Source organism: Streptomyces sp. NBC_00207 (assembly GCF_045160965.1).
Lineage (GTDB): Bacteria > Actinomycetota > Actinomycetes > Streptomycetales > Streptomycetaceae > Streptomyces.
In genome coordinates, this window is sequence record NZ_CP130715.1 from 8,761,890 (window position 1) to 8,819,560 (window position 57,671).

The 57,671-nt window shown below is 69.9% G+C and carries 48 protein-coding genes and 4 pseudogenes (2 of these 52 cut by a window edge); 35 read left to right on the plus strand and 17 right to left on the minus strand.

The annotated features are described in order from the left end of the window. On the plus strand, nucleotides 1-774 hold the end of the coding sequence (locus OG472_RS40485) for an MMPL family transporter (protein ID WP_405942911.1). Its footprint begins 1,497 nt before the window's first position; 774 of the gene's 2,271 nt are visible here — the last part of the coding sequence; its start codon lies off the left edge, out of view; it ends in the stop codon at nucleotides 772-774. A 221-nt stretch (nucleotides 775-995) separates the two neighbouring features. Beyond that, complete coding sequence (locus OG472_RS40490; RefSeq protein ID WP_405943246.1) at nucleotides 996-2,156, plus strand: IS701 family transposase; 1,161 nt, start codon at nucleotides 996-998, stop codon at nucleotides 2,154-2,156. 184 nt (nucleotides 2,157-2,340) lie between these two features. On the opposite strand, the gene OG472_RS40495 is transcribed toward OG472_RS40490, so the two are convergent. Together OG472_RS40495 and OG472_RS40500 are read right to left on the minus strand one after the other, a co-directional pair. Continuing rightward, on the minus strand, nucleotides 2,341-2,505 hold the full coding sequence (locus tag OG472_RS40495) for a hypothetical protein (RefSeq protein ID WP_405942912.1): 165 nt from the start codon (nucleotides 2,503-2,505) through the stop codon (nucleotides 2,341-2,343). A gap of 65 nt (nucleotides 2,506-2,570) precedes the next feature. After that, on the minus strand, nucleotides 2,571-4,553 hold the full coding sequence (locus tag OG472_RS40500) for an amino acid transporter (RefSeq protein WP_405942913.1): 1,983 nt from the start codon (nucleotides 4,551-4,553) through the stop codon (nucleotides 2,571-2,573). Nucleotides 4,554-5,093: 540 nt separating this feature from the next. On the opposite strand from OG472_RS40500, the gene OG472_RS40505 reads away from it, so the two are divergent. The 7 genes from OG472_RS40505 (at nucleotide 5,094) to OG472_RS40535 (ending at nucleotide 13,938) form a co-directional block, all read left to right on the plus strand. Next, entirely contained in the window at nucleotides 5,094-5,423 is a 330-nt protein-coding gene (locus OG472_RS40505) for a PadR family transcriptional regulator (protein ID WP_401613685.1), read from the plus strand. A gap of 2 nt (nucleotides 5,424-5,425) precedes the next feature. Next, nucleotides 5,426-5,806 (plus strand): DUF1048 domain-containing protein, encoded by a 381-nt coding sequence (locus OG472_RS40510; RefSeq protein WP_401613683.1) that lies wholly within the window; start codon nucleotides 5,426-5,428, stop codon nucleotides 5,804-5,806. Nucleotides 5,807-5,958: 152 nt separating this feature from the next. After that, on the plus strand, nucleotides 5,959-7,194 hold the full coding sequence (locus OG472_RS40515) for a serine hydrolase domain-containing protein (protein ID WP_405942914.1): 1,236 nt from the start codon (nucleotides 5,959-5,961) through the stop codon (nucleotides 7,192-7,194). A gap of 699 nt (nucleotides 7,195-7,893) precedes the next feature. Continuing rightward, nucleotides 7,894-10,128 (plus strand): arylsulfatase, encoded by a 2,235-nt coding sequence (locus OG472_RS40520; RefSeq protein ID WP_405942915.1) that lies wholly within the window; start codon nucleotides 7,894-7,896, stop codon nucleotides 10,126-10,128. A 584-nt stretch (nucleotides 10,129-10,712) separates the two neighbouring features. Continuing rightward, entirely contained in the window at nucleotides 10,713-11,927 is a 1,215-nt protein-coding gene (locus OG472_RS40525) for a 4-hydroxybenzoate 3-monooxygenase (RefSeq protein ID WP_405834225.1), read from the plus strand. 116 nt (nucleotides 11,928-12,043) lie between these two features. After that, a complete protein-coding gene (locus OG472_RS40530) occupies nucleotides 12,044-13,825 on the plus strand; it encodes a methyltransferase (protein ID WP_405942916.1) in 1,782 nt (593 codons plus the stop codon). Then, nucleotides 13,822-13,938, plus strand: a complete 117-nt coding sequence (locus OG472_RS40535) for a hypothetical protein (protein WP_405942917.1) — start codon at nucleotides 13,822-13,824, stop codon at nucleotides 13,936-13,938. The genes OG472_RS40530 and OG472_RS40535 overlap by 4 nt, the downstream gene beginning before the upstream one ends. 758 nt (nucleotides 13,939-14,696) lie before the next feature. Here the strand turns inward: OG472_RS40535 and OG472_RS40540 are convergent. Then, the gene (locus OG472_RS40540; protein WP_401613674.1) at nucleotides 14,697-15,161 is read right to left on the minus strand and encodes an LIC_13387 family protein; all 465 of its coding nucleotides are present in this window, start codon (nucleotides 15,159-15,161) and stop codon (nucleotides 14,697-14,699) included. Nucleotides 15,162-15,709: 548 nt separating this feature from the next. On the opposite strand from OG472_RS40540, the gene OG472_RS40545 reads away from it, so the two are divergent. From OG472_RS40545 to OG472_RS40560, 4 genes and pseudogenes are all read left to right on the plus strand, one after another. After that, nucleotides 15,710-15,856, plus strand: coding sequence for a hypothetical protein (locus OG472_RS40545; protein ID WP_401613672.1), 147 nt, complete (start codon nucleotides 15,710-15,712; stop codon nucleotides 15,854-15,856). A gap of 479 nt (nucleotides 15,857-16,335) precedes the next feature. Next, entirely contained in the window at nucleotides 16,336-16,602 is a 267-nt protein-coding gene (locus tag OG472_RS40550) for a hypothetical protein (protein ID WP_328959810.1), read from the plus strand. Nucleotides 16,603-16,647: 45 nt separating this feature from the next. Then, nucleotides 16,648-17,361, plus strand: coding sequence for a hypothetical protein (locus OG472_RS40555; protein ID WP_401613670.1), 714 nt, complete (start codon nucleotides 16,648-16,650; stop codon nucleotides 17,359-17,361). A 1,483-nt stretch (nucleotides 17,362-18,844) separates the two neighbouring features. Continuing rightward, nucleotides 18,845-19,462: pseudogene (locus OG472_RS40560) on the plus strand (transposase family protein); the annotation flags it as partial. Here the strand turns inward: OG472_RS40560 and OG472_RS40565 are convergent. After that, nucleotides 19,455-20,129 (minus strand): HAD family hydrolase, encoded by a 675-nt coding sequence (locus OG472_RS40565; protein WP_405942918.1) that lies wholly within the window; start codon nucleotides 20,127-20,129, stop codon nucleotides 19,455-19,457. The pseudogene OG472_RS40560 and the gene OG472_RS40565 overlap by 8 nt on opposite strands. A gap of 168 nt (nucleotides 20,130-20,297) precedes the next feature. On the opposite strand from OG472_RS40565, the pseudogene OG472_RS40570 reads away from it, so the two are divergent. The 3 genes and pseudogenes from OG472_RS40570 to OG472_RS40580 all read left to right on the plus strand — a co-directional run. Further along, nucleotides 20,298-21,058, plus strand: a pseudogene (locus tag OG472_RS40570) (transposase family protein); the annotation flags it as partial. 116 nt (nucleotides 21,059-21,174) lie between these two features. Next, a complete protein-coding gene (locus tag OG472_RS40575; RefSeq protein WP_405942919.1) occupies nucleotides 21,175-22,371 on the plus strand; it encodes a tyrosine-type recombinase/integrase in 1,197 nt (398 codons plus the stop codon). Nucleotides 22,372-22,456: 85 nt separating this feature from the next. Further along, on the plus strand, nucleotides 22,457-24,718 hold the full coding sequence (locus OG472_RS40580; RefSeq protein ID WP_405942920.1) for a tyrosine-type recombinase/integrase: 2,262 nt from the start codon (nucleotides 22,457-22,459) through the stop codon (nucleotides 24,716-24,718). A gap of 35 nt (nucleotides 24,719-24,753) precedes the next feature. Here OG472_RS40580 and OG472_RS40585 read toward each other — a convergent pair whose 3' ends face one another. The 3 genes from OG472_RS40585 to OG472_RS40595 form a co-directional block, all read right to left on the minus strand. Continuing rightward, nucleotides 24,754-25,584, minus strand: coding sequence for a barstar family protein (locus OG472_RS40585; protein WP_405942921.1), 831 nt, complete (start codon nucleotides 25,582-25,584; stop codon nucleotides 24,754-24,756). Nucleotides 25,585-26,105: 521 nt separating this feature from the next. Beyond that, nucleotides 26,106-26,444, minus strand: coding sequence for a hypothetical protein (locus tag OG472_RS40590; RefSeq protein WP_401613660.1), 339 nt, complete (start codon nucleotides 26,442-26,444; stop codon nucleotides 26,106-26,108). A gap of 26 nt (nucleotides 26,445-26,470) precedes the next feature. After that, on the minus strand, nucleotides 26,471-26,998 hold the full coding sequence (locus OG472_RS40595) for a GNAT family N-acetyltransferase (protein WP_405942922.1): 528 nt from the start codon (nucleotides 26,996-26,998) through the stop codon (nucleotides 26,471-26,473). A 298-nt stretch (nucleotides 26,999-27,296) separates the two neighbouring features. Between OG472_RS40595 and OG472_RS40600 the strand changes: the two genes are divergently transcribed. Both OG472_RS40600 and OG472_RS40605 read left to right on the plus strand, forming a co-directional pair. Then, on the plus strand, nucleotides 27,297-27,686 hold the full coding sequence (locus tag OG472_RS40600; RefSeq protein ID WP_405942923.1) for a hypothetical protein: 390 nt from the start codon (nucleotides 27,297-27,299) through the stop codon (nucleotides 27,684-27,686). A 456-nt stretch (nucleotides 27,687-28,142) separates the two neighbouring features. Beyond that, complete coding sequence (locus OG472_RS40605) at nucleotides 28,143-28,775, plus strand: NAD(P)-dependent oxidoreductase (protein WP_405942924.1); 633 nt, start codon at nucleotides 28,143-28,145, stop codon at nucleotides 28,773-28,775. A gap of 158 nt (nucleotides 28,776-28,933) precedes the next feature. Here the strand turns inward: OG472_RS40605 and OG472_RS40610 are convergent, their stop codons facing one another. Together OG472_RS40610 and OG472_RS40615 are read right to left on the minus strand one after the other, a co-directional pair. Then, nucleotides 28,934-29,077, minus strand: a complete 144-nt coding sequence (locus tag OG472_RS40610; RefSeq protein ID WP_405834244.1) for a hypothetical protein — start codon at nucleotides 29,075-29,077, stop codon at nucleotides 28,934-28,936. Nucleotides 29,078-29,718: 641 nt separating this feature from the next. Beyond that, entirely contained in the window at nucleotides 29,719-30,510 is a 792-nt protein-coding gene (locus OG472_RS40615; RefSeq protein WP_405942925.1) for a rhomboid-like protein, read from the minus strand. A gap of 565 nt (nucleotides 30,511-31,075) precedes the next feature. Between OG472_RS40615 and OG472_RS40620 the strand changes: the two genes are divergently transcribed. Beyond that, nucleotides 31,076-31,930, plus strand: a complete 855-nt coding sequence (locus tag OG472_RS40620) for a C40 family peptidase (protein WP_401613647.1) — start codon at nucleotides 31,076-31,078, stop codon at nucleotides 31,928-31,930. A 73-nt stretch (nucleotides 31,931-32,003) separates the two neighbouring features. Further along, complete coding sequence (locus OG472_RS40625; RefSeq protein ID WP_405942926.1) at nucleotides 32,004-32,387, plus strand: hypothetical protein; 384 nt, start codon at nucleotides 32,004-32,006, stop codon at nucleotides 32,385-32,387. A gap of 804 nt (nucleotides 32,388-33,191) precedes the next feature. Here OG472_RS40625 and OG472_RS40630 read toward each other — a convergent pair. The 4 genes from OG472_RS40630 to OG472_RS40645 all read right to left on the minus strand — a co-directional run bounded on the left by OG472_RS40630 (nucleotide 33,192) and on the right by OG472_RS40645 (nucleotide 37,023). After that, nucleotides 33,192-34,085 carry a hypothetical protein gene (locus tag OG472_RS40630; RefSeq protein ID WP_405942927.1) on the minus strand — a complete coding sequence of 298 codons (894 nt, stop codon included), beginning with the start codon at nucleotides 34,083-34,085 and terminating at the stop codon, nucleotides 33,192-33,194. Between the two features lie 419 nt (nucleotides 34,086-34,504). Beyond that, nucleotides 34,505-34,951 (minus strand): hypothetical protein, encoded by a 447-nt coding sequence (locus OG472_RS40635; RefSeq protein WP_405942928.1) that lies wholly within the window; start codon nucleotides 34,949-34,951, stop codon nucleotides 34,505-34,507. 557 nt (nucleotides 34,952-35,508) lie between these two features. After that, nucleotides 35,509-35,847 (minus strand): hypothetical protein, encoded by a 339-nt coding sequence (locus tag OG472_RS40640; RefSeq protein ID WP_401613641.1) that lies wholly within the window; start codon nucleotides 35,845-35,847, stop codon nucleotides 35,509-35,511. A 234-nt stretch (nucleotides 35,848-36,081) separates the two neighbouring features. Next, nucleotides 36,082-37,023 (minus strand): LysR substrate-binding domain-containing protein, encoded by a 942-nt coding sequence (locus tag OG472_RS40645; RefSeq protein ID WP_405834251.1) that lies wholly within the window; start codon nucleotides 37,021-37,023, stop codon nucleotides 36,082-36,084. Between the two features lie 221 nt (nucleotides 37,024-37,244). Here OG472_RS40645 and OG472_RS40650 point away from each other — a divergent pair, with 221 nt between their 5' ends. The 8 genes and pseudogenes from OG472_RS40650 to OG472_RS40685 all read left to right on the plus strand — a co-directional run bounded on the left by OG472_RS40650 (nucleotide 37,245) and on the right by OG472_RS40685 (nucleotide 45,200). Continuing rightward, nucleotides 37,245-37,886, plus strand: a complete 642-nt coding sequence (locus tag OG472_RS40650; RefSeq protein ID WP_405834253.1) for a hemerythrin domain-containing protein — start codon at nucleotides 37,245-37,247, stop codon at nucleotides 37,884-37,886. 105 nt (nucleotides 37,887-37,991) lie between these two features. Continuing rightward, nucleotides 37,992-38,993 carry a GNAT family N-acetyltransferase gene (locus OG472_RS40655; RefSeq protein ID WP_405942929.1) on the plus strand — a complete coding sequence of 334 codons (1,002 nt, stop codon included), beginning with the start codon at nucleotides 37,992-37,994 and terminating at the stop codon, nucleotides 38,991-38,993. A 100-nt stretch (nucleotides 38,994-39,093) separates the two neighbouring features. Continuing rightward, nucleotides 39,094-40,290: pseudogene (locus OG472_RS40660) on the plus strand (glycosyltransferase); the annotation flags it as partial. Nucleotides 40,291-40,302: 12 nt separating this feature from the next. Continuing rightward, nucleotides 40,303-41,040, plus strand: a complete 738-nt coding sequence (locus tag OG472_RS40665; RefSeq protein ID WP_405943247.1) for an SAM-dependent methyltransferase — start codon at nucleotides 40,303-40,305, stop codon at nucleotides 41,038-41,040. Between the two features lie 102 nt (nucleotides 41,041-41,142). Further along, nucleotides 41,143-42,012: an alpha/beta fold hydrolase gene (locus tag OG472_RS40670; protein ID WP_405942930.1), complete on the plus strand. Its 870-nt coding sequence runs from the start codon at nucleotides 41,143-41,145 to the stop codon at nucleotides 42,010-42,012. 216 nt (nucleotides 42,013-42,228) lie between these two features. Continuing rightward, the gene (locus OG472_RS40675) at nucleotides 42,229-43,740 is read left to right on the plus strand and encodes an alpha/beta fold hydrolase (RefSeq protein WP_401613631.1); all 1,512 of its coding nucleotides are present in this window, start codon (nucleotides 42,229-42,231) and stop codon (nucleotides 43,738-43,740) included. A gap of 9 nt (nucleotides 43,741-43,749) precedes the next feature. Continuing rightward, nucleotides 43,750-44,883, plus strand: coding sequence for an RES family NAD+ phosphorylase (locus OG472_RS40680; RefSeq protein WP_401613629.1), 1,134 nt, complete (start codon nucleotides 43,750-43,752; stop codon nucleotides 44,881-44,883). 107 nt (nucleotides 44,884-44,990) lie between these two features. After that, nucleotides 44,991-45,200 (plus strand): I78 family peptidase inhibitor, encoded by a 210-nt coding sequence (locus OG472_RS40685; protein WP_401613628.1) that lies wholly within the window; start codon nucleotides 44,991-44,993, stop codon nucleotides 45,198-45,200. Between the two features lie 119 nt (nucleotides 45,201-45,319). Here the strand turns inward: OG472_RS40685 and OG472_RS40690 are convergent, their stop codons facing one another. After that, nucleotides 45,320-45,610: a hypothetical protein gene (locus OG472_RS40690; RefSeq protein ID WP_401613626.1), complete on the minus strand. Its 291-nt coding sequence runs from the start codon at nucleotides 45,608-45,610 to the stop codon at nucleotides 45,320-45,322. A gap of 493 nt (nucleotides 45,611-46,103) precedes the next feature. On the opposite strand from OG472_RS40690, the gene OG472_RS40695 reads away from it, so the two are divergent. Further along, on the plus strand, nucleotides 46,104-48,443 hold the full coding sequence (locus OG472_RS40695; protein WP_405942931.1) for an ADP-ribosyltransferase domain-containing protein: 2,340 nt from the start codon (nucleotides 46,104-46,106) through the stop codon (nucleotides 48,441-48,443). Nucleotides 48,444-48,521: 78 nt separating this feature from the next. Next, nucleotides 48,522-48,845 (plus strand): hypothetical protein, encoded by a 324-nt coding sequence (locus OG472_RS40700; RefSeq protein WP_405834263.1) that lies wholly within the window; start codon nucleotides 48,522-48,524, stop codon nucleotides 48,843-48,845. 85 nt (nucleotides 48,846-48,930) lie between these two features. Here the strand turns inward: OG472_RS40700 and OG472_RS40705 are convergent, their stop codons facing one another. Beyond that, nucleotides 48,931-49,533, minus strand: coding sequence for a DUF2867 domain-containing protein (locus OG472_RS40705; protein WP_401613620.1), 603 nt, complete (start codon nucleotides 49,531-49,533; stop codon nucleotides 48,931-48,933). Between the two features lie 94 nt (nucleotides 49,534-49,627). Here OG472_RS40705 and OG472_RS40710 point away from each other — a divergent pair, with 94 nt between their 5' ends. Then, nucleotides 49,628-50,188, plus strand: a complete 561-nt coding sequence (locus tag OG472_RS40710) for a TetR/AcrR family transcriptional regulator (RefSeq protein WP_405834265.1) — start codon at nucleotides 49,628-49,630, stop codon at nucleotides 50,186-50,188. 79 nt (nucleotides 50,189-50,267) lie between these two features. On the opposite strand, the gene OG472_RS40715 is transcribed toward OG472_RS40710, so the two are convergent. Next, on the minus strand, nucleotides 50,268-51,716 hold the full coding sequence (locus OG472_RS40715) for an amidase (protein ID WP_405942932.1): 1,449 nt from the start codon (nucleotides 51,714-51,716) through the stop codon (nucleotides 50,268-50,270). A 119-nt stretch (nucleotides 51,717-51,835) separates the two neighbouring features. On the opposite strand from OG472_RS40715, the gene OG472_RS40720 reads away from it, so the two are divergent. Both OG472_RS40720 and OG472_RS40725 read left to right on the plus strand, forming a co-directional pair. Beyond that, nucleotides 51,836-52,453: a TetR/AcrR family transcriptional regulator gene (locus OG472_RS40720; protein ID WP_405942933.1), complete on the plus strand. Its 618-nt coding sequence runs from the start codon at nucleotides 51,836-51,838 to the stop codon at nucleotides 52,451-52,453. A gap of 259 nt (nucleotides 52,454-52,712) precedes the next feature. Then, on the plus strand, nucleotides 52,713-54,566 hold the full coding sequence (locus OG472_RS40725; protein ID WP_405943248.1) for a BCCT family transporter: 1,854 nt from the start codon (nucleotides 52,713-52,715) through the stop codon (nucleotides 54,564-54,566). Between the two features lie 71 nt (nucleotides 54,567-54,637). On the opposite strand, the gene OG472_RS40730 is transcribed toward OG472_RS40725, so the two are convergent. Beyond that, on the minus strand, nucleotides 54,638-55,726 hold the full coding sequence (locus tag OG472_RS40730; protein WP_405942934.1) for a substrate-binding domain-containing protein: 1,089 nt from the start codon (nucleotides 55,724-55,726) through the stop codon (nucleotides 54,638-54,640). A gap of 163 nt (nucleotides 55,727-55,889) precedes the next feature. On the opposite strand from OG472_RS40730, the pseudogene OG472_RS40735 reads away from it, so the two are divergent. Together OG472_RS40735 and OG472_RS40740 are read left to right on the plus strand one after the other, a co-directional pair. Continuing rightward, nucleotides 55,890-57,215, plus strand: a pseudogene (locus OG472_RS40735) (glycoside hydrolase family 35 protein); the annotation flags it as partial. A 74-nt stretch (nucleotides 57,216-57,289) separates the two neighbouring features. Then, nucleotides 57,290-57,671, plus strand: the 5' portion of a protein-coding gene (locus OG472_RS40740) for a hypothetical protein (RefSeq protein ID WP_405942935.1). Its footprint extends 35 nt past the window's final position; only the first 382 of its 417 coding nucleotides appear in the window; the start codon lies at nucleotides 57,290-57,292; its stop codon lies beyond the right edge, outside the window.

Below are 57,671 nucleotides of genomic sequence, written 5' to 3' on the forward strand. Positions count from 1 at the left end.
CAGGACAAGGCCACGGCCGACACCCTCTCCCGGCTGCGCACCGAGGTGCTGCCCGCGGCGATCGGGCACGGCCCGGCCAGCGCGCACGTAGGAGGCGCCGCCGCGAGCCTGTCCGACGTGGGCCGACGCACCAGCGAACGCCTGCCGGTGTTCGTCGCCGCCGTGCTGGCGATGTCGTTCCTGCTGCTGATGCTGGTCTTCCGTTCGGTCGTCGTACCGCTCAAGGCGGTGCTGCTGAACCTGCTGAGCATCGGCGCGGCCTACGGGGTCATGGTCGCGGTCTTCCAGTGGGGCTGGGGCGGTGCGCTCATCGGGCTGGAGGCGACGGTTCCGATCGTGTCGTTCATCCCGATGTTCCTCTTCGCCATCCTGTTCGGCCTGTCGATGGACTACGAGGTGTTCCTTCTCTCGCGCGTGCGCGAGGAGTACGTGCGCACCGGCGACAACGGCACGGCGATCGTGGAGGGCGTCTCGGGCACCGCCCGGATCATCACGTCGGCCGCCCTCATCATGGTGGCGGTCTTCCTGTCCTTCGCCGTCGCCGACGACCCCTCCAGCAAGATGTTCGGGCTCGGCCTGGCCACCGCGATCTTCATCGACGCCACGGTCGTACGCATGGTGCTGGTACCGGCGACCATGACACTCCTCGGCCGGGCCAACTGGTGGCTGCCGAAGTGGCTGGACCGGATGCTTCCCCGCGGCCCGGTCGGCACCGACGACACCGACGCGGAATCCACGGGTGAGGCCCCGCGTCCACGGCTGGCTGACTGTTGACGCAACTCCTGCCCGCCCTTCCAGCACCTGACGGTGATCACGCCACCGCCCGCGGGTTCGGCCCGCTGGCGGCGACAACGGCGCGATCACCGCCCACGCGGCATCAGACAACTCGGCTTCCCTTACGACCCGGACCGACGATCCGATGATCGGAAAGACACTCCCTAGTACTGCAACGGTGTTTGCCGTGACGGTTGGGCAGGTCCGTCGTTGTTCAGGTCATGGGTGGGGAACTTGCAGATGCCCGGTTGTGGGCTGGTGAACTGAAGGCTTTGCATGAGCGGTTCCTGCATCGTTTCTCCAGGTCGGAGCCACGGGAGTCGGCTCTTGCCTATATGCGAGGACTGATAGCTCCGCTGGAGCGGAAGAACGGCTGGACGCTTGCCGAGGAGGCCGGGCATGGGGGTCCGGACCGGATCCATCGGTTGCTGAACCGGATCGACTGGGACGCCGATGAGGTCCTGGCCGACGTGCGGGACTACGTCGTCGAGCACCTCGGAGACCCGGAAGCGGTGCTGATCGTTGACGACACCGGATTCCTCAAGAAGGGTGTCCGCTCCGCCGGGGTCCAACGCCAGTACTCCGGAACCGCCGACCGGACAGAGAACGCCCAGATCGGAGTGTTCCTCGCCTATGCCGGCGGCCGGGGCCGCACGTTGATCGACCGCCGCCTGTATCTGCCCACCTCATGGACGGAAGACCGGGAACGGTGCCGGGCTGCCGGCATTGAGGACACGGTCGCCTTCGAGACGAAGGTGGTGATGGCCAAGGCCATGGTCCACCGGGCGATCACAGGCCGGATTCCGTTCCGGTGGGTGACCGCGGATGCCGCTTACGGCTTCTCCAAAAGCTGGCGGTCCGAGCTCGAGCGGGCAGATGTCTTCCATGTCATGGCCACCACCCGGCACGACACCGTCGTCACCCGCTGGGCGATCGACCACCCCGTCCACGACCTCTTCCCCGGGCTGCCAAGGCAGAAATGGAAACGCCGTTCCTGCGGGAACGGGGCCCATGGTCCGCGGGTCTACGACTGGGCGAGGGTCGAGGTGAGGCCCTGGCACCGCGAAGACCGCCGACACTGGGTGATCGCCCGCCGCAGTGTCCGCCGGCCCGAAGAGATCTCCTACTACATCACCTACTGCCCTGCCGAGACCACACTGGATGAGCTGATCCACGTCGCGGGAAGCCGGTGGGCGGTCGAGGAATGCTTCCAGACTGCGAAGCAGGAGTGCGGCCTGGACGACTACCAGGTCCGCCGCTACGACGGCTGGCACCGCCACATGACCCTGGCCATGGCCGCCCACGTCTGCCTCACCGTCCTGCGGGCCTGCGAACTCGAGACGGGCAAAGCAGAAACGGATCCTCCCAGCTCATACCCCTGAGCCTGCCTGAACTCCGACGCCTGATCAGCCGGCTCACCCGGCCCCGCCCGACCATCGACCACGTCCTGCACTGGTCACACTGGCGACGCAGACGACAACACCAAGCCCGCGTCAGCCACTACAGACGACGCGGCCACACACCACCAGAAACTGCCCAACCGTCACAGCAAGCACCGTTGCAGTACTAGAGCGTGTCCAGCTCCGTCAGGAACGCCACGACCATGGTCCACACGCCGATTCCGAGCAGCCACCACCATTCGAAGGCGGCGCCCGCCGCGATCATGACGGTCGCGCCGAGTGCGAGGGCGATGACCCTGAACCGCATGCGGCGGTCCGGCGTGGGGGTCATTGGTCTGGCATGCCTTTCGGATTCCGCCTCGGCACCTCGAAAGCGGCGGTCTGCGGCTGAGGCGGTCAGCCCCCGACGTGGATGCCGGGGCGGAGCGCGGGGTCGGGTTCGTGGCTGCGGATGATCTCGCGGGTGACTGGAGCGGTGTCACCCCGCCCCAGGAGGAAGTAGCGGACCATGTGGACGAGCGGGCTGCCCTCGGCCCAGGCGAAGTAGCAGTGCGGCTGGACGCCGGTGGCGTCCCGCAGAGCCAGCAGGATGGCGGCGATGGCGTTCGGTGCGGCAGGCGCGGCCGCGCGCAGGATCCGGTGGCCGTCGACCTCGGCTCCGTGGACGGTGAGTGTGTCGCTGAAGTCCGAGGGGTCGACCACGTCGATCTCGAGGAAGATGACGTCTGCGCGGCCGGGGACCGGGTTGACGCCGCGCTGTTCGCGTTCCTTGTCGCTGTACTCGGCGACGTCGCCGGCCTGCCGGCGGTTGGCGATGAGGTTGATCGCGTTGTCGTGGGCGAGGGTGTCGTTGATGAACCGGCGGGCGTCGCTGTCGAAGACGATGCGGTCGGCGCGCAGCTCGGTGGTGCGGGAGACGCGGGAGATCAGCGACACGATGATGATTCCGGCGATGAAGAAGGCGGAGATGACGATGCCGTCGGGCTTGTCGATGATGTTGGCGATCAGGGCGTAGAGCAGGACGGCGGTGAGCAGGGCGAAGCCGACGGTCGCGGCTCGGCGGCGGTGGCGCGCGACGGAGACGGTGACGGCGAAGGAGCCGGAGACCATCATGGCGAGGATGCCGGTGGCGTACGCGCCGGCCTGTTCGTCGACGTCGGCGTTGAAGGCGATCGTGATGAGGATGCACAGGAGCGTGTAGACGATCACGACCGGCCGGACGGCGCGTCCCCACTCGGGGGCCATGCCGTAGTCGGGCAGGTAGCGGGGGACGATGTTGACCAGTCCCGCCATGGCGGAGGCTCCGGCGAACCACAGGATCAGGATGGTGCTGATGTCGTAGACGGTGCCGAACACCTCTCCGACCTGCTCGTGGGCCAGCCACGCCAGGGCACGGCCGTTCGCTGCGCCTCCCGGTTCGAACAACTCGTGCGGGATGAGGAGGGTGGTCACGAAACTCGCGGACAGCAGGTAGACGCTCATGATGAGCGCGGCGGTGGTCAGCAGCCTTCGGGTGTTGCGGATCCGCGAGCGCAGCCGCTGCTCGGCATCGGCGCCCTCGGCGGCGACGAGCGGCATCATGCTCACGCCGGTTTCGAAGCCCGACAGGCCCAGCACCAGCAGAGGGAAGGCGAGCAGCGCCGGGCCCAGGAGGTCGCCGAAGCCGCCTCCGCCAGCCGCGAGGGCGTCGGTCCATGCCGACCAGGCCCCGGGGGTGGTGAACACGTGGACCAGCCCGACGCCGATGACGATCGCGTTCAGTGCGAGGAAGACCGCGACGAGGGGGATGGCCACGCTGACCGCCTCGCTGAACCCCAGCAGGAACACCCCGCCGAGTACGAGCAGCAGTACCACCGTCAGGGCGACCTCGTGGCCGTGCAGGGCCGTGGGGAAGAAGGGGTTCTCCACGACGTGCACGGATGCGTCAGCGGTGGACAGGGTGATCGTGATGATCCACGAGGTGGCCACGAAGCCGAGCAGGACCAGCACGAACAGCTTGCCCCACCAGAACGGCAGCAGGTCTTCCAGCATCGCCACCGACCCGGCGCCGTGCGGGCTTTCCTTCGCCACCCGCCGGTACATGGGCAGCATCCCCAGCAGGGTCAACGCCACGATCAGCAGCGTCGCCAGCGGCGAGACCGCCCCTGCGGCAAGAGCGGCGATCGCGGGCACGTAGGCCAGGCTGGAGAAGTAGTCGACACCGGTCAGGCACATCACCTTCCACCACGTGTGCGGCTTGGCATGGCCCTCATCGGCCGCCGGCCCCACCGGCTGCACCTGGTGCCGCAGCATCCACCGCCCCAGCCCGCCCGACGGCTGGGGCCGAAGGGCAGGGCTGTCCACCACCTCGGGCATACCCGCGTGATCCGCGTTCCTCATATCCCCCATCAACCTTTCCGGCCTGCTCGCAACACGGCCACCAGCGCGGGGGCCTCACGACGATCATCGAGTATGGGCCCGCCGCCGACGCGGCCCCGCACCGGACGGACCAGGCCCCTCACCCGCCCTGCCCTTGTGCCCAGCGGACCACCCCCCACCCCGGTCGTACTCTCCGCCCTGAACAGGCCGCGTTGTAACGGGAAAAGACCCGATCAGCGCGATGCCGTGGCCCCCGTGCCCTGCCGACCCGGAGGCGACCACAGCGCCTCGTGCGGCGTCCTGAGCCGCGAAATCCATACGGATCCCTAACGGCGCCCCAGGGCGTGCAGAACTCCTTCCCGCAGCCTCCCGCCCCGTGGTCCGACCGGAACGCCATCCGTCGGCCCCGTCCCGCCCGCCGGATCGGCTTGGCCCATCTCGTCAGCCCTGGAGGCCGAAGCGGTCGAACCCTTCGCTATTCCGCCTTGCTAAGTACCGGTACTCAGCGTTACGGTATACCGGTACTCAATGACGCCAACTAGCGCGGGGAGGAGGGGTTTCATGTCCAAGCTGCTGACCGAGATGCTCAAGGGCACGCTGGAGGGCATCATCCTCGCGTCTCTGGCCGGCCAGCCCGCCTACGGCTACGAGATCACCGCGCGGCTGCGGGAGCAGGGCTTCCCGGACATCGCCGAAGGAACCGTCTACGCGCTGCTCATCCGGATGGAAAGGCGCGGTCTCGTCGACGTGGAGAAGGTCCCGTCGGAGAAGGGGCCGCCGCGCAAGGTGCTCTCCCTGAACGCTCAGGGGCGGGAGTACCTCGAAGAGTTCTGGAGGACCTGGAGCTTCCTCTCGGAACGACTGGACCAGCTCCGCGAAGGGGGCGAATAGCCATGTCCGAAGCAGACAAGACCAGCGGCATCCTCGCGAAGGTGATCGGGCCGAAGAAGCGCTGGCGGGCCTACAAGGCGCGCGTGAAGGAGCTCCCCGGGAACTACCGCACGGCGGTCGAGGCGATCGAGCGGTACCTGATGCACTTCGTACCGACCGATGGTGACAGCAACGCCTCGATGTTCGACGACCTCGCCGACCTGTTCGAGCAGGCCGTGGCGGACGACACGCCCATCCGCGACATCGTCGGGGACGATCCGGTGGAGTTCGCCGACACGTTCGCCCAGAACTACTCCGACGGCGGCTACGTCCCCGCCCGCGCCCGCAAGCAGCTGACCGAGGACATCGACCGCGCCGCCGGCGACGCGACCGGGACGGCCTGAGCCCGCCTCAGCACCTCGCCCGACAGGGGCGAACCACCACTTCCCTCACCTGTGCACCACGCGGCCGGCCGGGCCACACCCCGGCCGGCCGTCTGCTGCCGCATGCCCGCGGCACCGCCAGGACCGACCGCCTGCGTACGAGGAGACCCGTCATGGCACACCGCACCAACGGCCTGTCCGAAGCAGGGCTGCGCCGCCTGCGCGAGGTACTGCAGGCGCATGTCGAGTCCAAGAAGATCCCCGGCCTCGTCGCCCTGGTCGGGCGCGGCGAGGAGACCCACGTCGAGGCCATCGGGACGATGCGCCACGACGGCGGCATGCCGATGAGCCGGGACACCATCTTCCGGATGGCCTCGACGACCAAACCGGTCGCCGCCGCCGCGACCATGGTCCTGCTGGACGAATGCCGACTTCGGCTCGACGACCCGATAGACCGGTGGCTGCCGGAACTTGCCGACCGGCAGGTCCTCCGGCGGCCGGACAGCCCCCTGGACGACACCGTGCGGGCATGCCGCCCGATCACCGTGCGCGACCTGCTCACCTCCACCTGCGGGCTCGGGCTGGACACCACGGCGATGGGTTCCCCGATGATGAGCGCCTACTTCGAGCGGAAGGTCTACGGCGAGAACGGATGGATGCTGCCGGCAGTCGAACCGGACGAATGGATGCGCCGCCTCGGCACGCTCCCGCTGATGCACCAGCCCGGAGAGCGGTGGCTGTACAACGTCAGCGACGACGTGCTCGGGGTGCTGGTGGCCAGGGTCACCGGCCAGACGTTCGAGGCGTTCCTGCGCGAGCGCATCTTCGATCCACTGGGCATGAAGGACACCGGCTTCCACGTACCCGCCGACAAGATCGACCGCCTGCCGCCCCTGTACGCCCCCGACCCGCAGACCGGCGAGTTCACCGTGGAGGACCCCGCCGCAGGGGGACACCACAGCAAACCTCCGGCATTCCAGTCCGGCGGCGGCGGACTCGACTCGACCGTCGACGACTACCACGCCTACTTCCGGATGCTGCTCAACCACGGGATGCACGGCACTGAACGGGTCCTGTCCCGCCCCGCCGTCGAGCTGATGACCACCAACCGCCTCACCCCCGACCAGACAGCCGCCCTCCAGACCTGGGCGCGCAGCGTCGTCCACCTGTCACACGGCCAGGGGCAGACCGGCGGCTGGGGCTTCGGGATGACGGTGCGCACCTACCGCGGCGACTACGCACCCATCGGCCAGTTCGGCTGGGACGGCGGAGCCGGCACCACCACTTATGCCGACCCGCACAACCAGCTCGTCGGCATCCTCCTCACCCAGACCGGCATGTCCACCCCGGACTCGGCGCACGCCATGCAGGACTTCTGGACCACCCTCTACCAGGCCATCGACGACTGACCGAGCTTCCTCGATTCGAATGACGCTCCCCGCCAGCTGGCGGCTTCGCTGACGACGCCGAACGTCAGGCCCTGCTCGGGGTCGCGGAGGACTGCCCGAACACCACCGTCGTCTACGAGAGCGCGTCCTGACCCACCACACGGACCACCGGACCACAGAAGGAGGAGCCTGACGCGCCGCAATCCGTGCCGACTACGTCGAAGCCCCGGACCCTCCGGTCCGGGGCTTCGCGTTCCTCGCTCGCGCCTGCCGGCTCATTTCCGCTGGCAGCTCACCGTCGACCATGACGAGCAGGACCGGCTGTCCGACATCGCTGCCGGCTGCGGCGGGGACGCCGTCGCCTACCCCGCCCCGTAGCGCTTTCTCGCCTGGAGGGCCAGACGGCGTACCCCGCTCGCTGTGGTGGTGGCGGCGTCCTAGCGTGGAGTGGGCCCGGGACCGTGGCCTCGGCCGGGGCCTCCTGCCCGGCAGTCCGGTACGGATGCCGAGTCGGCGGGCAGGGCTCTGTGGTCGTTGCAGGCCGCACAGCAGCACACATCACCGGTGCTCGTGCCGCTGGTGGGACGGAGAAGGATGGCGCAGTCGTCGTGGAGTGAGTACCGGCCCGGGCAGCGGTTCCCGGGGGTGATCGGGCGGACGACCGATGAGTCGAGTCCGGCGTGGCCCCAGCCGGTGCGGGCGGTGGCGGGTGCGCCGAACGTGTTGTTCATCGTGTTCGACGACACCGGGTTCGGACAGTTCGGCTGCTACGGCAGTCCGATCGAGACGCCGAATCTGGACGCGCTCGCCGCGGGCGGGCTGCTGTACAGCAACATGCACACCACCGCACTGTGCTCGCCGTCGCGCTCCTGCATCATCACGGGCCGCAACCACCACGCCAACGGCATGGCCGCGATCACGGAGCTGGCCACCGGCTACCCGGGCTACAACGGGCAGATCCCGTTCGAGAACGGGTTCCTGTCGGAGATGCTGCTGCAGCACGGCTACAACACGTACATGGTCGGCAAGTGGCACCTGATGCCCTCGGAGCAGGAGTCGGCGGCCGGGCCGTACGACCGCTGGCCGCTGGGGCGGGGTTTCGAGCGGTTCTACGGGTTCCTCGGCGGCGATACGAGCCAGTGGTACCCGGACCTGGTCTACGACAACCACCAGGTCGAGCCGCCGGCCACGCCGCAGGAGGGCTACCACCTGACGGAGGACCTGGTGGAGCGGGCGATGTCGTTCATCGCCGACGCCAAGCAGGTCGCCCCGGACAAGCCGTTCTTCCTGAACCTGTGCCCCGGTGCGACGCATGCCCCGCACCATGTGCCCAAGGAGTGGGCCGACCGCTACCGGGGGCGGTTCGACGACGGCTGGGACGCCTACCGCGAGCAGACCTTCGCCCGGCAGAAGCAGCTCGGCGTGGTGCCCGCCGACGCCCGTCTGTCCCCGCGCGATCCGGACGTGCCCGCGTGGGAGTCGCTGTCCCCGGAGGCGAGGAGACTGGCCGCACGGATGATGGAGGTCTACGCCGGGTTCCTCTCCCACACCGACCACCACATCGGGCGGCTGGTGGACTTCCTGAAGGAGACCGGCGAGTTCGACAACACGCTGATCATGGTGGTCTCCGACAACGGCGCGAGCGCCGAGGGCGGGGTGACCGGAACCACCAACGAAGTGCAGTTCTTCAACAACGCGCCCGAGACGCTGGAGGAGAGCCTGACGCAGATCGACGAGCTCGGCGGCCCCACCACGTTCAACCACTACCCGTGGGGATGGACGTGGGCGGGCAACACGCCGTTCCGGCGGTGGAAGCGGGAGACCTACCGCGGCGGCACCAGCGACCCCTTCCTCGTCCACTGGCCCGACGGCATCCGGGCCCGCGGCGAGATCCGCGACCAGTTCGCGCACATCATCGACATGGTGCCCACCGTGCTGGACGTGCTCGGCATCGAGGCGCCCGCCACCATCCGGGGTGTCACCCAGTCGCCCCTGCACGGGGTCAGCTTCGCGCACACCTTCGACGACGCCGGCGCGGTGAGCCGCCACCGCACCCAGTACTACGAGATGCTCGGACATCGGGCGATCGACCACGACGGATGGCGGGCGGTCTGTCCCTGGCCCGGCCCCTCCTTCGCCGAGGCCGAGCGGCCGTTCGGCACTCCGATCACGATGGCGGACCTCGACGACCTCGACGCCCACCACTGGGAGCTCTACCACGTCGACGAGGACATCGCCGAAACCCGGAACCTCGCCCAGGAGCACCGCGGCAAACTCATCGAGATGATCGCGCTGTGGTACGTGGAGGCAGGCAAGCACAACGTGATGCCGATCGACGGCAGCGTCCTGCAGCGCATCATGACCGAGCGCCCGCAGATCACCGAGAACCGCACCAGCTACACCTTCCGCTCCGGCACCCAGGCCATGCCCGCCGCAGTCGCCCCACGGGTCCTCAACCGCCCCCACAGCGTCACCGCCGACGTCGAGATCCCGCCCGGCGGTGCGCAGGGTGTCCTGCTCTGCCAGGGCACCAACGCCGGCGGCTGGTCCCTCTACGTCAAGGACGGCCACCTCCACTACGCCCACAACTACGTCCAACGGGCCCTGCACCACGTCGTCTCCAACGAAACCGTCCCCGAGGGGCGGCACGCGCTGCGCTTCGAGTTCGAGCCCACCGGCGCCCCCGACATCGCCCACGGCAAGGGCGCACCCGGCCTCGCCCAGCTCTACATCGACGGCCGCCTCGTCGGCGAGACCGAGATGCCGGTCACCACCCCGATCACGTTCAACCCGGGTGGCATGGCCTGCGGCGCCAACCCCGGATCTGCCGTCACCCCCGACTACCAGGCGCCGTTCCCCTTCACCGGCACCCTCCACAGCGTCACCGTCGACCTGTCCGGCGACCTCATCGTCGACGCCGAGAGCGAGATGCGCATGCACATGGCCCGCCAGTGACCCACGGGTGGCCTACGGAGTTGCGGACCAACCCCGCGGTGGGCAACACAGGCGCGAGAAGAGGCGATCCACCGGGGTCAGCAGGCCCAACGTAGGCACTCGTGTCCGGCGGTGGACCAGGCCGAGCGCGAGGCGCTGCTGTCGTACGCGGCCGGCTGCCCGAACGCGAACCTTGCTTTCGAGCGGGCCAGCTGACACAGCCCAGGCGGGAAACGGCGGCGGCGGTCACCAGCGCGGTGACCGCCGCCGCGTGTTCCTGGAGGCGTACGCCTGCTCCGGGGTGGACGTGAGCGTCAATTGTTGTATTTGACCCTGTCGGGGTGTCGTGTGTTCGATACCGGGATGCGGGTCTGTGCAGCCAGTGGGCGTCGCGGAAGTGGGCCCGGTGCGGCGTGAGGCGGCGGGCCTGAAACGGGGTCAGGCGCAGTCCTCGCAGCGCCCCCGTGTCCTTGTCGAGGGCCGGAACGCTCCCGCCCGAGCCGGACCACGGGGCGGGTGGAAGATATGGCGATCTTCATTCTATTGCGGCATCCGAATTGCTCTTGATCATTTCCGAGTTCTTCCGTGCTTATGATTCCCGCGCCATGAGAGAGAACCAGAATTGCCGAACGTTATGTGATTCGGCCGATGTCGTCGTCCTCGGAGCGGGCCCCGCGGGCCTGCTGCTCGGGAACCTTCTGCTCGCCGCCGGGATCGACTGCGTCGTCCTCGAACGCGCCGCCCGCTCCCACGTCCAGACCCGGGCCCGGGCAGGCTTCCTCGCCCCGAACACCGTACGGATCCTGGATCGCCACGGTCTCGCCGACGGACTGCACCGCGACGGACGCACCCACGGCACGTGCGAGTTCCGCACCAGGGACGGCCGCTTCCGCCTCGACTACAGCGCCCTCGGCCGTGGCGAGCAGCACACCGTTTACCCGCAGCAGAACCTGGTGACCGACCTCCTGACGTGCTACCTCGACGCCGGCGGCCGCATCCGCTTTCGCACCGAGGCGGTCGCCGTCCACGACGCCGACGGCCCCCGGCCCTACGTCACCACCCGCGAGCCGGACGGACGCCCCACCCGGTGGGACGCCCGGTACGTCGCCGGCTGCGACGGCCGGCACGGGGCGGCCCGCCGGTCGCTCCCGCCCGACGCGGTGCGCCACCACCACGACTACGGCGTGAGCTGGCTCGGTCTGCTCGCCGAAGCTCCGCCCAGCCTCGACGCCGTCGGCTACGCCGTCCACGATCGCGGTTTCGCCGGCCACATGGCCCGCAGCCCGCAGGTCACGCGCTACTACCTCCAGTGCCGGCGCGGCGCCTCCGCCGAAGCCTGGTCCGAGGAGCGGATCTGGGACGAGCTCGACGTACGCATGCGCGCCACGGAGCACGGCCCGCTGCACAGGGGGCCGATCATCGAGCGCGGCGTCGTCGACTTGGCCTGTGACGTCGTCGAACCGTTGCGCCACGGCTCGCTCCTGCTGGCCGGCGACGCGGCGAGCCTGGCCGCCCCGGCAGCCGCGAAGGGCGCGAACCTCGCCATCCTGGAGGCGGAGATCCTGGCCGGAGCCCTGGCCGAGGTCCTCGCCGGAGGGGACAGCGCTGCCCTCGACCGCTACTCAGCGCAGTGCCTGGCGCACATCTGGCGCGCGCAGGAGTTCACTCAGTGGATGACCGGGCTGCTGCACGCGACCCCCGGCCAGGACCAGTCAGGCGGATCGTTCTTCCACGCCTCCCTGCGGCGCGCCCGCCTCGACTCCCTGCGCACGTCCCGCGCACACCAGGACTGGTTCGCCGAGAACTACGTCGGCGTGTGACCACAGCCTCACCCAGCCCCAACCGCTTCTGCCGATCAGTCGATCAGCCGACCCCGTTTCTGCCGACCCCACCCCAGCCCACCACGCTCCAGTACCGGCCCTAGGACACCTGCGCGATGACCACGACCCTCCCCGACGAATCGATCCTCCCCGCCGGAGCGGCACTTCCCGGCGAAACGATGTTCCTCGACGACACGGCCCGCCTGCGCGCGGCAGCCGCGTTCGTACGGGAACACGACAGTGCCACCCTGCTGCCCCTCCTGCTGCCCGGCCTGCGCGGCCCGGAACTCGAGTCGGTGGCCGCGCGTTGCCGGTTCGCCCACGTCGGTCTGCTGCTCTTCCCCTCCGACGCGCAGGACCTGCGCAGCCGGCTCGTCGAGTGCGGCCTCGCCGCCGACACCCCGGCACAGCCCAGCGTCGTCGTGCGGGCACGGCTCGCCCGGCGCCACCACCGCGACGAGGCCGAGCTCGATGTCCGGATCCTGCGCCCCCGCGTTCACGGCCCGGCCGGGGAGCGCCGCGTGGTGGAGGTGTTCACCCTGCCGGTGCCCGCGCACTCGGACCTGGAACCGATCGCCGCGCTCGAACGCGCCCGCGGCCACGAGGCCCATCTGGCCTTCGAGCTGGAGCACCCGGACCCCCTGGTGCTGCACGGACTGTGCGCGGTACTCGCCAGGCACGGCGCCCGCCCCGACGGCGGCGGGTACAACCCGCACGAGGACGGCACCGTCCTGTACTTCACCACCCCCTCGGACGCGGAGTGCGGCTACCGGCGGCTCGAGCTCTACGCGCCCGGCGACCACCGCGACGCCCTCGCCGCCCACCTCAACGGCCTCGACGAGCACCCGGACACAGACACGCACCGGTCCGCTGAAACGCTCCTCCACCTCCTCACGGGAGCGTGGACCACCCAGGCCCTCGCCGCTTTCGCACGCCTGCGCCTGCCCGAAGCCATGGAACCCAGCGCCGCCGTAGGCACCCGGGAACTCGCCCGGCGCACCGGGACCCACCCCGACAGCCTCGCCACGCTCCTGCGCTACCTCGCGATGCTCGACGTCGTGACCGAGGACCCCGAGGGGCAGAACGGCTTCCGACTCACCCCGCTCGGCGGCCTGCTGCTCGCGGACTCCCCGGACACGATGCGCCCACTGGCGCTGATGTACGCGGGCCCCTTCTACCGATCCTTCGCCGAGCTCGACCACACCGTACGGACCGGAAAGCCGGCCTTTGACGAGCTCTTCGGCGAGAACCACTTCGACCACTTCGCCCGCGACCCCGAACTCGCGGACCTCTTCGACCGTTCAATGGCGGCGAGTTCACGCATGTTCCGGCCACTCCCCGCCCACCCGGTGATCACCGCCGCGGCCCAGGCTCCCGCCCCCCGGACCGTCGTCGACGTGGCCGGCGGGAACGGGGAACTCCTCGGCCGCATCCTGACCGCACATCCGAGTCTGCGCGGCACGCTCCTGGAGCGCCCGCACGCCGTCGAGACCGCCCGCCGCTCGCTGGACGCCGCGGGGTGCGGCACCCGCTGCGACTACCGGAGCGGAGACTTCGCGGACGTGCCCCACGGCGGCGACGTCTACATCCTCTCCCGCGTGCTCCACGACTGGGACGACGACAAGTGCCGGGAAATCCTGCGCCACTGTGCCTGCGCGATGCCGGCCCACGCCGACCTGCTGATCGTCGAACGCCTTCTGCCCGCCGACGGTTCCCCCTCACTGGCCACGGCCTGGGACCTCCACATGATGTGCAATGTCGGAGGCCGCGAACGCCGTGCCGATCAGTACGCCCGACTGCTCGCCGACGCCGGACTGGAACTGCTGGACCGCACCCCCCTGCCCCTGGAGGCCCACGTCCTGCACGCCCGAAAGGCACATCCCCGGCCGGCCGGGTGACCGCACGAAATGGCCGGCTGGTTACCAGGCCCGGTCTGGTCAACGATGACCCGTACGGTGGGGGATGGCTGATTGGACCAGCCTCACCGATCCGAGTCCCGATGGCCTGCTGAGCGCGGGTGTACTGCGGCCAGCGGCGGAGCGGCCAACGGCACGGTCCGTCAGGCGCGGGCGGGGCTGGAAGAGCGTCCCGCTCTTCACCGGTCAGGGAAGCAGTCCGTGCGCGTGGTGTCGGCCAGGATGCGTGTCCGGAAGGTTTGGTGGGTGTTCGCCTGAGAGGATCGTTCGGCTGGAGTCGGGGGATCCGCTGTGAAGTGAGGGCCCTTGCGGCTCCGCCCCGTATGCCCCCAGCCGGCACCTCCCCCCCCCCCGCTGGCCGGGGCAGGCCCCGGCCAGCCCACCCCCCCCGGCTGGTCGGGGCCCTTTTCGACGGAGGGGAGGGACTGCCTGGCTGCCGTTCTCCCCGGTTCTTCACCGGAGCCGGGGTCGGAGCAGGGCGCCAGCGATGCGAAACGTCCATGTTTCAGCATCGCTGATCAGGGTTGGCGTTCTGCGAGGTGCCGCTGGAGGCCGATGTGGCGGAATTGGTATACCGCTCCCACTTGCCTCAGCACGCCCCGCCGCACGTGGGCGTCGGCTAGGAAGCTCATGAAGTGCCAGGGCACACGCCCCAGTACCGCCAGTCCAGTCCGCGTCACCAGGTACTCCATCCACACTGACCGAGCGAGTCCGAGCATGAGGCCGATCGGGTAGCCAAACCCGAGCGTGACCGCAATGACGGGCTGCTTCATACCGACGAGGTACCTGGCGGTGTGGAGGGGTGGCCGGGCCGACCGGCGGGGTGTGCGCCCTACGCCCCGCCGCGCCCGGATCAGGGCGTTGCCCGGCGCAAGGACAGGGCGAAGGCGCAGCTGGTGACGGTGAGGATGGCGATCGGCGGTATGGGCAGGAGCAGGACGGATATCGCCAGGCCCACCAGTGAGGCGACGAGGGGGATCCATCCGAAGGCGGTGCGCCGTTCGACCAGTGCCGGGGCGTGCCGGACGGCGGTGAGGGCGAGGAGCCCGCACGCGATGACGAACAGGGCCATGACGAGGCTCATGCCCTGGACGATGTCGAGGGTGCTGCGTTCCAGACCGAGCAGGCTCATGCTCGACTCCCGCATGGCTGCCGAGGAGGCTTGCTGCTGGGGGGTGGGGTCGCCCAGCGCCGTCGCGGACGCAAGGGCGAGGTGGCCCGTGCCCAGCAGGAGGAAGCCGCCGGCCCCGACTCTGAAGGGTCGCAGGGATTTGGGCTGGGGCTTGCGCTCGAGGACGGGTGTGACGGTTGCGCTCACCGTGGCTCCTTGAAGTCGGACGAGGCCGCCCTCTACATCGGTAGAGGATGTGCTCGCACTCTACACATGTAGAGGCCCATCGGTGGGGGTGGCTGCAGCTCGCAATCTGGGTTCAAACCGTGCACTGCTGATTCCGGCGGTCGTTGTCAGGGACGAGCTGGATGTGTCCGGGACGCTTCCCCCGGGGTGGTGCCCGGGTGCCCTGCGCCTCCAGGCGGACCGGAAGCGGTCGCTGCACCTGCTGAAGGCGACGAGGCAGCCGACGACGGGACCGGCCGGCCGGGGGAGTGGTCGGAGTTCGAGCGGATCGTCGTCCACGGGGTGGCCGGACTCCCGGGCCGCGAGTACCCGCCGCCGGGCCACGGCTACCCGAGCTCGTGAACCACGACCGAATCCGCTCGCCACGCAGAGGTCTGCGCGTTCACCCGGCACGACATTCCGGGCCACGCCCTGCCCACCATGGCCGGTAATCGATTGATTGCCACATGCGGCCGGTGGGGTAGATCGGCTACGCCCGATCCGAGTACGACATCAGAAGGAGAACGCTCATGTCCGACGACCAGCCCACCGAGGCCGCATCCGACGAGGCCGACACCCAGCAGGGCCGGCAGACTCTCGAGAAGAAGTACATCAAGGGGCAGGTCATCACCCACACGATCGTGAAGCCCCTGCCGGGAGGACAGACCGAGGCGTGAACCCTGCTGCGGCGGGCGGGCATGAGTAGCGGTCGGACCATGGACCCCTATAGTGCCCCAGCGTGGCTACGCCGCCCGCCTGGGCCTGAGGCCGACCGGGGGTGGCGAACTTCCCGGTGGCGAGCTTGGCACGCCGGGTCTCGTTGTTCGACAGGACCACTCCGAGCTCGGCCTCAGATGCCGTCCCGCTCAAGACGACGATGGCCGCCTCGTGGACGCGGCCGTCCACTCCCTGGCCACGCCGCCGTCAGCGTCGCTCGCGACTGCGTCCCGGTTGTGGGTCTCCCTGATGGCGGCCTGCTCCCGCTCCGCCATGCCTGCACTTGCGGCCCCGGGACAGTCGGCCCCGGCCGAAGCCGCGGTGCCCGCCCACCGGCAACTGGCCGCCCCTGCCAGGGGCGTGGGATAGCCGGTGAGCAGGCCGTACGATTCCCGGGGGACGAGGCCGAGGGAGTTCGGTCACGGCAGGTGGGACGGACGTGAGGTTTTTCTCCGTAGAGGGCCGGGAGTACGCCGCCCTCACAGTGCTCGGCAGCGACGACTTCGACGCTCTGGAAGTGGTGGAGATGACTGCGGCCGGGCGTGGCGCCCTCTTGCTGGAGTTTCGGATGGACGAGGAGACGGCCACGCTGGTCCACCTCGGCGCGGAGGTAGGTATTCCCCTTCTCCGGGCCTCCCTGGAGATCTTCCGCACGGACTTCCTGGAGCCGAGGCGCGCGGCGGGGCTGCCGCTGCCGCCCTGGTAGCCGAGCCAGGCCTGCGCCTGGCGTTCCGGTTGCCGGAGGGAGGGTGTGGTCGCGGTGGTGATGACGGCCGACGCGGTGCCGCGGCCCCGCCTGCACGCCACCACGACCTGCACCAAGGACGGATGGACCTACCACGCTGACCTCCTCACCCGCATCGCCCACACCGTCATCTCCCCCGACACCCTCGAACTCCTGGCGGACCTGTGCATCGACGGCGGGTGGTGGGCCGAGCTGCGCGGCGCGCTGGACGTCGCGGCCGCAGTGCCGACGGACCGGGAGGCGGCCCGGACGATGTGGATGCGCCGCTCCTTCCCGCTCTTCCTCGGCTTCGACGACCCGGACCGGGTTGAGCGGGTGACCGGGCACGCGACCTGCACTGGGCCAGCCAACCTCACCGGCGGCTCGCTCACCGTCATGAACCCGGAATGCTGGGGCAGCGTGCCGGTCGGCTTCGATGCTGGCTTGCTCCACGCCTACGGCCTGCGCGTCCCCGCCGTCGCGGCCCGCGTCCGGGACGAGTTCGCCCACGTCCTCGACACCCCGGCGGGCCGGATCGGGGAACTGGCCGCGCTGTGCGAGATGCTCCAGGCCGTCGCCCGAGGCGAGTACGCCGAGAGTGCCCCCTGCCCTCATGGACCGTGCGTACGAATTGACCGGGCGACGGCCTTCAGCACTGCCGCAGCGCAGGTGATCCGGTGTGTTCATGCCCTCGGTCGGTGTCCCGGGGACATGAACACACCCTCTTGCGTGTGTCCGTGAGGACGCGGATCGCCCCCTCAGCCCCCGAACGAAGATTGACCTAGCCGAACGTGGCGGTCGGCCGCGTAGCGCGGGAGTGCCTCGCGTTCGGCGGGTTCGACGGCGAGGCCCCTGCGGGCTGCATGTACGGCTCCCGTTCGTGCCCGCTTGGAGTCGCAGCTGCTGAGGCACGGGTGTCCGGGCGGGAGCCGTGGCGCGAGGTGCTGATGTGGGTGAGTAGAGGGTGATTCGGTCGGCGACACAGCCTGTTTGACGTACCGGCGCCGTGTGCACCAAGCGGCACCTGCGCGGCCCCATCGGTAAGGCGGCGGGCAACCTTCTCTGTGATCACGCGGCGACTCCCGGACGGATGGCCAAAACCTACTACCCGGACGGACAGCATTTGCCAAGTCCCGAAATCCCGCAACATGATGAGCTTCGATTGATGGGACATGATTGATGTGTGGATTCGTGCAGAATTTATGGGCCGCCGGCATCATTTGGAGCAGCCCCGGTGGTGCAATTTAGTAAGAATTCGCTCGCCTCGCCACATGCTCTGAAATGCGCGCGATTGGCTCCTGGCCTGGTCATGCGGCATCAGCTTGAAAGGATCTCGATTTCATGAGTGACGAAGTTAAGTGTTCGAAATGTCACCGGTCGATGGAAGAAGGTTGGCTGCTTATATGGAACCCCATTGCTCTCCTGAATTTCGTCAACTGGCAGCCGGTTAAGCCTGGATATATGCGGCTGCGGAGGCCGGAGGGCTCCGAGAAAGTAATTATCCCTCGCGCGGGGGGCAGGGGGTGCCCTAGAGCTCGTATCTGCCGACCATGCAAGAGCGTCACTTTCTCATACGCGGAGGACCATCTTGACTAACCAAGGGAGGCTCCGTCAGGGCAACCCTCACGCCAAGACAGCTGTCGCCAATGTCTCTCCCAGGCCCGGCCGGCAGGAAGTGATCTTGTGTGCCGCGGGATGGAATCCGGTCGATGCAACCGAGGCCCGCTGGGCAGAGAGATTTCGTCCGTTTAGGTGGTCAAGCGGCGCGGACGCGGGCGCCAGCACAGGCAGCACTGTCCTTGCAGGACGGCACGTCAGCACCGCGCTGATCGAAGGGGCGGCAACGCTCTGGAGGACGGGTTCTTGGCCTTGGTCTTGGAGTGCTGCGACGAGGAGTGAGGGCGTCCGACGGCTGTACTGGAGGTGGGCGCGGAGCTGACATCCACGGCTGACATCAACAGTGGTGGATAGCAGGCGTCGTCCGCGTCTCCTCGGAGTGTGGCCGGCCGTGAGAAGCCATGGGGGGACGAGCGTCCGGGCGGGCTTGCAAAACAGGTGTCGATGCCGAGCTCTGTCCTGGGGGAGCCATTCGGGCAGCCGCCGGAGGAGACACGGAGGTCTTTCCAGCCTGCCGTGCTGGTGGGGCAGTTGGCGTGACAGATGAGTGAAGCCCCTGGTAAACGGGTTCACGAAGAAGATCACCCGTGCCGACCAGAAGCTTCACGTGCTTGTCTACCCGTCTGGACTTGACCTGTCCAGCTCGCGCCTTCGCTTCCTGACCGCCCGCATACGCGAGTGCCGCCGCGTGATCGGGAGCCGGTGGCGCCGGCTCAGCGCCGGCCGGCAAGCCCTGCTCACCCTCGCCCACCTGCGCAACGGGCATCCCTATGCCCAGCTCGCGACCGGGTTCGGCATCGGAACGACCACGGCCTACCGGTACATCACCGAAGCCGTAGATCTCCTTGCTGCCCCGGCACCCACGCTCGAACAAGCCGTCCGGGCAGGGGCGGGGAAAGCGTTCGTTCTGCTCGACGGCACACCGGTGTCCATCGAGCGGATCGCCGCCGACCGGCCGTTCTACTCGGGCAAGCACAAGAAGCACGGGATGAACATCCTAGTTCTCGCTGACCCGGCCGGACGGCTGCTGTGGGCCTCACCCGCCCTGCCTGGAGCCGTCCATGACATCCGAGCCGCACGCGAACACGGCATCCTCGATGCCCTCACCCAGGCGGACTTCAACTGCTGGGCGGACAAGGCCTACCAAGGTGCCGGATCGGCCGCCCGCGTGCCCTACCGAGGCCGCTTCGAGAACCTGTCAGGCAGCCAGCAGGCCGTCAACCGGCGTCCTGGTTCCCCCCGGACACATACGCGCCGAATACAGAGGTATCGAGATCCTTGAGGGACTCCAGTACCAGAGTGGCAATCGCAAAGCAAGGATCGTAGCGATCAGCGGCCTCGGGAACGGCGACGACCGTCATCTGGGCTGACACGCCAGCGAGGACGCCGTTGAGCGAGTCCTCGATCACAATGCATTCGTCGGGTGACGCGCCGAGGGCGGCGGCTGCGCGGAGATAGGCGCCCGGGTGGGGCTTGCCGTGTTCGTCGTCTTCGGCCGAAAATACGGCATCGAAAGATCGGTCAAGGCCGGTGCTCGCGAGCGCATGCCGAATCACCGACTCCGGCGAAGATGACACGACGGCCATCGCCCTCGATGCACGCGCGCACGCCGCGACAGCGTGTTCGGCGCCGGGTTTCAGCGCCACTCCCTCCAGCCTGCGGCACACGGCGGCCACGATCTTCTGCTCGACGTCGTCGGGGTCGGCTTGAATGGTGGCCCGATCGAACCAGTAGGCCACCATGTCTCTTTGTCGCAGCCCGCGCGTCGCCGCCTGCATCTCCGTTGTGAGGTGCAGGCCAAGCGGACCGAACACTTCACGCTTTGCCGCGTCCCAGATCGGCTCGGAGTCGATCAAAAGGCCGTCCAGGTCGAATAGGATAATCGGTTGCATCGGTTGCTCTTTCGTTGGCGATCACGCGAGGACGAGACGAGTCAGCCGCTCCCGCACGGAGGTCTTTCCAACCTGCCGTGCTGGTGGGGCAGTTGGCGTGACAGATGAGTGAAGCCCCTGGTAGACGGGTTCACGAAGAAGATCACCCGTGCCGACCAGAAGCTTCACGTGCTTGTCTACCCGTCTGGACTTGACCTGTCCAGCTCGCGCCTTCGCTTCCTGACCGCCCGCATACGCGAGTGCCGCCGCGTGATCGGGAGCCGGTGGCGCCGGCTCAGCGCCGGCCGACAAGCCCTGCTCACCGTCGCCCACCTGCGCAACGGGCATCCCTATGCCCAGCTCGCGGCCGGGTTCGGCATCGGCACGACCGCGGCCTACCGGTACATCACCGAAGCCGTCGAACTCCTGGCCTCCCTGGCACCGACCCTCGAGAAGCCGTTCGCGCCGCGTCGAGGAAAGCATTCGTCTTGCTCGACGGCCCGCTCCTGCCCATCGACCGGATCGCCGCCGACCGGCCCTTCTACTCGGGAAAACACACGAAGCACGGCATGAACGTCCAGGTTCTGACCGACCCGGCCGGACGCCTGCTGTGGGCCTCACCCGCCCTGCCGGGGGCCGTTCACGACATCCGAGCCGCACGCGGACACGGCATCCTCACCGCCCTCGCCGCAGCAGACGTCAACTGCTGGGCGGACAAGGGCTACCAGGGTGCGGGCCCGGCTGTCCGTGTGCCCTACCGAGGCCGCTGGGAGAACCTTTCCCGCGGCCAGCAGGCCGTGAACCGCTCGCAGGCCAAGATCCGAGCCCTGGTCGAACCCGCCATCGCCACCCTCAAGACCTGGCGGCTACTACGCAAGCTGCGATGCTCGACAACCCGGATCACCGGCCTCGTCCAAGCCGTCCTCACCCTTCACCTCACCTGCTCAAACCGAGGTTGGAAAAGGCTCACGGGATGGATCCGCGCGGACGGACATGCACAGTTATCTGCACCAACTCTCCTCGTTGATCGACGTGATGGTCAGTGCGATCGACGAGGAGGAACACCTTGGAACTGCGACAGGAACTGATTGAGGGGCGGGCTGAGCTGCCCCGGGTGGGAGCCGTTGTCCCCGCTCGGGGCATCCACCCGCCGTACATCGTCGTGAACGCGTACGACGACGAGATCGAGGCGGCTACCGCCTACCTGCGGGATCTGGCGCTGAACGACTGCAGTCCGCTGACGGTACGCAGTTACGGGTACGGCCTGCTCCGGTGGTTCCGGCTGTTGTGGCTGCTGGGCGTCGCCTGGGAGAAGGCGACCGAGGCTGAGGTCGCGGTGCTGGCGGGATGGCTGCGGACGGCCTCGAATCCTCAGCGGCAGCGGACTCGGCCGGGGGGACACGTGCCGGGGTCGGTGAACCTCAGGACCGGCAAGCCGACGCTCCGCGCCGGATACGCGCCCAGGACGATCAACCATGCGCTGTCGGTGGTCAACGGCTTCTACGGGTTCCACGCTCACCAAGGCAACGGGCCGGTGGTCAACCCTGTCCCCGTCTCGCCGCAGCGCCGACAGGCCCTCGCGCACCGCAGTCCGTTGGAGCCGCGGGCGGTCGTGGGCCGGTCCCGGCTGCGGCAGAAGGTCTCCGACCGTCCGCCCCGTTCGATCCCCGACCGGCTGTGGGACGAGCTGTTCGATCGCATGGGCTGTGAGCGTGACCGCGCCCTGCTGGAGTTCTACGTCTCCAGCGGCGCCCGCGCGGTCGAACTGCTCGGGGTGGGGGTGAACGACATCGACTGGGCCGGCCAGCGGATCTACGTGATCTCCAAGGGCACCCGCGAGAGGGAAGCGGTGCCGGCCTCGCCGCAGGCTTTCGTCCGGCTGGCCCGGTATCTCGACGAGGCGGGCACGCCGTCACGGGGTGAGTCGGTTTGGCGAACTCGTCGCGGAAGCGATCGCCCCCTGTCCTACTGGGCGATGCGTCGGATCATGCAGCGGGCGAACGAGCTGCTGGGCACGAACTGGACCCTGCACGACCTTCGGCACACGGCGGCGTCCCGGATGGCCACCGGCGGGAAGCTCACCCCTGTCGAGGTCCAAGCGATCATGCGGCACGCCAACATGCAGACCACCAGCCGCTACCTGACCGCGCGGGTGGAGGAGATGTTCGACAAGCTCGCGGAGCACTACAGCACGCCGCGGCCGGCGACGAGCTACCCCACTGGCTACTCCTCGGATGACATCAAGGCGGTGTTCGGTGGCTAGGTCCAGCACGACCACCGGCCTCAGCCGCCGGCACGGGCCCATCGTGGAGGGGCTCACTTTTCCCACCAGGTTCGTGGGCGGTCCGATGAAGCCGCAGCCTGCGGTCTCGGAGCCGCCGCCGCGACCGCACGGAGAACTGTCTGCAGCGTCGATCAACCACATCTCCAAGCTGGCCTTCGACGTCTGGGAGGACGCTTCCACCGTTACCCGGCACCAGCGCGCCCAGGCCACCCGCGGCATCCTTCAGTACCTGTCCACCCACCCGGGGCACACCTGGCAGGAGCGGTGGGACGCCAGCCCTCTGGGCAAGGGGCTGATCAAGGCGAACAGTCTTGGTGCCCGCAGGACGACCGGCCTCGCGGTCACCCCGGGGGTCCGCACGCTGTTCTGCCTTCGCGTCGTCCAGCCCACGATGCTCGCCTTCCGGCAAAACCAGCTGAACAACTTCACGCCCTTGTTCATCTCCGCGCAGAACGACCCGCTGCTGGTCACCTTCGAGGAGCACATCGCCGCACAGGAGCTGCGGCTCAAGCACCAGCGGGAGGCAGTGCTCGACATGTGCACGCTCCTGACCTACCAAGGCGTCGCGCTGGCCGACGTCACGCCGGAGTCGATCCTCCAGTACGCGCACGACAACCGGCTGGCCCGCTGCCGCCTCCTGCGGGCGGCGATGATGCGCGGCCAGCGGACCGTCGAGGAGCTCGTCGATCAGTACGGGATCCACGACCAGGCCGTCCGCGGCCTGCTGATCGACTACTTCGGCCGGCGCCGAGCGGATCTCGACTACTCCAGCCTGAAGCAGCTCGCGCTCCTGCTGGTCAAGCACTTCTGGGTGAAGATCGAGCAGCTCAACCCCGGCCAGCAGGGCCTTCGGATCGCACCGGACCTCTACACGCGCTGGCGCGAGACGATCCGTCTCAAGGGCGACGGCACCCACCGGCGGGGCCAGGACGACATCGTCATCTCGGTCCGCAGCTTCTACTACGACCCGCACACCTGGGCTGCTGCCGAACCGGAACGCTGGGCGGCCTGGGTCGCGCCGTGTCCCGTCCCGCCCGGTGAATTCCATGGCCTGGGCGTCCGCCGGCGGAAGGGGACCGAACGCTCGGCGGACCGCACCCGGCAGCGCCAGCCGCTCTTGCCCGTCCTGGTCGACCACGTCGAGTCCCGCTACGACCATGCCCGGCTCCTGCTCGAAGGTGCCGACCAGGCCGCCGACGGGGAGGAGTTCACCTTCGCCGGCACCGCCTACCGCCGGGTGATCAGCGAATCGGACCAGAAGCAGCTCCGGCACGGCGACGCCGTTCCCACCCGCGTGCTGGACCTGGACTCCGGTGAACTGAGGCATATCTGCACGGAGGAGGAGGCCGCCTTCTGGGACTGGGCGGCAGTGGAGACCTTGCGGCATTCCGGCGTACGCATCGAGGAGCTGTGCGAGCTGACCCACCTCAGCATCCGCCAGTATCAGCGCGCGAACGGCGAGGTCATCGCCCTGCTCGTCATCGAACCGTCCAAGACCGACCGCGAGCGCGTCATCCCGATGTCGGCCGAGCTGTTCCACGTCATCGCCTCGATCATCCGGCGCCACGGCCGGCGAGGAAGGCCGATTCCGCTGGTCAGCCGCTACGACCCGCACGACAAGGTCTGGAGTGCGCCGATGCCGTTCCTCTTCCAGCGCCAGAACGGGGCGATCGGGTCGAAGATCTTCAACCCCGGCACCATCCAGCAAATGATCAGCCGACGGTGCGAGGCCCTGGCCGAGACCCACCCCGGGTTCCGCGGGCTGAAATTCACCCCGCACGACTTCCGGAGGATCTTCGCCACCGAGCTGGTCAACAGCGGTCTGCCCATTCACATCGGCGCCGCACTGCTCGGTCACCTCAGCATCCAGACCACCCGCGGCTACGTCGCCGTCTTCGACGAGGACGTGATCCGCCACTACCAGGCCCACCTCCACCAGAGGCGCCAGGTCCGGCCCTCGGAGGAGTACCGGGACGCCACCGAGCAGGAGTGGACCGAGTTCGAGGAGCACTTCGACCGCCGCAAGGTCGAACTCGGCTCCTGCGGACGCCCCTACGGAACCCCCTGCCAGCACGAACACGCCTGCATCCGCTGCCCGATGCTCCACGTCAATCCCAAGATGCTCGCCCGGCTCTCCGAGCTCGAAGCCGACCTCGTGCACCGCAGGACGCAGGCCGAGGCCGAAGGCTGGATCGGTGAGATCGAGGGCATCGACCTCACCCTCACCTTCCTCCGCGCGAAGCGCGACGAGACCCAACGGCGAGCCCAGCGACCAACTGTCCACCTCGGCATCACCACACGCCGCCGTCCGCAGGAGTCCGAATGACGTTCCCCAGACCGACGCCTCGAAGCAACGAGCTGTCACCGAAGAATGACGCTCACACCCCGTTCCTCGAAGATCTCCAGGAGGAGGTCGAACAGCACAAGCTCGCGATCACCGGCGGGCACGCGCTCTGCCAACCGCGTCCGAGCCTCTGCAGAGAAGTCCCAGTGCAAGGTGAACGGAGTGGTCGCGCCCCAACCGCCGAAAAGGCAGTCGTCCAGAGCGTCCAGGTTCCAGCCGAAGTACCCGCCGGGCCCGTTGACGGCCTCACCGATCGCGCAGTAGAAGCTGTCTTCGTCGACGATGTGTCGGCCATCCATGGTGAACACATGGCCTGCAGGCGCATCGGGCTTCCCCTGGCGTTGGTACTCCCGGGACCACAGGGCCACCGACAGCCACGCGTGCCGGTCCTCGGGTGCGAGTTCGTGCCACATTCCGGTGTGGTTCAGGTGACCAGTGCGGACCAGTTCCCACGGTCGTTCCGCTCCGGGCAGGGCGTTCTCGCACCAGAGCGTCACCGTGAGGTCGACGAGGCCGGCACCACTGGCGGAGGGCTTGACGTCGATGACGGTGACCTCGTTGACGAAGTAGGACCCCATGGTGGCACCGTCACCGTCGAGGAGCTCGAACCAGGCGTTCCCCGCCACTGCACGACGACTGCCGACGTGGTCAACGCACCTCAGTAGGCCCCCCTGCGGGAGGCAACCCGCCAGGTGCACTCGGCGCGCTCCTTCCTCATCCGGCAGGGGCGTGAACAACCCCTCCGCTTCCTGAGCGAAGCCCCAGAAGTCGCTGTCGTCCTCGTCCGAGGTCAGCGCGTACTTCTGCCCCTCGCCGCCCCGCCCTGATGTTCGCAATCGCACCCCCATTGAGAGCGCTGATCTTACCGACGCATGGCGATCTGCCCTGCAGTCGCGGGCGCCGCCGCCACCCCTGACCCCATCCCATCTATCTCGGAGGCCCTTTGACGAGTCACATACCCGCCTTCACCCATGAGAGTGAAGTGCAGAGAAGCACCACGGGAAGCAAGAGCGCTTGGTGTTTCCAGTGAGGTACGGAGTTGATCTGGCCCCACGGTCACCGAACCGGGGCTCACGGGGCCACCGCGGGCTTTCCTCGCGACCGATTGTGGTCGTCGCTCCCCGCTGGTCGACGGCGGGGGCGGCAGCTTTCGAGGAAGGGCCCACTCCGCCCGGCTTGGCGTGCGGTCGGCGAGTGGAGCCCAATCCCGTCCGTGCAGGGGCGCGAAGCACCCCGCCGGACGCCACTTTGGGCCGGTCGTTGGTACCAAAAAGAACCCCGTGCACTGGCACCAGCGGAAGGGCTTACAAACACCTTGGGGTGGTCAGGTGCTGAAGGCCTCGGTCCTGAGGTGGCTCTTGTGCCTGCCTCAAGGGGTGGCCGCCGTCTGGGCCGGGAGCATCCGCCCGACGGCCACAGCTCCTCGTCCTCGGCCGGCCATAACCAGGACGGTCGGCTGCGCGCGGTCGGCCGGACCGTACCGCTGCACCCGGCCGCGGCCCGGCAGGTCGCCGAGCACCTCACCGCCGCCGGGCACCCGTGGGAGGTCCTCCAGGACCTCGAGCCAGGCCGCGGCCGGAGCGGAGCGGAAGAAGAACCCGGTGGCGCGCGGGTCCACCCAGCAGCCCGGCTCCCGTGCCTCCTTCTCGCCCGGGTCCGCGAGCGCGGCCGGCTCAAGGACACGCGCGGCACGGCGGGGCAGTGGCACCAGCAGCTCCCGGGCCGCCGCGAGGCTCAGGCGACCTTGGGATGCGGAACCGGATCGCGGGTCATGCGTACGTTGGGCAACTTGCCTCGCCACAATTCACGCTCGCCCGTGAGCTTGAACCCGTGGCGCTCGTAGAAGCGGATCGCTCTCTCGTTGTACGAAGTCACCCACAGGTGCATCGGAGCCTCGTCCGCCCATACGAGGAACTCGCTCATCAACCGGCTGCCGATGCCGTGGCCTTGGGCTTCGTTCAGCAGATACATCGGTCCGAGCGTGACACCGTCATTCCGACGGCCGCAGAGGACCCCGACGATCTCCGCCCGGAACCGGACGACACGGCAGAAAAGCAGGTCCGGTCGGCGTACGACGTCCTCGATGAACTCTCTCCACTGGGCAATGCCTTCGGCCGTGACAGCGGACCCTCGTTGCTCGCGGATCCACGTCTCATCGATGCCCGCGTCTTCGTTGGGGTAGGTCTGGAGCCAGGCCGTGAGCTGCATCCGCCCCACGAGTGCAGCATCGTCGGGGTGGGGTGCTTCGATCTGGTGGGCCATGGGGCCATTCTCGGGGGTGCAACTGAGGTGTCGCATGCGGTCATGCTGCTGCGCCCCGCGCCGACAAGATCTGCGCCCGGGAGGTCGGCGCAGCCGTGATCAGGGAAACGCCGAGCTTTGGTTGGGCAGCGGCCGGCCCCGTGCGCTGCAGCCGTTCCGGCTCCCTGGTCGCCGTGGGTACTGAGTGATGACGGGCGACGGCCTTCCGGATGGCTGCGGGTCGGACATCACCGCCCGCTGTGCTGTTGCGCCGGCGGCATCCACCGGGGACCACCGCTCGACTGACACAATGTGTCGCGTGACCGAATCGCATGCGCCGGCGAACCCGTGGTGCCGGCACGACAAGTCCTACCTCTCCCTCTGCTCCAAGGACTCGATCCTGTCGATCGGGTCCGTAGGTTCAGTGCTGTCGATCGGGTCGGTCGGCTCGGTGCTGTCGATCGGCTCGGTGGGCTCAGCCCTCTCCGCCGCATCCATCGGCTCGTCTCTCTCCCTGCTCTCCGCCGGTTCCTGGCTCAGCATGGGCTCGCTGCTGTCCGCACGGTCCCGCTGGTCGGTGCTCTCCTGGCGCTCACGCGACGGATTCATGACGGCGGGGGCTCTCACCGCGGCCGCCGCCGCCCTCGCCCTGCACGCCATGCACCGTCGGAGCCGGGGCGATGGCGCCGTTGGCAGGGCGGCCTGCTGACCTGTCGCTGCGAAGTGCGGCCAGGCCCAGTCCTTGCACGTTCACCAAGCAGGCCCGGCCTTCGCCGCGCCCGCCACGACCCGGTTCTCGTCGACGTTGAGTTTCTCGGCAGACCGGAAGCTGACCCGGGGCCGAAGTCTTTCCATCCGTGGCAGCCGAGTCTCCCGGCGTCGCGGCCGTGCTGATGGAGCAGCGGGAGCCGGGCCTCCGCCCATCGCCCAGACCTCCGCGTGCCGCGTTCGTGGAGCCCGCTGCGCAGAGTGCTGCGCCGCTAGGCTCGTGACCGGTCCGGCCCGGTGCGTCTTGCCGAGTCACGCTTCTGGCCGGCGAGGGGTTCCCGATGTTCCTCGACATCGTGTGCCGCCCGCCGCGGTCCGTCGCGAACGGACGCTCCGGTGCCGCGCCGAGCCTCGCCTCGCCCGAAGGGCCGGCCCGCACACAGAAAGAGGCCTGATCATGCAGCTCACCGTCCTCGGCGCCACGGGCCCCATCGGCCAGCTCGTACTCCAGCAGGCCCTCGCCGCCGGGCACCGGGTCACCGTACTGGTCCGTGACGCGGCCCGGCTGGCGCAGCGCGACGAGGAACGCGTTGGCGTCGTCATCGGCGACGCCGCCTCCGCCGCTGACGTCGAAGAGGCGGCTCGGGGCAGCCAGGCCCTCATCTGTGCCCTGGGGCCGGGCAAGGATTACAAGTCCACTCTCGCCACCCGCACCGCCGGTCCCGTCCTGGAAGCCATGGCCGCGGCCGGCGTGGGGCGCCTCGTCTGGCTCTCCGCCCTCGGCTCGGGCGACACCACCCGGCGCCAGTCTCTCTTCCAGGCCTGGGCGGCGAAGCTGGTGATGGGCAGGCTCATGGCGGACAAGGGGATCGCAGATGAGACCATCGCCCGCAGCGACCGCGACTGGACCATCGCCCTGCCCGTGATGTTCGGCAACGGCCAGACCACGGCCGACTACAAGACGATCCCGCTGGACGGAACCCAAGGACGCGTCGGCGGGAGGATCAACCGTGCCGACGTCGCGGACTTCCTGCTCTCCGCCGCCACCAGCGACCTATGGGTCCGCCGGCGCGTCATCCTCACGCGCTGAGCCGTCCGATCGGAAGGCCGCGCAGGGCGGTCACCGAGGCGTTCACCACCCGGACAACCAGTGGTGGGTTCTGCTGGGGGAGATGGCGTTCGCCTTGCCGTGGCCGTGGCCGTGGCCGTGGCCGTCGGCTTGGCGCCCCTTGTCGAGCTTCAGCGGCTTCACGGTCGGTGTGCGGCCTCGGTGGCCTTCTTCGGTGCGGTGTACTTCCGGCGGTGGGCCTTGGAGGTGACGCCGGTGATCCGGCGCTCGATGCTGTTCGGCGCGGCCTTCACCGCCTCGTCCAGCAGGCCGCGTGACGGCACTGAGGGGCAGTTGGGTGCCCGTCTGCTCGGCGAGCCGGCTGTGGCAGTCCTTCCACAGCTGCCAGTCCCGCGCGTAGCCGGTTCAGGTGCTCCGCGGCGTCCGCCTCCAAGGCCGCTGCCGCAGCCGGATCGTACGCTGCGACAGTGCCGTAGCCTCCGTCGTCACCGACCAACTCTCGCCGTCGACGATCTCGACTCGCTCCAACTCCGTGCTGCTCACCGGCCTCCTCTACGATGCCGCCGCAACGGGCTTCTTCCTCGGTGGGGCCGGATACGGCGACAGCTCAGCGCCGCCCTCGGTAGCCGCAGGACGGCCCGGGCGGCGACGCCAACGTTCCCAAGTGCCCAGATCGCTTGGCCTGTTGCTCCCGGTGCTGACCTGGCGCGGGATGCGTTGCGTGGTGGTGGCCTTCCCCGGTGCCGCGCCCGGCGCGAGGCCTGGGGATTGGCTCAGGAAACAGGGCCTTACGGCGGCCAGCGGACCCTATGCGCCGGTGAGAACGTGGGCTGCTGGCGGCCATCCATGTGGGCGAGTGCCGCTGGAGGATTAGGCCAAACCTCCCGGCACCTCGGCGCGGACGCGCGGGCGGAGCCGGCCCTCGAGTAGGTGGAGGTCGCGGCCACGACCGGCCCGCTGGAGCTCAGACCGATGGAGGCGTATCTGTTCCGGCCGCCGGTGACGTCGATTCCGGAACGGAGCCTCGGTGTGGCCCGAAGTCGCTCGCGCTGGAGGGCAGCCCGGCAGCGCGGACCCGTTGCCGCCTGAAGGCCGGGACGCCCAACAGTCCGAAGCCAAGGGCCGCCGCTATGAGATGGCCGATCGTGGTGAAGTCCGGCAGCGGCCCGGACCAGTCGGCACCGCCGAGAGGCCATGCGAGAACGAAGACAGCCCAGGGGAGGCGGCCCCGGCGCGGTAGGGCGAGCGTGCCGAGCGCCAGCACGGTCTGGGCGCCGTAACTGACCCCGTAGTCCAAGGCCTGCCGCACGGCCGCGGGATACCAGCCGTGCTGCAGCGCGACGCTGATGACGACAGCGGTGAGCAGGGTGGCCACGACGTGCCCGCCGAGGAACACGGCCACGGCGCGCGGCGTTCCCCATCGGTGCTCCGCCCAGGCCAGGCAGCAGCAGACACCGAGGCCGAGGGTGATCAAGGTACCCACGAAGTCGGTTGAGGTGACATCCGTGAGCGTCCCGTCGAAGAACAGCACGCTGCCGAGCAGCGCGGACAACGGATGGTCCTGCAGGTTGTCCAGGTTGGTGCTGACGTAGCCCAACACCGAGGCCGCCCGATCGGCGGACAACCCGTAAATGACCCAGGCATGGCTGGCCAGGAGCAGGCAGACGTAGGCGAGGGTCAGCGGCGCACGGCGCGGGTACCCCCGTACGGCACGGAGTGATTTGTCCAGAGGACTCCACAGGGACTGAGAGTTCATAACGTGGCATTCTCCAGGTCGAGCCGCAGGCGGGGATCGGCGGGTGACGGAAGCCATCCCGACCGATGCCGCGTCACCAGCCCGTGCCAGTGGGCCGATCGGCGCCGACCCCCTCCTTCGCGCGGGACTCCAGCAGGACCAGGCCTGACCGGACATCTCCGGCAGTTCGGCACCACACGGCAGGCAACGTCCGGTGGTGTGAGCCGACAGACCGGATGGCGCGGGCTGAACCCCATCGGGGCAATGCAGTGCGGGGCGGGCGGATGTCGCGGAGTGCCGGGTGCCGGTATCACGGACACCACCGAGTCGCCTGTTGGCGGATGCTCAAAGAGGCTGGTGGGAGGGGGTTTCCCGAGAGTTTCCCGTTTCCCGTTGCGATGGGCGACCCGCGCTTCCTCGACACGGAGGGGTGGCGGGGCACAGTCTCGGAGTGCCCGACCGACGGCGAACGGCGGACGGCGAACGGCCGGTTCGTGCTCCGTACGACGAGACGAGCACGCCGCGAATACCACGACGAGCATGACGCCCCGCGGGCACACCGTGTGGCGGGGACGGGGGACCGGACATGATGATGCGGAGAACGGCTGTGGCGGCGGTGGCGGTGCTCACCCTCCTGGCCACGTGGGGAGGCGCCGGCGGCGTCACGGCGGCCGCGGTACCGAAGGCGGCGGGGGCGGCGGCGTGTGGCGTGCTCGCCCCCGGGGCCTCCGCGGCGGCTGAGAGGGCCGTAGGAGCCGCGTGCGAACAGATCGGCGTCTGGTACACCTGGGGCGGCGGTCACGGGCCACAGCCGGGGCCGACGTACGGCCAGGTCGACCCGAGCGATCCGGACAGTGCACACGACCCGGAACGGCTGGGCTTCGACTGCTCGGGACTGGTCCGGTACGCCTACGCCCGTGCGGTCGGCGGCGACCCGCTGTCCGGCAACGCGTACCACCAGTTCCATTCGCCGCAGGTGAACCAGCGTTTCACGGCTGCCCAGGGGACCGGGCCGCTGCTCCCGGGGGACCTGCTGGCGTGGGGGTCGGGGGGCTCCATCCACCACATCGCGATCTACCTGGGCGCGGGGAAGATGGTCGAGGCCCGGGAATCGGGCACCCGGATCACCGTCAGCGACGTACGGCTGGGCGGGGACTACGCCGGAGCGGTCCGCATTGCGCCGGCCGCGGCACCCGGCACGTTCAGCACGTGGGGCACGGATGTGTGGACCCACAAGGAGCCGTCGACCACCAGCCCGCGGGTACACCGGTTCCCCGGCCCGACCACGGTACGCGTCGAGTGCCAGAAGCACGCCGAGCCGGTGACGGCGGAGGGCTACACCAACGACGCCTGGTCCTACCTGCCCGAGTACGGGGCGTGGATCACCAACATCTACATCAAGGGCCCCGCCTGGCTGGACGGCGTACGCACCTGCCCCTGAGCACCACCCACCCGCACCTCTGATCACACACACCCATCACCGGCTCCCGAGGGAGCCCTTTCGAGGAGGAAGCATGTACGCAGGCAGGAAGATCGCCCTGGGTCTCACCGTCGCCGCACTGGCGGGCGCCACGGCCACCGTGACCGGGCCCGCCATGGCGACGCCCGCCACGGGGAAGAGTGTGGCCGCCGAATGTGGCGTCCGCGCCGACGGCAAGCTGTGGTGCGGCAATCGGGTCGGGGCCAAGGGCTACGAGCACCGCCGGTACAACTCCGCGGTGCGGGGGCCGCTGAACACGAGCCCCAGCTGGTTCCAGTGCTGGGGCCGCGGTGACCAGCACGCCGGTGGCAACAACGTCTGGTACTGGACGCAGTTGGACAACGGCCAGTGGGGCAACGTCGCGGCCGTGGACGTCCACACGTCGGTCGACCCCGCGCCGGGGCTGCGCGAGTGCTGACGCCCTGAAGGCCGCCACCTCCCCGCCAGGAGGTGGCGGCCTTGAGGGCGTCAGCCCACGCGCAGAGCCATTTCGCCCCCAGGGGCTGGGCGCCGGCTTCGCAAACGAGGGTGGGGCCTTCCTCGGCGAGCGAGGCCGATGAGCGCTGGGGCGCACCGCTGCTGCCCGGCCCGACCACACCGGCGAACCCCGCTTTGCCGCAGCCGTGCCGGCCTGCGTGATGCGATCCTCACGTCCCGGTATGGCCGGATATCGCCGCGGCGATCGGGCACCTCGACCAGGTCGGCGTGCACGTCGGGCGGATCCTGGTCGGCGCGCACGCGGCGGGGCTGGGTATCGACCAGGCAGTCCCGCTGTCACTGCGGCCGCCGCGCAGCCCCCGCCCGCCCGTGCCTGTGACGGCCGGTTCTGGGTGGGTTAGGTCGGGGTGTGGTCAGCGGGTCCTTTCTGGTTGACGCCGATGACGTAGCCGTTGGGGTCGGTGAAGTGGAAGAGCTTGTCGCCGTGGTGCCCGGCCGGCCAGATGCCCGACGACAGTGGTGGCGCGCCGGTCGTGCCAGCCGCGCCACGGTTACTCCCTGTTTTGTTCCCGCTCGACCGGGCTGAGCCTCAGCGCGCCCCACCCGCGTCCGGGGCCAGGACTCGACTTGGCAGCCAACACAGCAGCTCCGTCGGCCGGGAAGGCAGCGGCTGATCCAGCCCCCGGAGCAGCCGGCTGCCCTGCGCCTTTCCGGCTCCTCCGCTATGTGCGGCAACAAGGCCGGGCAGAGGGCATCGGGCCGACGGCGCGACAGGCCGGGGGCCTCAGTACAGCGGGCCGGAGGGGAACCCGTGATCCGGCGGGAAGGGATCGGGCAGGACGGGAGCCGGCTGAGCGGCGGCCCCCTGCGCGCGTACGGTGGCCAGGCGCGCGGGCCACTCGGCCGCCCACATGATCGCGGCGGCTCCCGCCAGCGGCCAGAAGCCGGCGGCGTGAAGGCGGGGGTCCACGTACGCGAAGGCCGCGCAGATCAGCCACAGCACCAGGCAGTGGTAGGCGACGAGGACGATCGAGGCGAGTCCCGGTACGGGCAGGGACAGCGTGATGCGCGGCAGCATGAAGAGGGACGCCACGGCGCACAGGGCGAGCGCCTGCCGCCACCCCGGCGCAGAGTCGAGCCGGACGCCGTTCAGCACGAGCGAGGCGAGCGCGAGTCCGGCGGCATTGAGCAGTACGGCGGCCAGCGAGCGCGCGGCTGCGTGGCTGGTACGGCGGCGGAACAGGGCGAAGAAGGTCCCGACGGTGGTGGCGACGGCCGCCACCAGCAGCCCCGAGACGAAGACCGGCCGCAATCCGGTCAGGCGCGCCGACAGACCCGCGGCGTCGCAGATCCGTACGCCGGCCCAGAGGGCGAGCGGGTACACGGTGAGCAGGACCAGCAGGTTGACCAGGGTCTGCAGCACGCCGAGGATCATCAGACGACGTACCGGGGCGAAGAACTCCCGGTCCGAGCCCCAGAGGTCGGGCTCCTCGGCGAGGTGCCCCCGGACCCGTCGCACGGATGGCCGCATCAGGAGGGTTGTCAGGTTCGACGCCGCCCACACGGCTGTGCTCACGAAGGCGGCCGTCAGCGCCACCACGAGTGCCTGCCGGCTTGCCGAACCGGTCAGCCGGAAGTCGACGACCAGGAGCGCGGCCACCGCCACGCCGGCAGCCACCGAAGCCAGTCGCAGTATGACGCCGGCGCCCCTTCCCGTACGTGTACGTCCATGCCCGCGCCCGGTGTTGACCGTCATCAGTCCGCCCCCTCGTGAGTCGCCACTCCGATAGAAGGCATGCCCTGCCTGAACCCTCGCCAGCCGTATGGGCCCGGCCGGTCCCGCGAAGCCGAGCGGATCCGGCCGGGGTGAAGCCACCTGCCGGGCGGCCGAGGCCCCGGCGAGCCGCCTCCGGCGCCGGAGCCGGGCGGCTCGACAGGTGGGCTGCCCAGGTGCCCAGGTGCCCAGGTTAGGTTCCCGGAATACAACGACCCTCCCGGCTCTCCACGTGCAGGCGCTGGCGCGTCAGCTGATACGCGTGGCCAGCGGCTCGGATCAGCTGGCCCACTCCAGCCGAGGGCGATGGTGTCGGGCCTTGGCTACCAGCCGTGTTCGCCGGGGCCGACGACGTCGTGGCCGATCTGCCGGGCGAGGTGCTGCGCTCGTTCTCCTGCAAGGGGGTGGACATGTGCGTATACGGTGTAGCCGGCTGTCGGTTCGTGGTTGGCGTCGATGTTGAAGCACGCCTGTACGCCTGTTCGTGCGTGCTCGGGGCCGAGGTCGAGTTCGGGTACCGCGGGCCAGCTGAGAGCCATCCAGGCGATCTGCCCACAGGAGGCTGTGGGCAGGACGTTGGCCGCCTTCTCCAGCAGGTCGCTCCCTACAGGTTCCGCGACCGAGAGCGTGAGGGGCAGCATGCTGGTCAGCGCCGTGGTGTCGCAGGGAAGGTCGGTACCACGGAAGTGCGAGCCACCTCCCGAGTACCAGCCGTGCGGGAACAGCTCACGGACCTTCAGGACGTTTTTCCACCCGCGACAGTTCGGCATCCAGATCGACGGTTGCGCTCTCCCACAGCTCCCCGCGCTCAACGAGAGAGGCGGCCACGGCGATCACCGCCGCGACATCCCCGTCCTCGTTCCGATAGACCGGGTAGGCCCTTGCATCGCCCACAGTGCACCTGATCAGTTGAGGGGGCGGCCTCTGGACCAGGCCCCCGCTTCCCGCAAATCTACATCCGGTGTTCCAGGCCGTAGAGGAGCTGGGTCCGGCCCTCGCCGCGTCATGCTTCGGGCTCTCGAGGGTCGGTGAGAGGTTCAGCCATCGGTTGTCAGCAGCTTCACCAGGGCTTCGACCGCGACCCCGGCGTCGGGCGTGGCCAGGACGAGCTCGGGGTCAGGGGACCGCATGAGCAGTCCGCTCCAGACCCGGAAGCCGGGACTGTCCCTGCCTCTGCCCTGCCCTGCCCTGCCCTGAGCATGAGTGCACGGTTCGGTGTAGGTACCCCCCGACACCATGTCCGCCGACGGTGCACCGGTCACGTGGGGACCGCCGAAGGCTCCCGCGCCTTCGGGTGTGGGGGCCTTCGTGCGGTGGCGCGGGTATGTCACACGTACGCGATCGGGTTGCGCGATGGGTGCGGGGTCGGGGTCTGCTTGCCGACCTCGGCGTGGCCGGGGACCCCCCGGCCTTCGATCGCGAACCTGTCGCCGTGCCGGGTCACGGCTTGGATCGCGCCGACGGCGACAACCAGCCCTGTCGTGGTGACGAAGCGGACGGTGGTGTGAGACAGCACGCGATCGGCGGAGAACTTCCAGAGGCCGCGAGAGCACTTCCAGATGTCGGTCTCGGACATGCCCTCGCTCCAGCCGAGGTGGGTCCGGCCCAGGGGGTCCGGGTCGAGCGGGGACGGGCGGCGGTCGCCGAGCTGGATCTGAACGGTCATGCAAACCCCACTGATACTTGGATGCTTGTGGCAAAGTGTGGGGGCGTCGGGTGGTGCAACGTCCACGCGTTCACCCATTGGACACTTCGGGATCCCGCATGACCGCGGACCAGCAAAGCCCCTGACGGGCCATCGGATACCGAAGAAGGCGCCAGCGCCATGCGTCGAACGGCTGGACCCGTTCACCGAGCGCGTCCGGGCCGCAGGTACGTCCGCCTCGCGCCGCACGTCTCGTCAGAAGCGGAACACGCCGAGGTCCCGCACCGTGTCGGCCAGAGCGCGGATGAGGTCGTTTTCGGCTTCGGTCCGCCAGACCAGGGCGAACCGCATGGTTGCCATCTCGGGGACGGGAAGCCATCGGATGTTCGACATGCCCCAGTACCTGGTGACATGGCCGGGGAAGGTGTGGATGATCTCGCCCATGCCGACGTGGCTGATCAGCTCATCGGCGTTGTCCGATGCCGCGGACGAGATGCGCTCGATCAACCGGCCCCGTGGGGTGTGGAAGGGAAGGTAGCTGTCCTCCCAGTAGTCCGGGAGGCCGTGGGCAGTGCCGTGCGGGAAGTCCGCGAGCAGCTCCAGTGGAACCGAGTCCCGTTCCGCGAGCCGGTGGTCGGCGGCCACGGCGAGGATCCGGGAGTCGGTGCACAGGGTCGGTCCGACGGTGAAGTCCGGTTCTTCCACCGGCAGCCAGGCGACGATGACGTCCATGGCACCGTTGCGGAGCTGGCCGAACACATCGGTGAAGGTGGCCTGGCGGATCTGGAGTCCCCAGTGCGGGTACCGCGCGCGGAACGCCTTCCAGTAGGGGTGCAGATCGGCGACGTTGAAGGGCATCAGGCTGACGCGGAGCTGTGCGGTGATGCCGCGGGCTGCCAGCTGGGCCCGCTGCAGGGATTCGTGCAGGCCTGCGTAGACCGGTTGCAGATCGTCGCGGAACTGGCGGCCGACCTCCGTCAGGCGCACCGTGCGGCTGGTGCGGGCGAACAGCTCGGCGCCGATGCGCCGTTCCTGCTTCTTGATGGCCTGGCTGACGCGCGCCTGGGAGACGTGCAGCCGCTGTGCGGTCCGGCCGAAGTGCAGCTCTTCGGCCAGTACCAGGAAGATTTCGATGTCCCGCAGTTCCACCGGCCCCCGGCCCTTCGTCGATAACCCAGCGGTTATCGAACCGCGCACGAATGTTCCTTGATCATATGCGCGAACCGCAAGATCGTTTGAGGTATGCAGTCACGCGTGCAGAACCCCCCATTCGAACGGTCGGACGGGATGATGTGCTCCGCCAGCGTCGTCAGAGTCACAGTCAGAGCCAGCGCCCTCGTCCCGTCGTCCGTGAGTCTCGCCTTCGGCCATGTCAACGATGTGGTCGGTGAGCACACCGGAACGTCCTTGACCTGCCCATGAGCGACGCCATCGACCTGACCGTGATGTACGCGATGCATGACGCCCTGCGCCGGGAACTGGCCCATCTGGACCGGGTCACCACCGCCGCGGACCGTGACCCGCGGCAGGTGCTGGCCACCGCTCCCGGCTGGATGCTGTTCAAGAAGGCTCTCCGTGCCCACCACACGGCCGAGGACGACGCACTGTGGCCGTCGCTGCGGCAGAACCTGGCCGGCCGGCCGAAGGACCTGGTGCTGCTGGAGGTGATGGAGGCCGAACACGCCGTCATCGCCCCGGTGATCCAGGCCATCGACGGCGCGCTGACCGACTCCGATGCCGACTCGCTGCGGTTGGGACACCTTGCCGACGCGCTGACCCGGGGCCTGGCCGGCCACCTCGAGCACGAGGAGGAAGCGGCGCTCCCGCTGGTCCGGCAGGTGCTGACAGCCGAACAGTGGGCCCACTTCAGCCGGGTCCAGGCCCGGCGCATTGACCAGGACGCACCGCTGCTGCTGCCGTGGCTGCTGGACGGCGCCGACGAACCGACAGCGCAGCGGCTCCTCGCCCGACTGCCCGCATCCGCGTACGCCGCCTGCACCGCCCGGTGGATCCCGGAGTACGCCCTTCTCGACCGCTGGAGTCCGCGCATCACGGCCTGACGCAGCCTCATCGGCCGCCACCCCGGCGGTCTGTCGGCCGACGCGAACACGTCCTTATGGCATCCCGAAGTACGACCGACCCGACCGACCACGAAAGCGATCACCTTGTCCAAAGCTGCACATGTCACACCGCTCCAGCGCGTCTCGGTCGCCGAGGCCGCCGCGTGGCATCACGTCGTCGCGGCCTCGACAGCCCACGACCTGCCCGGAGTGCCGACACCCGATCCCGGACAGATCCACGCCCAGCTCACCCAACCCGCTCTGGGCAGCCGCCGGCTGACCTGGCTGGCCACCGCGGCGGAAGGCGCACCCGTCGGCGTCGCGGCCCTGCGGGTGTTCACCTCCCCGGGCCAGGAGCACCTGGCCGAACTGGAACTGCACGTCGACCCCGCACACCGGCGCCTGGGAACCGGCTCCCTCCTGCTGTCGACGGTCCTGGCGGCCTGCCTCACCGAAGACCGGCGCAGCCTCATCGCGGCAGCTGCGGCCGACAGCCCGGGCGAGGCCTTCAGCGAACGGTGGGGCTTTCGCCGGGCACTCACCCTGGATCACCTCATCCTGCGCCTCGACGAGCAGCCCGAGGCCGACCTGCTGCAGATCGCCGATACCGCACCCGCCGGCTACCGGCTGGCCCGCTGGACCGGCACGGTTCCCGACGAGCTCGCCGACGCCTTCGCCGCGGCCAAGAACGCGATGAACGACATGCCCGTCGGCGACCTGGACTACGGCAGCGTGGCGTGGGACGCCGACCGCGTCCGCGCCATGGCCAAAGTGATCGCCGACCGCGGCGACACACTCCTGACCACCGCGGCAGTCCACGACGACGGCACCATGGCCGGCTACACCGAGATCCTGCTTCCCCAGGGCTCCGGGCCGCGTGCCCAGCAGTACGACACGGCGGTCGTGCCCGTGCACCGCGGCCACGGCCTCGGGCTGTGGGTCAAGGCCGCCATGGTGCGGCGGCTGCGCGCCGAGCATCCCGGCGTCGTCGAGGTCGAGACGGACAACGCCGACGACAACGTCCACATGCTGGCCGTCAACCACCGACTGGGATTCCGCTCCTACCGGCGCACCCACGAGTTCCAGCTCGACCTGCCCGAGACCTGACCTCACCCACGGGCCCCTTCTCCCGGAGGACCCGGAAGCTCCGGATCCTGCCGCACCACCGCCGGCCGAGGCCGGCATCCACAGAAATGAGAGACACGACATGCGTGTGCTGTTGATGGCGTACGGATCGCGCGGCGACATCGCGCCGCTGGCGGGACTGGCGGCGCAGTTGCGGACACTCGGCGCGGAGGTACGCGTGTGCGCACCGCCGGACGAGGAGTTCGCGGAACTGCTGGCAGGTGTCGGCGCGGAACTGGTGCCCTTCGGGCGGGACGTGCGCGCGCTGCGGACGGGAGCGCCGCCGTCGGACGCTGCCGCGTTCGCAGCCGAGCTGGTCGCCGCGCACTTCGACACGGTCGGCAGGGCGGCCGAGGGCTGTGACGTGCTGGTGGCCAGTGGTCTGATGCCGGCCGGCGTTCGCTCGGTGGCCGAGAAGCTGGGCATCCGCTACGTGTACGCGGGCTTCCACCCGTTCGAGATGCCCTCCCCGCACTACCCGCCGCCGCCGCGGCCCGGCCCGCCGGCCCCGCCCGACATGACCGACCGCCGGGCCCTGTGGGACCTGGACACCCAGAAGGTCAACGCCCTCTACCTCCAGCCCCTCAACGCCCACCGCGCGGCGATCGGCCTCGCCCCCGTGGACGACGTCCGCGCGCACGTCTTCACCGAACGGCCGTGGCTGGCAGTGGACCCGGTCCTGGGCCCGTGGCAGGAACTGCCGGACCTCGACGTCCTGCAGACCGGCGCGTGGATCCTGCCCGACGAACGCCCCCTGCCCGCCGACCTGGAGGCGTTCCTGGACGCCGGCACCCCGCCGGTGTACGTCGGGCTCGGCAGCATGCCGCTGAGCGCGGCGACCGAGTTCGCCCGGACAGCCGTCGAGGCGGTCCGAGCGCAGGGCCGCCGCGTACTCCTCTCCCGTGGCTGGGCGGACCTGGGCCTGGCGGACGAATCGGCCGACTGCTTCGCCGTCGGCGACGTCAACCACCAGTCCCTCTTCCGCCGCGTCGCGGCCGTCGTGCACCACGGCGGCGCAGGCACCACGACGACCGCCGCCCGAGCCGGAGCACCCCAGGTGGTGGTACCCCAGTTCGTGGACCAGCCGCACTGGGCCGCCCGCGTGGCCGACCTGGGCATCGGCGCGGCGCACGACGGCCCGACCCCGACCTTCGAGTCCCTGTCAGCCGCACTCAGGACGGCCCTGACCCCCGAGACGGAAGCACGGGCGAAGGCCGTCGCCGACACGATCCGCACCGACGGGACGGAGGTGGCCGCGAAGCTGCTCCTCGACACGGCGCACGCCGCGCCGGTGAGCCGCGAACAGATCTCCATGATCGCCCATGCCGACCACCCGATTAAGTCTCCGCTCGACGACGACTCGGTCAGCCGGCTGCTCGAACGCGGCCTCCCGCGGGGCGGCGAGCGGGTGCTCGACCTCGGGTGCGGCACGGCGGAATGGCTTCTGCGCGCTCTGGAGACGCGCCCGCACCTGTACGCCGAGGGCGTCGACGTCTCCGAAGTCGCCCTGACGCAGGCCCGCCGGGCAGCGCGTGCACGCGGGGTCGGCGAGCGCCTGGTCCTGCGCCAGCAGGAAGCCGCTGACTTCGTCTCCGCACAGCCGTTCGACCTGGTGATCAGCGTCGGCGCCACGCATGCCTTCGGCGGTCTTCTCCCCACCCTCGCGGCGGCCCGCAGGCACCTGGCTCCCGGAGGCCGCGTTCTGATAGGTGAGTGCTTCTGGGACCGGGCCCCTTCACCAGCGGCCGTCGAGATGTTCGGTGAGCTCGCCGATCTGGCGACCACGGTGGACCACGTCGTCGCAGACGGATGGACCCCTGTCCACGGCCATGTCAGCACCCGCAGTGAGCTGGACGCCTACGAGTGGGCCTGCTGGGGCTCGTTGGCCTCATGGGCTCTGGACCACCCTGATGATCCGGCCGGTGACCAGGTACTGGAGACGGCCACCGCCGCGCGTACGGATTGGCTGCAGGGGTACCGGGACAGCTTCGGCTTCGTCTGCCTGGTCCTGCGCCGGACATCGGATTGATCATCCGCCGGACCAGGTGAATCCTCGGACGTCAAAGGGATGTCCACCCCACGCCCGCCGTGGCCGCCGCCGAACCGCGGCGGCCGGAAAGTGAGTACACAGATGCAACCGACGTTCGTCCTGGTTCACGGAGCCTTCGCGAACTCCTTCTCCTTCGCGCCCCTTCAGGGCGAACTCTGCCTCCTCGGCCACCGTTCGGTCGCCGTCGACCTGCCCGGCCACGGCTTCCAGGCGACCTTCACCCGCGCCTATCAGACGCCGCAGGACCACGAAGGGCTCGCCACCGCGCCCGGCTCGATCAAGAGCGTCACACTCGCCGACAACGCCGCCCACCTGATCGGGATCCTGGAACGGGCCAAGCGGAACGGCCCCGTCATCCTCGTCTCCCACAGCCGCGGCGGCATCACGGCCACGGCCGCGGCCAATGCGCGCCCGGACCTGATCGACCGCATCGTCTACGTCTCGGCCTGGTGCCCGGTCCGTCTCGACGTGAACGACTACTACGCCGAGCCGGAGATGGCCGGGGTCGACCCCGCTGCCTTCGCTTCGGCGCTGGCCGGGAACCCTGCCGATCTCGGCCTGCTCCGCGTCAACTTCCGCACCGGGAACCCGGATGCGCTCGCGGCGTTCAAGGCGGCCTTCTTCGCCGACGGCACCGACGAGCAGTTCCTCACCTTCCTGAACACCTTCCAGCCCGACGAGAACCTGGACGTCGGCGGCTCCGCCGACCGGGCGCAGGCCGCGACCTGGGGCCGCATCCCGAAGACGTACATCCGCCTGGCCGACGACGCGGGCCTGCCCCTCGCCCTGCAGGACCGGCTGATCCGCGAGGGCGACGAGCTGACGCCGGACAATCCGTACGACGTCCGCACGCTGGAGGGCAGCCACCTGAAGTGGCTGGTCGACCCGGCGCCGGCGGCCCGCACACTGGCCGAACTCGCCACGCTCCCCGCCCTGCCCGCTCAGGCGTGACCGGAATCGGGTGAGGGGGCGGCGGCGAGGGCAGCCGCTCGTGTGCGGCCCGGGCCGCGCCACTGCCCGCCCGTCCCGGCCGGGAGGAACGCTCGGCCGGGTCCCCGGGTAGGACCTCGGCCGCGGGAGTCGCCGAATGGAGGCCGTAGGTAAGGTGCGTCCGGGCGTCGCGAACTTCCTGCGGCGGGGCCGAAGATCTCCGTACGATGCGTGCGGATGTTGTCGTACCGCGCCTCGGTTTCAGGGGGAGACTTGCGTCAGGCCGCTGTCGTCTTCGTACATGGTCTCTTCTCGTCGCCGACCACATGGACGCCCCTGCAGCGGGAGATGTCCGAGATCCCTGCGGTGTCCGACGAGTACGACTTCCTGTTCTTCGAGTACGCGACGCGACCCGTGACGTGGAACCCGCTGCGGCGGATGCCCGATCTCGACACGATCGCGGAAAGCCTGCGCGGATTCATCGGGGACCTCACAGCCGGGTACGAGAGGGTCGCCCTCGTCACGCACAGTCAGGGCGGCTTAGTCGCCCAGCGGTACTTGTCCCGGATGCTGCTGGCGGGCAGGGGGAGGGAACTCGCCAAGATCCGTCGACTGGTGATGTTCGCCTGCCCGAACAACGGGTCCGACCTGTTCCTGTTGGCTCGCAGGGGACTGATCCCGATGACCAGGAACAGCCAGGAGCGAGAGCTCAAGCCGCTTCAGACCTCGGTGCTCGAAACCCAGCGGCGGGTGATCGACGGAATCGTCCGGGCCCCCGAGCTCGCGCACGACCGCTGTCCGATTCCGATCGTGGCCTACGCGGGCGAGAGCGACAACGTGGTGGTCCCTTCCTCCGCCGCGGGGTTCTTCCCCGAGACGGGAGTACTGCCCGGCGATCACTTCTCGGTCATCAAGCCGAGCGGGCCGGACAGCCGCATCGTCCACGCCGTGCGCAAGGAACTCGCCCGGGCACTGGCGGAGCCCTTCCCCGCCGAACCGCAACCCGAGGCAGACATTCCGCACCGTCGCAGGCCGGCCCACCCTGCCGCCGACGTCCTCACGGAACGGGAGGTGGCCGGCCCGATCGACGTGCCGACCGGCGGACCCGATGGGCACGCGATCCCCTTCTACCTCCACGGCGGGCCGGTGGAGCAGCTCAGGAACGTGGACGTCGTGGTGTCCTCGGAGAACACCTATCTCCAGATGTCACAGTTCTTCAAGCCGTCGACTTCCGGCAGTCTGCGACGGGCTGCCGCGGAAAAGAGCGGCGGGGGCCAGATCCTCGAAGACGTGGCCGGCGATCACCTCGCGACCTGGCTCCGCAGCCACGGCAGCTACGGCCTTCCCGTGCCGGGCGGAACCGTCGCCCCGACTCCCGCAGGCGCACTCTCGAAGCGGAACGTACAGCGCATCTACCACGCGGCCATCGCCGCTCCTGTCGCGGGCACGAACAACTATGCAGTCGACCCCCAGTCCATCCCCAGGGCCGTGCACCACACCTTCGACCTGGCCCGCCAGGAACGCGAGGACGGCCTCACCCTTTCCTCCATCTGCTTCCCGCTCTTCGGGGCGGGGCGCGGCGGAATGAGCGTCCTGGAGAGCTTCGAACTGATCTGGGAGCCGCTGATGAGCGAGCTGGCCGAGGACCCCAGCTGGAGCATCCACTTCACCACCCGCCGAAAGACGATCTTCGACCTTCTCCACGAGCGCCTTCTCGTCAAACAGCGAGCCCACGGCCGGACCACCTAGGGAGGACGGGTGACGTCGTCGGAGGACCTGCCGCCGTCGGATGCGGTCTGCATGAAGCACATCGACGACGAACATCTGCGCCACCACCTCGGCGCCCTGATGACCTCCTCCCGCTGCTCGTTCTGCACCACGCGTTCGCTGCGTGGCGAACCGGTGGCCGTAGACCTCCACCACCTCGTGCACCGGGTCCTGGGCGCCGTCCGCGAGAAGTACGAGCGCGCAGCTGGGCCTGACCGGGGCATCGCCACCGCGCGCGCCGTCGAAGACATCTGCCGGGGAGCCGTCGAACCCCGCGTGACACGCGCCCTGCTCCAGTGGACGGAGCCCGCGGCGTGGCAGCTGCGGGAAACACCACGACACCACCCGCCCGGCGCGGTCCACACTCCGTGGAATCTCTTCCGCCAGCAGGTCGGTCACCACAGACGCTTCACCCTGCTCGCCGGTCCCGGCCGGCACGGTGCGCCCTCGCCCGTAACCATGCTGGACGAGGTGTCCGCGGTCGTCGACCGGTTGGGCCTCGTCCGCACGCTCCCCGCCGGGCAGCAGGTGTGGCGCGGCCGGATGCGCCGGGACCCCGCGCCACCGGGCTATACCGCAGCCGACATCGGCTCGACCCCTGTCACACGGGCCACCGCCAACCGGATGAGCCCCGCGGGCGTCTCGATGTTCTACGGATCCGACAACGTGGCCACCGTCCTCGCGGAGATAACGGCCCACGATCCCCGGCCCTACGCCGCCGTCGCGGCATTCGAACTGATCCGCCCGGTCCCCGTGGTCGACCTGGCGACCGTACCCGCCGGGCCCAGTGTGTTCGACCCCGACCGGAGGTCCCTGATCGGTTCCGTCGCGTTCATTCGGTCCTTCTCGGAAGACCTGAGCCGCCCGGTCGTCCGGGACGGGCACGAGCACGTCGCGTACGTCCCCACCCAGGTCCTGACCGAGTACTTCCGCTGCCTCTCACCACTCAGCGTCGACGGCATCGCGTTTCGCTCCGCCCACAACGGCGGTGTCAACTACGTGCTGTTCACCGGCCCCGAAGGATGCGTCGATCCCGGCGGTGAAACGTCCCGCGCGGTGCTTCGCCTCCGGCCGGGCACCGAACGAGTCATTGCACGCGGGGCACCCTCGCCCGTGCCGTGGTGATCTCGGTGATCTCGGTGTGGGGCGGCGATGCCTTCGCACCTCGGTGGCGTCACCGTCGGATCGGCTCGAAGGGCTTGTGCAGCGCATCGGTGGGGCAGGTGAGAGCCATGACTGCTTCCGCTTCCCCACCCGCCGCCGACGATCCGGCGCACTACGCAGGGCTCGATGCCGACGAGGCCGAGCGCCGGGCGCGCGTGCGCGGCTGGACGGCCGTGCGCAGGGTCCCGCCCGGCACGATCCTGACCATGGAGTACCTCGAGGGCAGGCTGAACTTCGAGGTCGAGGACGGCAGAGTGCGGAGGGCCTGGAGTGGCTGACCTTCCCCCTGCCGGCCAGGCCGGTGCCCGCGGCGGGCACTGTACGCATCGGGCGTCCAGTGTCCGCACATGCGTACAGCGATCTCAATGAATGTAGTACGCCGTACGCACAGGGGTGGTCACGGGAGGCCGGTGCTCAGAGGGAGGACCGCTCCGAGGCGTATGGAGTGGATGACCGCGTCATGCAGGGCGCGGCTCGCCTCCTCGCTGGGGCACGGGACGGGGCTCCCGGCGAGGGGGAGCCAGTCGGCCGCCCCGCTGTACTGCACCGTGACGTGCGCCAGACCGTCGACCTCGGTCCAGGTGGTGTGAACGTCGAGCTCACCGGTGAGGACGTGGCCCTGCTCCCCGGTCTGTACTCCGTCCCGACCGGCGAAGACGCCGCGAGTAGTCCATGATGCCCAGCTCATCCGGCCTCCCTGGTGTACTCGTCGCCCTGCCAGTGTGAACGCGCCGGCCCTCCCGCGCCCCTCAGGGCCGGAGAATCGTCCGGCTGCAGTGGTCTGACCTGGCCGGGCTCACGCGTCCGCGGACTCCCGAATCATCTTCACCGTGATCCTGGGCGTCGGCGAGTCCAGCGACCCGCACCGGATCAAGCACGAGTTCATCAGGCCCGCACCGGCGCCTGCGTGCGCAGAGCATCCCGATCCCCGCCCCGCCCCGTACGGTCGCCCTGCCGAACCCCCGCTCTCGCCACCGGCAGGGGTTACGGGATCGCCGCGCACCAGGAACTCCGAGGCCACCGGCCGGGCCGTGCCCGTACGCGCGAGGGTGGCCGCGGGTCGTCGGCGGGGTGTTTCCCCCGTTGTGAGGGCTGGTCAGCGTCCCCTCGCAGGAGCGCCGTTGTCAGTGGCGGCGGTTACGTTCGAGGTGTTGCAAGGGCCGTTTCCCGACAGGAGGACGATGACCGAGAGCAGTGCTCAGCCCACGCTGAGGGTGGTGCTGACAGACGTGAACGAGCGCGTGGTGGAGGCGTGGCGGGCCGCGTTCGCGGACACCCCCGGCATCGAGATCCGCAGGGGCTCGATCCTGGAAGAGGACGTCGACGCCTGGGTCACCCCGACGAACTCCCGGGGCCGGATGGACGGCGGGGTCGACGCCGCCATCAAGCGTCACCTCGGATCCGGCATCCAGCTGCGCGTGCAGCGCGCGATCCGCGACCGGTTCGCCGGAGCCCTGCCGGTGGGCAGCGCGGTCTGCGTCCCGTCGGGGGCGACCACCCCCCGGTACCTGATATCGACGCCGACCATGGTGCAGTCCTCGCAGAACGTGAGTGCCACACTGAACGTGGCGCTGGCATGCGCCGCCGCGTTCCAGGCCGTTCACCGGCAGAACCGGCAGGTGCCGGGCAGCATCCGCTCCGTGGCGCTGGTCGGGATGGGTGCGCAGACCGGGCGGGTCCCGGCCAGGGTGTGCGCCAACCTCATGTGGACCGGCTACACGCTCTTCCACGACCACTGGTTCGAGGACGACGACGAGTTGCGCGCCACGATCATCACGCAGCTGAACGGCATCGAGAACGCCCCCGCCGAGGAGCGCGTACGCATAGTGCCGCCGAAGGCCGCCGGGCCCGCCCCCGCCGGCCACGTCCATTGCCCGACCATGACGAACGAGAGCACTTCCCCCATGACCGAGGCGATGAACGGCGCTGCGCCGGCCCAGCCCGACGCGAACGACCCCCTGGCACTCACCGAACTCTTCAACGGCGGCGGTGAGCCCTGGCTTCCGCTCCTGAAGCCGGTCATCGAGGCGCAGCCGGACGCCGCCCGGTTCATCGGGAAGGGCCGCAGCCCGGAAGTCGTCCCGGTTCGTGAACTGACCTTCCAGGCCCTCAAGCCCAACCCTCCGCACAAGTGGAAGGTCGTCGCCTTCGGCCAGAACCCCTACCCGCGGCCGGAGAGCGCGACCGGCATAGCCATGTTCGACAACACCTTCAGCGACTGGAAGGACAGCCAGTTCGGCAGGGTCGTCAGCATGCGCTGCCTCATCAAGGCAGCGGCGATGTGGAAGTACGGCATCGCCAAGAAGACGCCCATCGCCGACGTTCGCGCGTTGCTGAAGGAGCGGGACACCGTCCAGCCGCCGGAGTGGTTCCAGGCCATGCTCACGCAGGGCGTGCTGCTGCTCAACGCCTCTCTCACCGCCAGCGGCGACGGAGCGATGGGTGCCGACCAGCACACGGCGTTCTGGCGGCCCGTCGCCGAGCGGATCGTCGAGGAGATCCTCAAGGCCAAGCAGGACGCCGACGAAGCGGACCGCGGGATCGTGTTCGCCTGGTGGGGGGCGCACGCCCGCAGCCTGAAGCGGGTCGTCCTGCGCCTCCAGGAGAAGTACCCGGACGTCGAGGTCCGGCACCTCGACCATGCGAACCCGGCGGCGCAGGGCGACATCTTCTGCGAGGGCGACCACTTCGCCATGGTGAACGAGGCACTCGCGTCGCTGGGCGCCGACGCGATCGACTGGCTGCCGAGCAAGGGGTGGAACGAGGGCGCGGCCGGCGCGGACGGGGGTGTCGCGGCACGCATGGGCGCCTTCATCGAGTCGACCATGAACCTGCACCAGCTGTACCTGGAGCGGCTCACCAGCGTCAAGGACGAGGGCCTGGTCCTCCCCGCGATCACCGGCGTGTTCGACACCCCGCTGATGGACTTCCAGGACGCCGTCGCACCGGTCGCCGCGACGCTGTCCGGGCTCGCCGGACACATCGACCGGTCGCGCGACTTCGGCAAGCGCCGGTCGGACGACACGTCCACCGGCCTGTCCGCCGACGAGATCGCCGCGCTCTACCTCTACACCTGCGAGTCCGCCTTCTACCGCGAGATCAACGCCGTCCTCCGCTCCCCGGACCGCACCAGGGTCACGCCCTACCTGCCGTACCTGCGGCTGCTGTTCTCGGCGGTCTCAGGGCTGCCCGCACACACGAAGCCGCTGTGGCGCGGTGTGTCGCTGGACCTGCGGGCGCAGTACCCGGTGGGCCGGACGGTCACCTGGTGGGGCGTCTCCTCCTGCACCTCGGAGCTGCACGTGGCCCGCTCCTTCCTGGGCAGCCGCGGCAAGCGGACGCTCTTCGAGGTGACGCCCGCCCAGGCGGTCGGGATCAAGAGCTTCTCCGCCTTCACCGGGGAGGAGGAGTACATCCTCACGCCGGGCACGCAGCTCAAGGTGACGGAGGTGAAGAGCGAGCGCAGTGGGCTGTACACGGTCAAGCTGACCGAAGTCGACGCCGCGCCCGTGGTGTCCTGACCCACCGTCGCGTACTCAGGGACAACCGAGTAGCTGCGCCCATGCCGTGGCCGCGGCATGGGCCCTACCGTGAACGCCATGAGCACCGACCAGCTGACCGTCACCGACCCACTCGACCATGCGCCGGGCGGACAACAGACCGGCATGGCAGCCCTCGCACTGGGTGCCGGCGCGTTCCTGGCGCTCGGCACCCTGCCGGCCCTGCCGTACCTCGTCCTCCTCGCCCTGCCCCTCGGTGTCGCCGCCGTCGTGTCCGGCCGCCGCGCGCTGCGCCGCGGCGTGGCCGGACCGTCCGGGCGGATCGCGTCCGTCACGGGGATCGCACTCGGCTCGCTGGGAGTGCTGGGCTGGGCGGCCCTGATGGTCCTCTGGTACCTGGTGGACCAGGCCGTGAGCCGCTGACCGAACGGGGTGCGCCGCACCGGCGGCAGGTGACCGCAGGCCCGCCCGTGAGGACGGTCTGCGGTCTGCGCTCTGCGGCCTCCGGTCAGCCCGCGCTCCGCTGGGCGGCGCTCGCCTCCCACTCGCGGCCGATGGAGCGGAGCAGTGCCGGGTACACCCCGAGGTACCGGAAGGGCTTGATGGCGGCCATGTAGAGGGAGCCGAGCAGCCCGTTCGGCTTCACCAGGACGGCCATCTGGCCGTGGTAGCCGCCGGCCCCGTCCGGCACCCAGCCGATGTGCATCACCGCCTGCACGGTCTTGTTGGCCATCTCGGCGGCCCATTCGTCCTCCCGCTGGTAGAGCGAGGTGAACGGGGACGAGCCGAGGTCGGGGCCCCGGGGGCCGTCGCGAAGGTCCGCCGGCAAGCGGTCACGCAGGCACGGCCGCCGGACACCGGTGCCGGAATCCGGCTCGTCCCAGCCGAGCAGCGCTCCGAGCTTCCAGCGGATGGCGAAGAGCATGCGGGAGACGAAACCGTCTCCGTCCACCCCGCCCTTGATGCCCTCGGCGATCTGGCGCACCAGCAGCGCGAGGTCGTCGGGTCCGCCGGGGGTGGGCAGCGCCCATACGTCCTCGACCGTGAAGTCGTGGGCGATCTCGTGGATCCGCCACGGGCGGTCGGTGTGGTCGGTTCGGGGAAGTCGCATGGCCAAGCCCCTGTCTATACGGTGGCGTATAGATCGAGTGTAGGCACATCTGTACGCCCCCGTATACTCGGCGGGGCGTGAGGAGGCACACAGGATGGGCGCGACCCGCACACCCCGCGGAAAGTGGATCGAGGAAGGCCTGCGGGCCCTCGTGGCCGGCGGTCCCGAAGCCGTGCGGATCGAAGCTCTGGCCCAGGCGCTCGGCGTCAGCAAGGGCGGCTTCTACGGCTACTTCCGCAACCGCGACGCGCTGCTCACCGAGATGCTCGACACCTGGGAGTACGAGGTCGCCGAGAGCGTCATCGAACAGGTGGAAAGCGGCGGGGGAGAGGCCAGGGCCAGGCTGCAGCGGCTGTTCGACATCGTCTCCGACAGCACCGAAGGGCCGGTGCGGGGCATCACCGCCGACATCGCGATCCGCGACTGGGCCCGCCGCGACGCGGCCGTCGCCGAGCGCCTGCGCCGCGTCGACAACCGCCGCATGGACTACCTGCGTTCCCTGTTCTCCTCCTTCTGCCCCGACGAGGTCGAGGTCGAGGTCCGCTGCCTGCTCGCCGTCTCGTTGCGCCTCGGCAACCACTTCAACGCCGCCGACAACGGCAAGCGCAGCCGCGCGGAATTGATGGAGCTGATCGGCCGACGGCTGCTGGAGTAGTCACCGGTGGCGGGGATCCCGGCGGTTCCTGCCCAGGAGCAGGCGGCCACCCGATCCCGACCGCTGCCGCCCGGCTGCGTCACCGACGGTCCGCGCCCGCCCACACGGCAGGCTTGCGCTCCGTCCAGGGCGCGGCCCTCTCCAGTTGCGCGGCGAGCCGGAACAGCACGTCCTCGCGTCCGTAGCCTGCGGCGAACTGGACACCGATCGGCATGCCGGTGACCGGGTCGAAGGCGAGCGGCACCGACATCGCGGGCGTGCCGGCGACGTTGAAGGCGGCGGTGAACGGCGAGCGGTGGAACAGGTGCTCCAGCCAGCCCAGCCCGTCGGCGTTCTCAGCGCCCTGGCCGTAGGTGCTCAGGGCGACCGGCACCTCGGGGAGGGTGGGCGTCAGCAGCAGGTCCTGGGTCCCGAAATGGGCGCCGACCGAGCGGGCGACCCGGTTGCGCACGTCGAGGGCGTGCACGAACTCCGGTCCGCTCACCGTGAGTCCCCATACGTAGCTCGCGAGCATTTCGGGCTCGACGGTGGACTCGTCCACGGGACGGCCGAACGCCGCGGCGAAGCCGTCGATCCACTGCACCAGGTTCGCGGACCACAGGCGGGCGTTGGCGAGGACGAACTCCTCCCAGCCCACGCCGAGATCCACGGTGGTGACGTCGACCCGGTGGCCGAGTGACTCCAGCAGCCGGGCGGCGGCCAGGGTGGCCGCGCGTACGGCCGGTTCCACGTCCCGCCCGCTCCAGGGGGTGGTGACCAGGCCGACGCGCAGGCGGCCGGGTTCCCTGGTGATCTCTTCGCTGTACGGGCGGCGGGGGCGCTCCGCGAAGTAGGGGTCGCCGGTCTCCGGGCCCTGGATCAGGTCGAGCAGGGCTGCGCTGTCCCGCACGGTCCGGCTGAGCCCACCGTGCACCGCGAGGCCGTTGAAGACCTCGTCGGCGTCCGGACCCAGCGAGACCCTGCCGCGGGTGGGCTTGAGCCCGAACAGCCCGGTACTGGCGGCCGGAACCCGGATCGATCCGGCCGCATCGGTGGCGTGCGCGAGGGGGGTGATGCCGGCGGCGACGGCCGCGGCCGACCCGCCACTGGAGCCACCTGCCGTCCGGGTGAGACCCCAGGGATTGCGGGTGGCGCCGTACAGGACCGGCTCCGTGGTGGTGCTGTAGGCGAATTCGGGCGTGGCCGTGCGGCCCAGCGTCACCAGACCGGCCCGCCGGAACCGCCGCATCAGGAAGGAGTCCTCCGCCGCCACGTTGCCGGCGGCGAGGCGGCTGCCCAACTCGACGCGCTTGCCCTGCATGGAAACGGCCAGGTCCTTGATGAGGAACGGCACCCCCGCGAGCGGCGTGCTGCCCGGGACCGGGGAGTCTTCGGCAGGCCAGCTCTCCACGACGGCGTTGATCCGTGGATTCACGGCCACCATCGCGGCCTGAGCGGCGCCGGTGAGCTCTGCCGCGGTCACCTCTCCCCGAGCCACGAGCCCGGCCAGTCCCACGGCGTCGTACTGGGTGTATTCGTGCAGTTCCACGGCGTCCACCTGTGTTTCCGATCGGTCCTGTGTGATACCGATCGGTATCGTTCGGGGGTGGACGGTAACGTAACATGGCCGGAGAGACGCCGGCCGGCGCGACCGAAGCGAGGCACACCATGACGAGCAGCCCCCCGAGGCCCGGTCGGGACTCGAGAGTCGCCCGCCTCCCCCCGCGCGAGCGCATCCTCGACGCGGCCGAGGAACTCTTCCTCCGCGAGGGCGTCAGGGCTGTCGGAGTCCAGGCCATCGCCGAACAGGCGAAGACCACGAAGATGGCTCTCTACCGTCACTTCGCCACCAAGGACGCGCTGATCGAGGAGTGGCTGAGGATCGTCGCGGCGGGGTACGCAACCGCCTTCGACCAGGTGGAAGCCGAGCATGCGGACGACGGACGGGCCCAAGTGCTCGGTGTGGCACGCTTCATCGCGGAAGGGCTGCCGGACATCGCCCAGAGGGGCTGCCCCTTCGTGAACTCCATCGCCGGCCTGCCCGACCCCGGCCGTCCGGCCCGCCGGCTGATCGAGAACCACAAGGCCGAGCAGCGGCGTCGCCTCACGGCCATGTGCGAGCGGGCCGGCGCGCAGGCGCCCGATGACGTCTCCGCAGAGATCACCTTCCTCCTGGAGGGCGCCCAGATCAGCGCGCAGAACGGCAGCGTCGACCGCGCGGGAGACAGGCTGGTGGCCGCAGTCTCGGCCGTTCTGGACAGAGGGACGCCAGCGCGGGAGGAATGAGCCGCACGGGCAGGGGGAGGCGCTCCGGCGCTGACCGGCGTGGTGGTGCCGGCCCGTGCGTCGCGGTCGGGAGCCGCGCCGCTCCTCCTCGTCACCCGTGCGGCCCATCGCCCACGGAGGGGCGCCCGATCGACGCCTGTTGATGCCGGGGCACGCGTGCACGTCGTGGTACCGGATTGGCACGAGCCGAATCGGGCCGTGATCGCGAAAGGTGCCGCCTGTGTCTCAGGAGCAACGCAAACGGAGGCAAAGGCTGCGCCTGCCCGTGAAGGCGGCCCTGCCCGGCCACCACCCGCACGAGGACGAGGCGGCCGTCACCGACCGGGTGGTCTTCGGCGTGACGGCCGTGCTGACCTTGGGCTTCGTGATCTGGGGCGTCACAGCCACCAGTTCACTGGAGAGCGTCTCCGACACCTTGCTGAACGGCCTGATGCACAACGCAGGCTGGGCGTTCGTCCTGGCCGCCTCGGGGTTCGTCGTCTTCGCGCTCTGGCTCGCCATCAGCCGGTACGGGCGGATCGAGCTGGGCCAGGAGCACGAGAAGCCGGAGTTCAGCACCGTCTCCTGGGTCGCCATGATGTTCAGCGCCGGCATGGGCATCGGCCTGATGTTCTACGGCGTCAGCGAACCCCTCGCGCACTACACCACTCCGCCACCGGGCACCGACCCCGCCGACTCGGCGGACGCCATGAAGACGGCGCTCGCCACCACGCTCTTCCACTGGACGCTGCATCCGTGGGCCATCTACGCGGTGGTCGGCCTGGCCATCGCGTACAGCACCTTCCGGCGCCGCAGGCGGCAGACGATCAGCGCCGTCTTCGTCCCGCTCCTCGGGAAGGAGCGTGCCGAGGGCGCTCCCGGCCGGGTGATCGACATCCTGGCGATCTTCGCCACGCTGTTCGGTTCCGCCACGTCCCTGGGACTCGGCGCGCTCCAGATCGGCAGCGGCCTGCACGAGGTGGGCTGGCTGAGCAAGGCCGGCACGGGGCTGCTCGTCGCCATCATCGCCGTGCTGACCGTGTGCTTCGTCTTCTCCGCAGTCTCCGGCGTGGAGAAGGGCATCCAGTGGCTGTCCAACATCAACATGGTGCTGGCCGTCATCCTCGCGGCCTTCGTCTTCATCGTCGGCCCGACCATCCTGGTGCTCGACCTGATCCCCACCTCCCTCGCCGCGTATTTCGAAGAGCTGCCCCAGCTGATCGGCCGCACCGAGGCGTCCACCGGCGGCGGTGACGTCGCCGACTGGCTGAGCAGCTGGACGGTCTTCTACTGGGCCTGGTGGATCTCCTGGACGCCGTTCGTCGGCATGTTCATCGCCCGCATCAGCCGGGGCCGTACGATCCGTCAGTTCGTCGGCGGCGTCATCCTGGTGCCCAGCACCGTGAGCGTGGTCTGGTTCGCCGTCTTCGGCGGCACCGCCATGCGCCTGAAGGAGCAGGGAGAGCTCGGCGGCGCGACCACGCCCGAGGCGCAGCTCTTCGGCGTGCTCCAGGAGTTCCCGATCGCCGGCGTGATGAGCCTGCTCGTGATGATCCTGGTCGGCATCTTCTTCGTCTCCGGCGCCGACGCGGCGTCGATCGTGATGGGCACCCTGTCCCAGAAGGGCACCTTCGAACCCGCCCGGTTCGTCGTCGTCTTCTGGGGCGTGGTGACCGGTGGCGTGGCGGCCGTGATGCTGCTCGTCGGCGAGGGCAAGGGCGACGCCCTGGCGGGCCTGCAGCACTTGACGATCCTCGTCGCGGCCCCGTTCGTCCTCGTGATGATCGGCATGTGCTGGGCCCTCTTGCGGGACCTCCGCCAGGACCCGCTGATCGTCCGGAGCGAACTCGCCGAGGAGGCGGTGGAGGAAGCCGTGATCGCGGGCCACGAGAAGTACGCGGGCGGATTCGAGATCCGCATCGGCCCGGCGCAGGACGAGGCGCCCGGGGAAACGAAGGGCGACCGCGACCGCCAGGACCCGGGAGCCCGCCCCCGCCCTCCTGACGGGCCCACCCGCCATGCGCCGCCCGGCCCGGGCCGGATCGCCACGGCCAGGGCGGCCGTGCAACCGATCCGGCTGCGCGTGCACTTGGCGTGTTCCTCCGGACGTGGCGGGCGATCCGCAAGGCGGTGATCAAGGCTCTGTGTCCGGAGGGAACGGCCCCCCACACCTGACGTGTTCCCTGGATGGCCGCCTGAAACGGGTCACGAGCGGATCGTGAGGCGGGGGAGGAGGTCCAGGTGCCGGCGGGGGGCGGTCTCCGGGGCGGCGGCCGACAGCCGGTCCAGCAGGAGGGCGGCAGCTCGCGCGCCCACCTCGTGCTTGGCCGGTGCCACCGCCGAGAGGGGGACGTCGGCCATGCCGGCCACCTCGTCGTCGTACGTGACCACCGCCAGGTCCTCCGGCACCCGCACTCCGCGCGCCTGGAGCCGCGGAATCAGCATGATCGCGTCGGTGTCGCTGTGGACGAGGGCGGCGGTCACCCCGCCCGCCGTCACCGCCTCGCAGAGGTAGTCCAGCGTCCGGGCGAACACGTCCGCGTCCGAGAGCGGGCCCGGGCCGGCCGGCGGCCACGGCGGGGCCGGTTCCAGTCCGAGCGCTGACACGGCGGCCTCGTATCCGGCCCGCAGCCGTGCCGTGGTCGGGGTCGCACGGCTGGCGAGGGCGATCCGCCGGTGACCCAGCTCCACCAGGTGCTGCACCGCGCGGGCCGCACCGTGCGCGTGGTCGGAGGCCACCCGGTCCAGCGAGGCCGCCGGATGCCCCGGCGGCGCCCAGCGCTCCACCAGTACCGTCGGAACCGGCAGTTCGGCAGTCCAGGCACCCCCGCCGGGCCCCGGCGACCCGGCCTCCCAGTTCGGTGTCAGCAGCAGCCCGTGCGCCCCCGTGGACAGCAGCCGGTCCGCTTGCGTCCGGTCCTCGCCCGGCAGGTACCGGGTCAGTCCGACGGTCAGCCGCGCACCCCGCGCCTCGACCGCTTCGCGGGCGCCGCGGACGACATCGGCGTAGTGGTACTCGGTGGTCGGGACCACCATCCCGACCACCAGGCCTGCGCCCGCGCCCCCGCCCTCGACGGCAGCGGCCGAAGGAGCCGGAGCCCGGCCCGGGTCCACTCGGCTGATCCCCCCGTGCATCCGCCGGATCTCGCCCCGCGCCGCCATGGCCTCGATGTCCCGGCGCAGGGTGACGGGGGAGATGCCCAGCTCCCGGGCCAGGTCCGCCACGCGCACGGTGCCGCGGGCCCGGACGAGCTCGAGCACCTGTGCCTGACGCTGGTTCACGTGTCTTCTCAAGGTGTCCCCCTGCGGTCCGCCGGAGTGGCTGGTGTCAGCGACACCATAGGGAAGCGATTCGATCGCATCCGATCAATCGCTCATTGACGGCTCGGACGGTGCGTTCATACATTCGGCGAGTTCCGTACTTCTCGGCATCTCGACCTCTCTCGGGAGTCAGCGCATGCTCACGTACGACCAGGACGGATTCCGGCGCGCGGGCCGCCCCCACCGCATCGTCTCGGGCGCCCTGCACTACTTCCGGGTCCACCCGGACCTGTGGGAGGACCGGCTCACACGCCTGAGCGCCCTGGGTGTGAACACCGTGGACACGTACGTCCCCTGGAACTTCCACGAGACCGCCCCCGGCAAGGCCGACTTCACCGGCCGGCGCGACCTCGGCCGGTTCCTGCGCCTCGCCCAGGACCTCGGCCTCGACGCCATCGTCCGGCCCGGCCCGTACATCTGCGCCGAATGGGACTTCGGCGGCCTGCCCGCCCGCCTCCTCGCCGTCGACGGGCTCCACCTGCGCTGCTCCGACCCGCGCTTCGAGGCCGAGGTGGACGGCTGGTTCGACCTCGTCGTCCCGGAACTGCTGCCGCTCCTCGCGGGCCGGGGCGGCCCCGTCGTCGCCGTACAGATCGAGAACGAGTACGGCTCGTACGGCGACGACACCCGCTACCGCGCCCACGTGGAGCAGGCCCTCGTCGAACGCGGCGTGGACTGCCTGCTGTTCACCGCCGACGGCCCCGAGGACGCCATGCTCCAGGGCGGCATGCTCCCCGGCCGGCTCGCCACCGCCACCTTCGGAGCCCGGCCCGCCGAACGCCTCGACGCCCTGCGCCGCTACCAGCGGACCGGCCCGCTCGCCGCCATGGAGTTCTGGATCGGCTGGTTCGACCACTGGGGCGAGGACCACCACGTCCGCGCCGTCGACGACGCGGCCGCGTCCCTCGACGAACTCCTCGCCACCGGCGCCTCCGTCAACCTCTACATGGCCCACGGAGGCACCAACTTCGGCTTCTGGGCCGGGGCCAACCACACCGGATCCCGCCCCGGAGACCCCGGGTACGAGCCCACCGTCACCAGCTACGACTACGACGCACCCATCGGCGAGGCCGGCGAACTCACCCCCAAGTTCCACGCGTTCCGCGAGGTCATCGGCAAGTACCTGCCGCTCCCCGACGCGCCGTTGCCCGAGCCGCCGCCCCGGATCACCCCCGCCCTGGCCACGCCCGCCGGCACCGCGGACCTGCTCGACCGCCTCGACCTCCTCGCCGGGCCTCCGGTACTGCGCCCCGCCCCCGAGTCGATGGAGCGGCTCGGACAGAGCCACGGCCTGATCCACTACCGCACCGCCGTCACCGGCCCGCGGCCCGCCATGCCCGTCAGGATCGACGGCCTCGGCGACCGCGCGTACGTGTTCGCCGACGGAGTGCCCCTCGGCGTCCTCGACCGGAACACCCCCGACGAGGGGCTCGACCTGGCGGTCGGGGAGAGCGGGGCGGTCCTCGACGTACTAGTCCGGGCCCAGGGGCGGGTCAACTACGGCCCGCTCCTCGACGACCGCACATCTGGCGCGGCGTGCGCCACGGCCACCAGCAGCTGTTCGAGTGGGAGATCCGGCCGCTTCCGCTCACCGACCCGACCGGACTCGACCGGCTCGACTGGGCCGGGAACCATGCGGCCCCCGCCGCGGACCGGCCGGCCGGACGTCCCGCCTTCCACCGCTTCACCCACGCGCTCGCCGACGGGCGCGGGCCGGCCGACGCCTTCCTCGACATGTCCGGCTGGGGGACCGGCCTGCTTTGGCTGAACGGCTTCCTCCTCGGCCACTACGACACCCCGCGCGGCCCGCAGCGCACCCTCTACGCCCCGGGACCCCTGTGGCACGACGGCGAGAACGAGATCGTCGTTCTCGAACTGGAGCGCCCCGGCACCGAACTGCCGCTGCGCGACCGGCCCG

Excerpts from the sequence above, each read along its gene's own strand:
- OG472_RS40490 (WP_405943246.1), top strand. The coding sequence starts at position 996 with ATGGGTGGGGAACTTGCAGATGCCCGGTTGTGGGCTGGTGAACTGAAG.
- OG472_RS40495 (WP_405942912.1), bottom strand. The coding sequence starts at position 2,505 with ATGACCCCCACGCCGGACCGCCGCATGCGGTTCAGGGTCATCGCCCTC.
- OG472_RS40500 (WP_405942913.1), bottom strand. The coding sequence starts at position 4,553 with ATGAGGAACGCGGATCACGCGGGTATGCCCGAGGTGGTGGACAGCCCT.
- OG472_RS40505 (WP_401613685.1), top strand. The coding sequence starts at position 5,094 with ATGTCCAAGCTGCTGACCGAGATGCTCAAGGGCACGCTGGAGGGCATC.
- OG472_RS40510 (WP_401613683.1), top strand. The coding sequence starts at position 5,426 with ATGTCCGAAGCAGACAAGACCAGCGGCATCCTCGCGAAGGTGATCGGG.
- OG472_RS40515 (WP_405942914.1), top strand. The coding sequence starts at position 5,959 with ATGGCACACCGCACCAACGGCCTGTCCGAAGCAGGGCTGCGCCGCCTG.
- OG472_RS40525 (WP_405834225.1), top strand. The coding sequence starts at position 10,713 with ATGAGAGAGAACCAGAATTGCCGAACGTTATGTGATTCGGCCGATGTC.
- OG472_RS40530 (WP_405942916.1), top strand. The coding sequence starts at position 12,044 with ATGACCACGACCCTCCCCGACGAATCGATCCTCCCCGCCGGAGCGGCA.
- OG472_RS40545 (WP_401613672.1), top strand. The coding sequence starts at position 15,710 with ATGTCCGACGACCAGCCCACCGAGGCCGCATCCGACGAGGCCGACACC.
- OG472_RS40565 (WP_405942918.1), bottom strand. The coding sequence starts at position 20,129 with ATGCAACCGATTATCCTATTCGACCTGGACGGCCTTTTGATCGACTCC.
- OG472_RS40580 (WP_405942920.1), top strand. The coding sequence starts at position 22,457 with ATGAAGCCGCAGCCTGCGGTCTCGGAGCCGCCGCCGCGACCGCACGGA.
- OG472_RS40585 (WP_405942921.1), bottom strand. The coding sequence starts at position 25,584 with ATGGGGGTGCGATTGCGAACATCAGGGCGGGGCGGCGAGGGGCAGAAG.
- OG472_RS40595 (WP_405942922.1), bottom strand. The coding sequence starts at position 26,998 with ATGGCCCACCAGATCGAAGCACCCCACCCCGACGATGCTGCACTCGTG.
- OG472_RS40605 (WP_405942924.1), top strand. The coding sequence starts at position 28,143 with ATGCAGCTCACCGTCCTCGGCGCCACGGGCCCCATCGGCCAGCTCGTA.
- OG472_RS40615 (WP_405942925.1), bottom strand. The coding sequence starts at position 30,510 with ATGAACTCTCAGTCCCTGTGGAGTCCTCTGGACAAATCACTCCGTGCC.
- OG472_RS40620 (WP_401613647.1), top strand. The coding sequence starts at position 31,076 with ATGATGATGCGGAGAACGGCTGTGGCGGCGGTGGCGGTGCTCACCCTC.
- OG472_RS40625 (WP_405942926.1), top strand. The coding sequence starts at position 32,004 with ATGTACGCAGGCAGGAAGATCGCCCTGGGTCTCACCGTCGCCGCACTG.
- OG472_RS40635 (WP_405942928.1), bottom strand. The coding sequence starts at position 34,951 with ATGCCGAACTGTCGCGGGTGGAAAAACGTCCTGAAGGTCCGTGAGCTG.
- OG472_RS40640 (WP_401613641.1), bottom strand. The coding sequence starts at position 35,847 with ATGACCGTTCAGATCCAGCTCGGCGACCGCCGCCCGTCCCCGCTCGAC.
- OG472_RS40650 (WP_405834253.1), top strand. The coding sequence starts at position 37,245 with ATGAGCGACGCCATCGACCTGACCGTGATGTACGCGATGCATGACGCC.
- OG472_RS40670 (WP_405942930.1), top strand. The coding sequence starts at position 41,143 with ATGCAACCGACGTTCGTCCTGGTTCACGGAGCCTTCGCGAACTCCTTC.
- OG472_RS40675 (WP_401613631.1), top strand. The coding sequence starts at position 42,229 with ATGTTGTCGTACCGCGCCTCGGTTTCAGGGGGAGACTTGCGTCAGGCC.
- OG472_RS40685 (WP_401613628.1), top strand. The coding sequence starts at position 44,991 with ATGACTGCTTCCGCTTCCCCACCCGCCGCCGACGATCCGGCGCACTAC.
- OG472_RS40690 (WP_401613626.1), bottom strand. The coding sequence starts at position 45,610 with ATGAGCTGGGCATCATGGACTACTCGCGGCGTCTTCGCCGGTCGGGAC.
- OG472_RS40695 (WP_405942931.1), top strand. The coding sequence starts at position 46,104 with ATGACCGAGAGCAGTGCTCAGCCCACGCTGAGGGTGGTGCTGACAGAC.
- OG472_RS40700 (WP_405834263.1), top strand. The coding sequence starts at position 48,522 with ATGAGCACCGACCAGCTGACCGTCACCGACCCACTCGACCATGCGCCG.
- OG472_RS40705 (WP_401613620.1), bottom strand. The coding sequence starts at position 49,533 with ATGCGACTTCCCCGAACCGACCACACCGACCGCCCGTGGCGGATCCAC.
- OG472_RS40710 (WP_405834265.1), top strand. The coding sequence starts at position 49,628 with ATGGGCGCGACCCGCACACCCCGCGGAAAGTGGATCGAGGAAGGCCTG.
- OG472_RS40720 (WP_405942933.1), top strand. The coding sequence starts at position 51,836 with ATGACGAGCAGCCCCCCGAGGCCCGGTCGGGACTCGAGAGTCGCCCGC.